General features: G+C 64.6%; 45 protein-coding genes and 1 tRNA gene (1 of these 46 running past the window's edge). 24 read left to right on the plus strand and 22 right to left on the minus strand.

The window, feature by feature from the left end; translation table 11 throughout:
• The 3 genes from OJB03_RS07295 to thpR all read right to left on the minus strand — a co-directional run.
• Positions 1–828, minus strand: an 828-nt coding sequence (locus tag OJB03_RS07295; RefSeq protein WP_263786247.1) for a lysylphosphatidylglycerol synthase transmembrane domain-containing protein, incomplete at its 3' end; no start/stop codon positions are given.
• A 52-nt stretch (positions 829–880) separates the two neighbouring features.
• A complete protein-coding gene (locus tag OJB03_RS07300) occupies positions 881–1522 on the minus strand; it encodes a LolA family protein (protein WP_263786248.1) in 642 nt (213 codons plus the stop codon).
• A 110-nt stretch (positions 1523–1632) separates the two neighbouring features.
• The gene (gene thpR, locus OJB03_RS07305) at positions 1633–2172 is read right to left on the minus strand and encodes an RNA 2',3'-cyclic phosphodiesterase (RefSeq protein ID WP_263786249.1); all 540 of its coding nucleotides are present in this window, start codon (positions 2170–2172) and stop codon (positions 1633–1635) included.
• A 117-nt stretch (positions 2173–2289) separates the two neighbouring features.
• Here thpR and OJB03_RS07310 point away from each other — a divergent pair, with 117 nt between their 5' ends.
• The gene (locus OJB03_RS07310) at positions 2290–2748 is read left to right on the plus strand and encodes a putative molybdenum carrier protein (protein ID WP_263786250.1); all 459 of its coding nucleotides are present in this window, start codon (positions 2290–2292) and stop codon (positions 2746–2748) included.
• A gap of 3 nt (positions 2749–2751) precedes the next feature.
• Here OJB03_RS07310 and OJB03_RS07315 read toward each other — a convergent pair whose 3' ends face one another.
• Genes OJB03_RS07315 through hisA form a run of 3 tightly spaced genes read right to left on the minus strand, consistent with a single transcriptional unit; the run spans position 2752 to position 4681 of the window.
• Complete coding sequence (locus tag OJB03_RS07315) at positions 2752–3075, minus strand: ABC transporter permease (RefSeq protein ID WP_263786251.1); 324 nt, start codon at positions 3073–3075, stop codon at positions 2752–2754.
• Positions 3059–3865 (minus strand): imidazole glycerol phosphate synthase subunit HisF, encoded by an 807-nt coding sequence (gene hisF, locus OJB03_RS07320; protein WP_263786252.1) that lies wholly within the window; start codon positions 3863–3865, stop codon positions 3059–3061. Before hisF ends, OJB03_RS07315 begins: the two co-directional genes overlap by 17 nt.
• Positions 3866–3904: 39 nt before the next feature.
• On the minus strand, positions 3905–4681 hold the full coding sequence (gene hisA / locus OJB03_RS07325; protein ID WP_263786253.1) for a 1-(5-phosphoribosyl)-5-[(5-phosphoribosylamino)methylideneamino]imidazole-4-carboxamide isomerase: 777 nt from the start codon (positions 4679–4681) through the stop codon (positions 3905–3907).
• A 299-nt stretch (positions 4682–4980) separates the two neighbouring features.
• On the opposite strand from hisA, the gene OJB03_RS07330 reads away from it, so the two are divergent.
• Positions 4981–5190, plus strand: coding sequence for a cold-shock protein (locus tag OJB03_RS07330; RefSeq protein ID WP_043552331.1), 210 nt, complete (start codon positions 4981–4983; stop codon positions 5188–5190).
• A gap of 391 nt (positions 5191–5581) precedes the next feature.
• On the opposite strand, the gene hisH is transcribed toward OJB03_RS07330, so the two are convergent.
• The 3 genes from hisH to hisB all read right to left on the minus strand — a co-directional run bounded on the left by hisH (position 5582) and on the right by hisB (position 7870).
• Positions 5582–6238: an imidazole glycerol phosphate synthase subunit HisH gene (gene hisH, locus OJB03_RS07335; protein ID WP_263786254.1), complete on the minus strand. Its 657-nt coding sequence runs from the start codon at positions 6236–6238 to the stop codon at positions 5582–5584.
• A gap of 83 nt (positions 6239–6321) precedes the next feature.
• Positions 6322–7140 (minus strand): pyrroline-5-carboxylate reductase, encoded by an 819-nt coding sequence (gene proC / locus OJB03_RS07340; RefSeq protein ID WP_263786255.1) that lies wholly within the window; start codon positions 7138–7140, stop codon positions 6322–6324.
• 121 nt (positions 7141–7261) lie between these two features.
• Positions 7262–7870, minus strand: coding sequence for an imidazoleglycerol-phosphate dehydratase HisB (hisB, locus tag OJB03_RS07345; RefSeq protein ID WP_263786256.1), 609 nt, complete (start codon positions 7868–7870; stop codon positions 7262–7264).
• 167 nt (positions 7871–8037) lie between these two features.
• On the opposite strand from hisB, the gene OJB03_RS07350 reads away from it, so the two are divergent.
• The 6 genes from OJB03_RS07350 to OJB03_RS07375 all read left to right on the plus strand — a co-directional run bounded on the left by OJB03_RS07350 (position 8038) and on the right by OJB03_RS07375 (position 14807).
• On the plus strand, positions 8038–8364 hold the full coding sequence (locus OJB03_RS07350; RefSeq protein WP_263786257.1) for a hypothetical protein: 327 nt from the start codon (positions 8038–8040) through the stop codon (positions 8362–8364).
• Between the two features lie 119 nt (positions 8365–8483).
• Positions 8484–10622, plus strand: coding sequence for a methionine--tRNA ligase (gene metG / locus OJB03_RS07355; RefSeq protein ID WP_263786258.1), 2139 nt, complete (start codon positions 8484–8486; stop codon positions 10620–10622).
• A 66-nt stretch (positions 10623–10688) separates the two neighbouring features.
• Positions 10689–11408, plus strand: coding sequence for a 5'-methylthioadenosine/adenosylhomocysteine nucleosidase (locus tag OJB03_RS07360; protein ID WP_263786259.1), 720 nt, complete (start codon positions 10689–10691; stop codon positions 11406–11408).
• An 86-nt stretch (positions 11409–11494) separates the two neighbouring features.
• Positions 11495–12934 carry a glutamyl-tRNA reductase gene (hemA, locus tag OJB03_RS07365; protein WP_263786260.1) on the plus strand — a complete coding sequence of 480 codons (1440 nt, stop codon included), beginning with the start codon at positions 11495–11497 and terminating at the stop codon, positions 12932–12934.
• A gap of 112 nt (positions 12935–13046) precedes the next feature.
• Complete coding sequence (gene hemC / locus OJB03_RS07370) at positions 13047–14018, plus strand: hydroxymethylbilane synthase (protein WP_263786261.1); 972 nt, start codon at positions 13047–13049, stop codon at positions 14016–14018.
• 45 nt (positions 14019–14063) lie between these two features.
• The gene (locus tag OJB03_RS07375) at positions 14064–14807 is read left to right on the plus strand and encodes a uroporphyrinogen-III synthase (RefSeq protein ID WP_263786262.1); all 744 of its coding nucleotides are present in this window, start codon (positions 14064–14066) and stop codon (positions 14805–14807) included.
• A 1-nt stretch (position 14808) separates the two neighbouring features.
• Here OJB03_RS07375 and thiE read toward each other — a convergent pair whose 3' ends face one another.
• Both thiE and OJB03_RS07385 read right to left on the minus strand, forming a co-directional pair.
• On the minus strand, positions 14809–15492 hold the full coding sequence (gene thiE, locus OJB03_RS07380) for a thiamine phosphate synthase (RefSeq protein WP_263786263.1): 684 nt from the start codon (positions 15490–15492) through the stop codon (positions 14809–14811).
• A gap of 107 nt (positions 15493–15599) precedes the next feature.
• A complete protein-coding gene (locus OJB03_RS07385) occupies positions 15600–16628 on the minus strand; it encodes a DUF3667 domain-containing protein (RefSeq protein WP_263786264.1) in 1029 nt (342 codons plus the stop codon).
• Between the two features lie 244 nt (positions 16629–16872).
• Between OJB03_RS07385 and OJB03_RS07390 the strand changes: the two genes are divergently transcribed.
• The 4 genes from OJB03_RS07390 (at position 16873) to OJB03_RS07405 (ending at position 24350) form a co-directional block, all read left to right on the plus strand.
• Positions 16873–18213, plus strand: a complete 1341-nt coding sequence (locus tag OJB03_RS07390; RefSeq protein WP_263786265.1) for a glycerate kinase type-2 family protein — start codon at positions 16873–16875, stop codon at positions 18211–18213.
• Between the two features lie 136 nt (positions 18214–18349).
• The gene (locus OJB03_RS07395) at positions 18350–20947 is read left to right on the plus strand and encodes a M14 family metallopeptidase (protein ID WP_263786266.1); all 2598 of its coding nucleotides are present in this window, start codon (positions 18350–18352) and stop codon (positions 20945–20947) included.
• 49 nt (positions 20948–20996) lie between these two features.
• Positions 20997–23102: a thioredoxin domain-containing protein gene (locus tag OJB03_RS07400; RefSeq protein WP_263786268.1), complete on the plus strand. Its 2106-nt coding sequence runs from the start codon at positions 20997–20999 to the stop codon at positions 23100–23102.
• Between the two features lie 57 nt (positions 23103–23159).
• Positions 23160–24350 (plus strand): thiolase family protein, encoded by a 1191-nt coding sequence (locus OJB03_RS07405; RefSeq protein ID WP_263786269.1) that lies wholly within the window; start codon positions 23160–23162, stop codon positions 24348–24350.
• A 21-nt stretch (positions 24351–24371) separates the two neighbouring features.
• Here the strand turns inward: OJB03_RS07405 and OJB03_RS07410 are convergent, their stop codons facing one another.
• Positions 24372–25313, minus strand: coding sequence for a DUF4097 domain-containing protein (locus OJB03_RS07410; RefSeq protein ID WP_263786270.1), 942 nt, complete (start codon positions 25311–25313; stop codon positions 24372–24374).
• Between the two features lie 79 nt (positions 25314–25392).
• Here OJB03_RS07410 and OJB03_RS07415 point away from each other — a divergent pair, with 79 nt between their 5' ends.
• The 4 genes from OJB03_RS07415 (at position 25393) to OJB03_RS07430 (ending at position 31211) form a co-directional block, all read left to right on the plus strand.
• Positions 25393–26013 carry a DNA-3-methyladenine glycosylase gene (locus tag OJB03_RS07415; protein ID WP_263786271.1) on the plus strand — a complete coding sequence of 207 codons (621 nt, stop codon included), beginning with the start codon at positions 25393–25395 and terminating at the stop codon, positions 26011–26013.
• A 261-nt stretch (positions 26014–26274) separates the two neighbouring features.
• On the plus strand, positions 26275–29175 hold the full coding sequence (gene alaS / locus OJB03_RS07420; RefSeq protein ID WP_263786273.1) for an alanine--tRNA ligase: 2901 nt from the start codon (positions 26275–26277) through the stop codon (positions 29173–29175).
• Positions 29176–29542: 367 nt separating this feature from the next.
• Positions 29543–29631: transfer RNA gene (locus OJB03_RS07425), tRNA-Ser, on the plus strand.
• A 572-nt stretch (positions 29632–30203) separates the two neighbouring features.
• On the plus strand, positions 30204–31211 hold the full coding sequence (locus OJB03_RS07430; protein ID WP_263786274.1) for a hypothetical protein: 1008 nt from the start codon (positions 30204–30206) through the stop codon (positions 31209–31211).
• Positions 31212–31526: 315 nt separating this feature from the next.
• Here the strand turns inward: OJB03_RS07430 and OJB03_RS07435 are convergent, their stop codons facing one another.
• Together OJB03_RS07435 and OJB03_RS07440 are read right to left on the minus strand one after the other, a co-directional pair.
• Positions 31527–31904, minus strand: coding sequence for a hypothetical protein (locus tag OJB03_RS07435; protein WP_263786275.1), 378 nt, complete (start codon positions 31902–31904; stop codon positions 31527–31529).
• Positions 31905–32092: 188 nt separating this feature from the next.
• Positions 32093–32314, minus strand: a complete 222-nt coding sequence (locus OJB03_RS07440; RefSeq protein WP_263786276.1) for a hypothetical protein — start codon at positions 32312–32314, stop codon at positions 32093–32095.
• Between the two features lie 695 nt (positions 32315–33009).
• Between OJB03_RS07440 and OJB03_RS07445 the strand changes: the two genes are divergently transcribed.
• Together OJB03_RS07445 and dinB are read left to right on the plus strand one after the other, a co-directional pair.
• Positions 33010–33864 (plus strand): GIY-YIG nuclease family protein, encoded by an 855-nt coding sequence (locus OJB03_RS07445; protein WP_263786277.1) that lies wholly within the window; start codon positions 33010–33012, stop codon positions 33862–33864.
• A gap of 487 nt (positions 33865–34351) precedes the next feature.
• Positions 34352–35473: a DNA polymerase IV gene (gene dinB, locus OJB03_RS07450; protein ID WP_263786279.1), complete on the plus strand. Its 1122-nt coding sequence runs from the start codon at positions 34352–34354 to the stop codon at positions 35471–35473.
• Positions 35474–35486: 13 nt separating this feature from the next.
• Here the strand turns inward: dinB and OJB03_RS07455 are convergent, their stop codons facing one another.
• Both OJB03_RS07455 and OJB03_RS07460 read right to left on the minus strand, forming a co-directional pair.
• Entirely contained in the window at positions 35487–36437 is a 951-nt protein-coding gene (locus tag OJB03_RS07455) for a glycerophosphodiester phosphodiesterase family protein (RefSeq protein WP_263786280.1), read from the minus strand.
• A gap of 352 nt (positions 36438–36789) precedes the next feature.
• The gene (locus OJB03_RS07460; protein WP_263786281.1) at positions 36790–37434 is read right to left on the minus strand and encodes a hypothetical protein; all 645 of its coding nucleotides are present in this window, start codon (positions 37432–37434) and stop codon (positions 36790–36792) included.
• A gap of 160 nt (positions 37435–37594) precedes the next feature.
• Here OJB03_RS07460 and OJB03_RS07465 point away from each other — a divergent pair, with 160 nt between their 5' ends.
• Positions 37595–40573, plus strand: a complete 2979-nt coding sequence (locus OJB03_RS07465; protein ID WP_263786282.1) for a TolB-like translocation protein — start codon at positions 37595–37597, stop codon at positions 40571–40573.
• Between the two features lie 104 nt (positions 40574–40677).
• Positions 40678–41058: a hypothetical protein gene (locus OJB03_RS07470; protein ID WP_263786283.1), complete on the plus strand. Its 381-nt coding sequence runs from the start codon at positions 40678–40680 to the stop codon at positions 41056–41058.
• Positions 41059–41149: 91 nt separating this feature from the next.
• On the opposite strand, the gene OJB03_RS07475 is transcribed toward OJB03_RS07470, so the two are convergent.
• The 3 genes from OJB03_RS07475 to OJB03_RS07485 all read right to left on the minus strand — a co-directional run bounded on the left by OJB03_RS07475 (position 41150) and on the right by OJB03_RS07485 (position 44681).
• The gene (locus OJB03_RS07475; protein WP_263786284.1) at positions 41150–41533 is read right to left on the minus strand and encodes a response regulator; all 384 of its coding nucleotides are present in this window, start codon (positions 41531–41533) and stop codon (positions 41150–41152) included.
• 204 nt (positions 41534–41737) lie between these two features.
• Positions 41738–43720: a helix-hairpin-helix domain-containing protein gene (locus tag OJB03_RS07480; RefSeq protein ID WP_263786285.1), complete on the minus strand. Its 1983-nt coding sequence runs from the start codon at positions 43718–43720 to the stop codon at positions 41738–41740.
• 133 nt (positions 43721–43853) lie between these two features.
• On the minus strand, positions 43854–44681 hold the full coding sequence (locus OJB03_RS07485; protein WP_263786286.1) for a hypothetical protein: 828 nt from the start codon (positions 44679–44681) through the stop codon (positions 43854–43856).
• 229 nt (positions 44682–44910) lie between these two features.
• Here OJB03_RS07485 and porD point away from each other — a divergent pair, with 229 nt between their 5' ends.
• The 4 genes from porD (at position 44911) to OJB03_RS07505 (ending at position 49455) form a co-directional block, all read left to right on the plus strand.
• On the plus strand, positions 44911–45813 hold the full coding sequence (gene porD, locus OJB03_RS07490) for a type IX secretion system protein PorD (protein ID WP_263786287.1): 903 nt from the start codon (positions 44911–44913) through the stop codon (positions 45811–45813).
• A gap of 221 nt (positions 45814–46034) precedes the next feature.
• Complete coding sequence (gene recA, locus OJB03_RS07495; protein ID WP_263786288.1) at positions 46035–47099, plus strand: recombinase RecA; 1065 nt, start codon at positions 46035–46037, stop codon at positions 47097–47099.
• 4 nt (positions 47100–47103) lie between these two features.
• On the plus strand, positions 47104–47856 hold the full coding sequence (locus tag OJB03_RS07500) for a phosphatase PAP2 family protein (RefSeq protein ID WP_263786289.1): 753 nt from the start codon (positions 47104–47106) through the stop codon (positions 47854–47856).
• Between the two features lie 330 nt (positions 47857–48186).
• Positions 48187–49455: a DUF1015 domain-containing protein gene (locus OJB03_RS07505; protein ID WP_263786290.1), complete on the plus strand. Its 1269-nt coding sequence runs from the start codon at positions 48187–48189 to the stop codon at positions 49453–49455.
• A 76-nt stretch (positions 49456–49531) separates the two neighbouring features.
• Here OJB03_RS07505 and rnr read toward each other — a convergent pair whose 3' ends face one another.
• The 3 genes from rnr to aroB form a co-directional block, all read right to left on the minus strand.
• Complete coding sequence (gene rnr / locus OJB03_RS07510; protein ID WP_341482953.1) at positions 49532–51673, minus strand: ribonuclease R; 2142 nt, start codon at positions 51671–51673, stop codon at positions 49532–49534.
• A 93-nt stretch (positions 51674–51766) separates the two neighbouring features.
• Entirely contained in the window at positions 51767–56608 is a 4842-nt protein-coding gene (locus OJB03_RS07515; protein ID WP_263786291.1) for a translocation/assembly module TamB domain-containing protein, read from the minus strand.
• A 93-nt stretch (positions 56609–56701) separates the two neighbouring features.
• Positions 56702–57671, minus strand: partial view of a 3-dehydroquinate synthase gene (aroB, locus tag OJB03_RS07520; RefSeq protein ID WP_263786293.1) — the 3' portion only. It continues 113 nt past the right edge of the window; 970 of the gene's 1083 nt are visible here — the last part of the coding sequence; its start codon lies beyond the right edge, outside the window — the gene reads right to left on this strand; its stop codon occupies positions 56702–56704.

The following is a 57671-nucleotide window of genomic DNA, read 5'->3' on the forward strand; positions in this document are numbered from 1 at the left end:
CGCCCACGCGTCCAAGATGCCAATGCCGTAGGGCTCCGCGAGGTGGAGCATCCGAAACGGAAGGTAAGCCATCAGCAGGTACCCGGCCCACATGCCGACCGTCGACACGACAATGGCCCCGCGGCGGGGGGAGGACACCAGGGTGGCCATCCCTTCCTGGAACGACACCGCGGCGGGCTTGAGGGTGGTCGTCCAGATGCGCCCAAGCCACGAGTCTTCGCGCCGGAGGAGCCGGCGGGTGCCCCCCACGGCGAGCACGAGCACGAGGAGCAGGCCGACTACGCCCCCGGCGAGCCAGTCCAGGGAGATGGACTGGAGGCGGGTCCATGCAGGGGCCACGAATTGCTCGCGCAGCACGTCGAGACGATTGAAGAGCAGCCCGACGGCACTCAGAAGGGCCGCGCCCAGCACGGCCGTGTCGAAGATGCGCTCGGAGACGACGGTCCCGAAGATGCTGCTAAACCGGTGGCGGGTGCGGGCCGAGAGGTTTGCGGTCCGCGCCACCTCGCCCATCCGAGGGGCCACGTAGTTCACCATGTAGCCGATCATGACGGAGGAGAAGGAGGCCTCCAGCATGCGCGAGGACGAAGGCGCATCCTCCGCCTGCTCTTCGGGGCCGGGCAGCGCCTCAACCAGGATCTGCCACCGCCAGGCCCGAAACAGGTTGCTGCCCAGGACGAGCACGACGAGGGGGAGCAGCCACCGGTAGTCGGCCTCGCGGAAGGCCGTCCAGATGTTGTCCATGTCCACGCCGTACACGGCGAGGGCCAGGAGGCCGCCCGCCAGGACGAAGCTTCCGATTTGAAACCACCGCCGTCGACTCAGCACGCGTCGTGGGGTCTGTTCCAGAGCTATTCAATCCCCCCAGGGCCCTTGTGGGTCAGTCGGTGGGCCGGAGGTCCACCACCTCCACGTCCTCGGGGGGCGAGAACGAAAAGGGATCCCCGCTAATTGGCGGGTCGATCCGGATGTCGCGCAGGCGAAGGTCCAAAATCGACCCGTTGCGGTCGACCGCCCGGAGGCGCGTGACGACGCGGTCGGGGCGCCGGACCCACAGCGTCGCCTCTTCAAACCGGGCCGATGAATTCGCCGCGGCCAGGGACAGCACCTCGTGGGCCGTTCCGGCCCGGGTAGCGGAGCGGGCGGACGTACGATCATATTTCTCTGCCGCGGTCGTGAGGAAGGCCTGCGGGGTCAGGGTGGACGCCTCCGCGTCGGCCGTATTCACCACAACCTGACTGTCGGCGGGGGAGTAGATCCACGTCGTCGCGCCGTCCGTCACGACCGTCTGGGCGGGCGTCTCGACCCGATACCGGTTCCCGGCAAGAAGCACCGTCCCGTCAATCCGGGTGGAGTCGTCCGCAAACTCGGAGGCGGTCACCTGCGTGAAGGCGGCCCGGAGCCCCGCCAAGGCATCGTAGCGCGACTGGAGGGCTTGCAGGGTCGGACCGCTGTCCTGGGCGCCCGCCGGAAGGGCGACTGCGCACAACAGGACACCGAGCAGCAGGAGGCGTCGTGACATCGGTGGCGAAGGAGACGAGAAAACAGTACGCTGGGCCAACGTAACGAGCGGCCGCGCCAATTATCGTGTGTGCGTCGCCCGATCACGAAAAATTGATGGCCGAGAGGGGGCTATCCGTTGAGTGAGTAAACGGCCTGCGCGTCGTGGGCGGCTCCGTTGGGGGCGAGGGTGCTCTCGTAGAGTACAAACTGGTCGGCCCGGAAGGCAGGAAACGAGTGGGCGTTGAGGGTCCGGAGAAATGCGTGCACCGTCTCCGAGGCCGTATCGTCCACCCGGGCGAGCGTGATGTGAGGGGTGTAGTCCCGGTCCTCCAGAGACAGGCCTTCCCGTTCGAGGGCGCCGCTTACAGCCTCGTAGAGGGCCACGAGGGACGCGGTGCGTTCCAGTCCAAGGACCAGAACGCGGGGGGAGCGCCGAGACGGCAATACATCCAGTCCGTAGGGCTTGCAGCGGGCGGGTGGAGCGGTCATGTCTGCGAGGGCCTGCTCGTAGCGCGCCGTCTGCTCGGCGTTGGCGTCGCCAATAAATCGGAGCGTCACATGAAACTGGTCCGGATCGGTCCATCGAGCGTCAAGCGCGGACGGCGCCTGCAGGGCGGCCACCTCGTCTTGAAATCCGTCGGGGAGATCAATCGCCGTAAAGAGTCGCATGCGAGGTGAGTTTGGGCGAACGAAAATGCACTTCGGCGGGAACGGCCCTGACGAAACTGGACGATGGACGGAGGGTTCGGATCGTTAGCGTTGTCCCCGACATGCCTGTGCAGTCGCATGCAGTTTCAAAAAATCATATCGGGCGGGCAGACCGGCGTCGATCGGGCGGCGCTGGACGCGGCGCTGGCCCATGACGTAGCGGCTGGGGGATGGTGCCCACGGGGACGACGGGCGGAGGACGGGCCGATTGCCCCGCGCTACCCGCTCCGAGAGACGCCCACAGCCATGTACGCGGAGCGGACGGCGCGGAATGTGCGAGACAGCGACGGGACCCTCATCATTGCCCCCGGCTCCTTGAAGGGCGGGACGGCCCTCACCCGCCAGGAGGCCGGGGCGCGCGAGAGCCCGCTGCTCCACGCCCGCCTGACGGATCCCGCGCCGGTGCCGATGATCCATGCCTGGGCGGCCGAAAACGATGTGCGGATCTTGAACGTGGCGGGGCCGCGGGCAAGCGAGGTGAATGGCATCTACCGCCGTGCCCGGTCCATTCTTGGGGACCTGCTGGCATCAACGTAACGGTTATTCGGGCTCCTGTGGGGGCGGTGGGTCGGAGCGGCGGCGACGGTGGCGTTGTGCAAAGAGGTCCTCGCCATCTTCAACACGTCCGGCCGCGATCCAGAGAAGTCGGACCCCCACGGCCGTGGCGGCCAGGACGAACAGGGTGAAGGCGGGCCACAGCGGGGCCTCGAAGCCGAACTGGCTCGCGCGGGCCTCGGGGTAGCGCACCCATTTGTCGATGCCCCACGCCGCCATCCCGCCCCCGAGCGTGGCAAACACGAGGGCCGCTCCCTTTAGCAGGCGGACCGCTGTGGTGGAGTCGGAAGAGTCAGTCCGTGGCGGCATATCGATCGGTCCAGTTGTTCAGGGCAGGCCGAACCGGAAGGCCGGCGTCGCGGAGATGATCTTTGGCCTCCTCCACGGTGTGCTCACGAAAGTGAAAGATCGAGGCGGCCAGCACGGCGCTGGCCCCGCCGTCGACGAGGCCCTCCCGCAAATGCTCGAGGGTGCCGGCCCCCCCGGAGGCGATGACTGGAATCTGGGTCCGCTCCGTGACGGCGCGGAGGAGGTCCAGGTCGTATCCGTCCTTCGTGCCGTCCCGGTCCATCGAGGTGAGCAGAATCTCACCGGCCCCTCGCGCTTCCGCCTCGGCGGCCCACTCCACGGCGTCTCGCCCAGTCGGCTTGCGGCCGCCGTGGACGACCACCTCCCAGGCGGGCCCGTCCCCGTCCCGCCGCTTCGCGTCGATGGCCACCACGATGCACTGGTCCCCGAACGCGTCGGCGCCGCGGGCGATCAGGTCCGGGTCCTTCACGGCCGCGGAGTTGATGGCCACCTTGTCGGCGCCGGCCTGGAGCATTGCCCGCATGTCGTCGACCGAGCGGAGCCCGCCGCCGACGGTGAGGGGAATGAACACCTGGTCGGCGGTGCGCCGCACCACGTCGTGCATGATGTCGCGGTCCTCGTGGGTGGCGGTGATGTCGAGGAACACCAGCTCGTCCGCCCCGGCGGCGTCGTAGGTGCGGGCCTGTTCCACCGGGTCGCCGGCGTCGCGGATGTCGACGAAGTTGATGCCCTTCACGACGCGGCCTTCGTCCACGTCGAGGCAGGGAATAATGCGTTTCGCGAGGGGCATACGGACACGGAAAAGGAAATCAGGTCGAGCGAGAAGAGACTACCGGAGAGACGCCGTCGAGAACGTGTCGAGGTCGACCGCGCCCTTGTCCTGCCAAGCCCAAAACTGCTGGCACGGGAAGCGGTTCTCGTAGAGCGCCGTGCCGACGATCACCGAATCGACGCCGTAGGGCTCAAGCGTCTGAATATCGAGCAGGTCGTCGTGGTCGCCCACGCCGCCGGACGCCGTGATTTGGGCGTGGGAGAGCTGGCGACCGAGCGTCCGGTACGCCTGAATGTTGGGGCCGTCCATCGTGCCGTCCCGGCTGATGTCGGTGTAGACGAGACGGCGCACCCCGCGTCGCTCCATGTCTTTCGCAAACGCGACGGCGTCAAGCCCCGATCCCTCCGTCCATCCCTGTACGCGGACTTCCCCGTCGCGGGCGTCAATGCTCACGACGACCCGCTGGGCGGAGAACTGCTCCACCGCCTGTTCCACGAAATCGGGGTCGCGGACGGCCGCGGTGCCCAGGATAACCCGGTACACCCCCCGGTCCAGGGCGGCCTCAATCTGATCCATGGAGCGGATGCCGCCGCCAAGTTGGATTGGGATGTCGAGCGCATCGCACATTTCCCCAATCACGTCCCGGTTATGGTCGCCCTCTCCCCGGGCCGCATCGAGGTCGACCACGTGGAGCGTCTGCGCGTTCTGCACGCGCCACAGCTTGGCCATCTTGACCGGGTCCTCGAAGTACACCGTCTCGTTGTCGTAGTCGCCCTGGTGCAGGCGTACACACCGGCCGTCGCGGATGTCGATGGCGGGAATGACGAGGGGCATGAAAAGAGGGGGATGGAGGGGAGACTTGCGCAAGAACCGTTACTTCCATTCACGAGGCGGCGCAATGTTCGTGGGCGCACTTTCTTGTGCTTCGGGCACCCGGTCCCGACCGGAAAACGGGAACTGGGTGAAGAAGCGGCCCAGGCCACCCTGGCCCGGAACTGTGAAGACGACCGCGGATGCGATCTCTTAACTCTATACTAAACTTGCGCTTCCTTCACTGCCTCGCCGCGCCGACTACCCTGGACGCGGGCGCTGCATCGGCGGAGCGCTCCAACAAACACAACGACGGTTACAGTATGCAACGCGGAACGATTAAGTGGTTTGACACCGAAAAGGGATTTGGCTTCATTGAGCCTGAAGAGGGCGGTGAGGACGTATTCCTGCACGTAAGCAACATTACCGGTTCGACGGGCGGCGACGACCTGCGCGAAGGCCAGACCGTGGCGTTCGAGACAGAGCGAACGGAGAAGGGGCTCAGTGCCCTCAACGCCTCGCCGGTCGGATAACGGCGGCACAACCCAGTATGAGAAGACCCCAGCCCGTCCCCCCTGGGACGGGCTTTTTTGGTTGTTGGGCCGCGACACGGCGTCCCGTGAATGGCGCATGGCCCGTAAGAGTTACGAGTTTGATATCCAGAACGGCCGCCGAAAACCCTGAATGGGGGGCAGAGCCGCGTACGGCCTGTGATGGCACCCTTTTTGGTCATTCTGTTGGCCCCGCGAAGCATAGGGTGCATCCGATGTCCTGCGTTGGTCGTTCCGGCCCCATGGAAAATCCCGTCGATACCGCAATCCGATTTTTAACCATCGCTGCGGGGGGCGTAGGCTTCCTCCTTCTGCTGTTGATTCAGCTGCTCTAGGCGCGGCCGAGACGGGACGAGATCAGCGGGGGCCACTCCTACGCCGAAACCGACCGCCCAGCCTCCTCGGTCGTCGGAAGCGTCGCAAAATTTTCGAGTAGTCCGAGGCCGGCGGCCTGCGACTTCTCGGGGTGGAATTGCACGCCGAACACATTGTCGCGCTGCACCACGGACGGGAAGGTGTGCCCGTAGGCAGTAGTGGTGAGCACGTCGTCGGGGGCCTCCGCCACGGGGTGGTAGGAGTGCACGAAGTAGACGTACGGCGTGTCTCCCAGTCCGTCGAGCAGCGGGTGGTCACGGGTGGGGTCGATTGCGTTCCACCCCATGTGCGGGACCGACAGCTCGTCGGGCATCCCCGCGTCGGTGTCCCGAAAGTGGGCGACGTGACCGGGCAGAATGCCAAGCCCTTCGTGCGTGCCCTTTTCGTAGCCGGTCTCGAAGAGCAGCTGCATGCCCACGCAGACCCCCAGAAACGGAACGCCACGGTCGATGGTGTCGTGGATCGGCCCCTCCAGGTCGCGCCGCCGGATCTCGTCGATGCAGGCCCGGAACGCCCCCACCCCCGGCAGGACCAGCCGCTCGGCCTCCGTGATGGCCTCCGGGTCGTCGGTGCGGTGCACCGCCGCGCCCACGGTCTCGAAGGCTTTCTCGATCGAGCGAAGGTTGCCAATGCCGTAGTCGATGATGGTCGTCATGGGGGCAGAAGGGGCAGAACGAACAGTCCGAGCGTGAAGGTGGGGGCGTCGTGTTTCGCTGCGCGCCGGGGCCGGGGCAACTCCTATTCGTCGTTGAGCTCCTCGGAGCGTTGGGTGGCGGTGCCGACAGCGTTGATGAGCATGGTGCGGAGCCCATGCTCTTCGAGCGACGACACCGCGGCGATGGCGGTTCCGCCGGGGGTGGTGACCTCATCGCGCAGGATGGCAGGGTGCTTGTCCGTGTCAATGGCCAACTTGGCGGCGCCATACACCGTCTGCCGGGCCAGCTTTGAGGCGTCTTCGCGGGACATGCCCTGCTTCACGCCCGCATCGGTCAGCGCCTCGATGAACATATATACGTAGGCGGGGCCGCTCCCCGACAGTCCCGTGACGGCGTCCATGTGGTCCTCGGGCACGACCACGGCGTCCCCCACGGCCTCGAAGATTGCCCGGGCCTTCTCCAGGTGGGCGTCGGTCGCGTACGTGCCGGGAGAGAGCGCCGTTGCGCCGGCGTCGACGAGGGCCGGGGTGTTTGGCATGGCGCGGATCACCGGTTGGTCCTGCCCGAACCCGAGCTGGAGCCGCTCGCTGGTAATGCCGGCCAGCACGCTAATGACGAGGACATCGCGGTCCACGTGGTCGCGGATGTTGGTAATGACCTCGGCCCGGCTCTGGGGCTTGATGGTCAGCAGAATGATGGAGGCGTCCTGGACGGCCTCTACGTTGTCGGTCGTGGTGCGCAGGCCAGGAAACTCCTCGGCCAACGCGTCGAGGGCCGAGCCGGTCCGGCGGGTCGCAATCACGCTCTCGGTCTCGATCAGGTTGCCGCTGATCATGCCGCCGATGAGGGAGTGGCCGATGTTGCCGGCGCCGATGACTGCGACCGTGTCGTCTGAAAGCATGGAGGGGTCGGGCGTATTTCGTAGGAGGGCTCGCGTCGAAATCACCGTCGTGCACGGTTGGGGGGAACGAGCAGGGGGGACGGGCGCCGGATCTGCCGCTCCCGATCCGCCATCGTCCTGATTAGGCAAGTGTCCCCTTCGTGGACGCCACCTCGGCGTGGTCGGTGCGGCGACGTACGGCCGTGCGCAGGGCACAGGCAGCCGCCTTGAAGAGGGCCTCAATCTTGTGGTGGGCGTTGTGGCCGCGAAGAACGGTCAGGTGCAGGTTGCAGCGGCCGTGGTCGGCCACGGAGCGCCACACGTGCTCGACCAGTTCCGTCGACAGGCCGCCGACCTGGTCTCGCTGGAAGGCGGCCTCCAGGTGGCAGTAGCTCCGTCCCGAAAGGTCGACCACGGCACGGGCTAGCGCATCATCCATCGGCACGTAGGCGTGTCCGTAGCGGGCGATGTGCGCCTTGTCCCCGAGGGCGTCGTCGAGGGCGCGGCCGAGGCCGATGGCCACATCCTCGACCGTGTGGTGGTCGTCCACCTCCAGGTCGCCGTCGCACTGCACTTCGAGGTCGAGCGCGCCGTGCTTGGCGAAGAGGGACAGCATGTGGTCGAAAAACCCGACGCCGGTGTCGATGTCGTAGGTCCCGTCGCCGTCGAGGGTGAGGGCGACGGACACGTCCGTCTCGGCAGTGGTACGCTCGACGGTCGCTGTGCGAGGGGAGAAGCGGGAGTCGGACATGAAGTGGCCGGGGACTGAGCAAAGAAACGAGTCGTCCCTGTTTTCACAGGGGGCTCACGCGTCGTGAACACGCAGAAGCATCCGCTGATTCATATACTTGGATCCGAAGGAAGTGCCCACCGGTTGGTATGTGTGCTCCAATCTCCCACGAAGAATCGCAGCGACCCGTGGCAACCTATAGCGAGGCCGATTTCGAGGACAGCCGATTTGACTATGGCGAGCGTGTTCGCATCCTGCTGCGCCACCCCAAGCTGGGCGGCGTGTACGGAGAGGCCGAGGGAACGTGTGCCGCCCGGGAAGACGAAGTTGAGTTTGAGGCGAAGGACGGCACGATGCGCACCAAGACGCTTGTCTGGCTCAAAGACATCGAGGGCTACGAGAAGCCCCACGAGGACCTTCCGGACACGACTCAGGCAGTTGAGGAGGCCTGGTTCGCGGAGGAAGCCCTCCGAAAGAAGGAGGGGGACCCGCTCGATGGGGTGAGCTTCAACTAGATCTTGGGGGAGACGGGCGGGTGCGGACCGCCGGGGTTTCCTGCTTCCCTCCGGACACCCACCGTGTCCCGAGATTCGAGCCCACTCTCCACGCTACACACGCCTACGACTGATTGCTGATGGAAGACTCTTCTGCATCCGAGCGGTTACTCGTCACCGCGGCCCTTCCGTACGCTAACGGCCCCATCCACATCGGCCACCTGGCAGGGGCGTATCTCCCGGCGGACCTCTTCGTGCGCTACCAGCGGCTGAAGGGAGAGGACGTGGCCTTCATCTGTGGCTCCGACGAAATGGGCGTCGCTATTCTCATGCGGGCCATTCGGGAGGACCGGACTCCGGAAGACATCATCGACACCTATCACCCCCAGATCCGCGACAACTTCGAGCGGTTCGGAATGAGCTTCGACCACTACGGGCGTACCTCCAGCGAGACGCACGTGGAGACGACCCAGGATTTCTTCCGGGTGCTCGACGAGAATGATGTTTTCGACCTCAAAACCAACGAGCAGCTCTATGACCCGGAGGCCGAGATGTTTTTGGCCGACCGGTTCGTGATCGGCACGTGTCCGGTCTGCGGCTTCGAAGAGGCCTACGGCGACCAGTGCGAACAGTGTGGCTCGTCCCTTAGCCCGACGGAGCTGGAGGACCCACAGAGCACGCTTACCGACGCGACGCCGGAATTCAAGGAGACGACCCATTGGTACCTGCCCCTCGGGGAGCTTCAGCCCCAACTGGAGGAATGGATTGGCTCGCACCCGGAGTGGAAAAACAACGTCGTCGGGCAGATTCAGAGCTGGTTCGACGAGGGGCTCAAGGGCCGTGCGATTACCCGTGATGTGCCCTGGGGGGTGCCGGTCCCCGACGACGTTGCCGAGCGGCACGGGCTGGAGGCGGAGGGGAAAGTCATCTACGTGTGGTTCGACGCCCCGATCGGCTACGTCTCGGCCACGAAGGAGTGGGCCGAGGAGCAGGGCGAGCCCGACATGTGGGCCGACTACTGGCAGGGAGAGGACACCCGCCTTGTGCATTTTATTGGCAAGGACAACATTGTCTTCCACTGTCTCATGTTTCCGTCCATGCTCATGGAGCATGGCGACTACGTCCTGCCGGACAACGTGCCCGCCAATGAGTTCTTGAATCTGGAAGGGGAGAAGCTGTCCACGAGCCGCGGCTGGGCGGTCTGGCTCCACGAGTACCTCGATGACTTTGCGGACGAGCGGCACGCGCCCGACCTGCTCCGCTACGCCCTCGCCACGACCCTGCCCGAGACAAAAGACGCGGACTTCAGCTGGGAGGGATTTCAGCAGCGCGTAAACGGGGAGCTCGCCAACGTCTTCGGCAACTTCGTGCACCGGACGCTCACCTTTGCGCAGCGCTACTTCGACGGAACGGTCCCGCCGCTGGAGGCTCCCTCCGAGACCGACCGGGCCATGCTCGACCGGATGGCCGAGGTGCCCGACACGGTAGGCGCGGCCTACGAGGAGCACCGCACGCGGGACGCGGTGTTCGAGACGATGGCGCTGGCGCGTCGCGGCAACAAGTACTTCAACGACACGGAGCCGTGGCACACCCACGAGAGTGACCCCCAGGCGTGCGCCAACACAATTCACGTCAGCCTGCAGGTGTGCGCCGCGCTGTCCATTCTGTTCGAGCCGGTTTTGCCCAGTGCCGCGGCGAAGCTGCGGGAGCGCATCGGGCTCGAGAATGTGCGAACCAGCACCCCCGACGACGATCCTGCCGACGCGGTGGGCTGGGGGGATGCCGGAACGCCCCTTCTGTCCGCCGGTCACGCAATTCCGAGCGGCGCCGACCCGGAGCCGCTCTTCGAAAAAATCGACGACGACACCATCGAGGCCCAGATCGAGAAGCTCCGCGAGCGGGCCGCTGAACGAGATTCAGACTCATCCACTACTGACATGGACTACGAAGACCTTAGCGATAACATTTCGTTCGACGACTTCACCAAGCTCGACCTGCGCGCCGGGACTGTAACGACCGCCGAGCCGGTGCCCGACGCCGACAAGCTGCTCCGACTGGAGATCGACCTCGGCTTCGAAGAGCGACAGATCCTCGCGGGGGTGGCCGAGCAAATGGCCCCCGACGAGGTTGTGGGGCTAGAGGTAGTGGTCGTCGCCAATATGGCCCCGAAGGAGATGTTCGGGTTCGAAAGCCAGGGCATGGTCCTGATGGCCGAAGAGCCGGACGGCACATTCGTCCCGGTGACCACCGCGGCCGAAGACGGATCGATTGTGCGGTAGCACGTGGGGAAGCCCCCAGCCCCTGGTTCTCAGACACACCGAGCGCAAACCGAGTACGACCCCGGCATGACCCTGGCCGTCCTGTCCGCGATGGAGGTTGAAATGGAGCAGTACATGGAGCGGTGTGCGCCCGAGCACTCCACGCAGCGGGCCGGTCGGACGGTGCACGAGGCCGAGTGGCAGGGCCATGACCTGATCCTCGTCCAGACCGGGGTGGGAAAGGTGAACGCGTCCTCCTGCACGCAGCTGCTGATCGACCGGTACGACGTCGACGCCGTTCTTTGCACGGGCTCTGCCGGGGCGTTGAATCCCGCGCTCGACATCGGGGACGTCGTGGTGGCGACGGACTGTGTACAGCACGACGTGGTGGTCGACTTCTTAGGACTGCCTCGCGGCCAGATTCCGTTTACCGATCTCCGGTTCTTCGAGACGAGCCCATCGCTTCGCCGGGGCGCCGCGGCGGTGACGCTGCCGGAGCACTCGATCGTGGAAGGGCGGGTGCTGACGGGCGATACGTTCGTCGAAGACGCGGCGCACCGCCATCAGCTGCGGGAGGAGTTGGACGGAGATTGCGTCGAGATGGAGGGCGCGGCCGTGGGGCAGGTGTGCGCGATGAACGACGTGCCGTACCTCGTGGTGCGGGCCATCTCCGACCATGCAGACGGCACGTCCGACGTTGATTTTGGGGCATTCATGCAGGAGGCCGCCCGGTCCTCTTCCGAGATCGTCCTGTCTCTCCTCAGTGCCCTGGAAGCGGGCGAAGCCCTGTCTGCACCCGGGCGTTGACGCCTTATTCAACCCCATTTGCGAACAGAGCCCCCTGCCTCGTGTAACAGGTCTGCATCAAACGCTTGTGTCTTTCAACGGGCTCTATGAGGTTCTACGCAGTCGGGCTTAATCACGAGTGCACCTCGCTGGAGCAGACCGAAACGTTCACGCTCAGTGCGGAAGAACAGGAAGCCTTGTACGCAAACCTTAGCCTGAGCGCCGACGCGGAGGTCGTGGTCCTGTCGACCTGCAACCGCACGGAGGCCTACCTCTACGGCACCGAAGCGGACCTGCGCCAGGTGAAGGCCCTGATCGGGCAGGGAGGCGGCACGCGGTGGCCCGAAGAAACGGCCTTTCACAAGCGAGATGAGGCCGCGGTGCGGCACCTGCTGCAGGTGACGAGTGGTCTTCGCTCCGTAGTGCTCGGCGAGCGTCAAATCTTTGCCCAGGTGAAGGCGGCCTACGAACGGGCGGTGGACGCCGGCGGCGTGCACTCTGTAATGCACCGGCTCCTCCACACCGCGTTTCGGGCCGCCAAGCGCGTTTCGTCGGAGACGGGACTGGCCCGTGGGGCCGCGTCGGTCTCGACCGCGGCCGTGGAAATGGCCCGCCAAGACCTTGCGGAGGCCGGCGATGGGGAGCTTCGCGACACGGACATCGTGCTCGTGGGCGCGGGCAAGATGGGACGTCTCGCCCTGGAGGCCCTCGCAGACGAGCCCCTTGGGTCGCTGACCGTGGTGAACCGGTCGCCCGACCGGGCCCGTGAGGTGGCGTCGTCGTTTGGGGGCGATACTGAACCGTGGGCCGACCGCCACCAGGCCGTGGCCACCGCCGATCTTGCGCTGGTCGCCACGGGCGCGTCCGATCCTGTCCTTCACGCTCCCGCGCTGTCGGCTCCCGACGCGGCGACCCTGGTCGTGGACGTGGCCATGCCCCGCAACGTGGACCCCGCCGTGGGCGAGCGCCCTGGATACCGGCTCCACGATCTGGACGACCTGGAGGCCTGGACCGCGGAGGTCCGCGAGCGCCGGGCCGACGCCGTGCCTCAGGCAGAGTCCATCTGTGAGGATCTCCTCGAAGACTTCGTGACCTGGGTGTTCCACCAGCAGGCCCTTCAGCCCGCCATTCAGGCCATCCGCAGCACGTTCGACACGATCCGGGAGCAGGAGGTCGACCGCCACGCCCACCGCACGGGGATGGACCGCGAAGAGGTTGACCGCCTCACGGAGTCGATCATGCAGAAGCTGCTGGCGGTTCCCATCGTGCGGCTCAAAAACGTCGACCCGGAGAGCATCGACTTCGTCCAGGGCATCGAGCTGCTCCACGCGCTGTTCGCGCCGTCCGACGAGAGCGACGCGGGACGGGCCCTGGCGGAAGCGTCCGACGCCGAGACGCCCGACCTGGGCGAGGCCCCGTCCCGCTGTCCCTACATGACCCACGATCCGGGAGGCGACGGGAAAGAAACAGAGGAAGTGCAGAAGGCCCTTCGCCTGTCGGCCGCGCACCAGGCCGCCTCGCATCCCGAGGAGGTCCACGACCGGTAAGACGGGCCCGCCGACCGGCGTCTCGATCGTGTACTGTGCGACTGGAGGGGGCTGTGTCGTGGCCGCGGGGAGCATCGCTTGCATTCTCTTCTGAGCTTCCCCTGGACTGTGCATGTCGATTCCCGATCCGCTCGTTCTCGGCACTCGAGGCAGTGAGCTGGCCCTCCGGCAGGCCAATGTCGTGCGGTCGAAGCTCGAAGCCGCCGGGCACCGCGTTGAGCTGCAGACCATCACGACGCGTGGCGACGAGGCGACAGACACGCCCATCTCGGAGATTGGGGACGAGGCGGTCTTCACCAAAGAGCTGGACCGCGCCCTTCTCGACGGGAGCGTAGATCTGGCCGTCCATTCCCTCAAGGATATTCCGTCGACGGTTCCGTCGGGGCTCGCATTGGCCGCGATCGGGGAGCGCGAAGATCCGCGTGATGCGTTCGTCGCTCACCCGTCCTTCGACGGTCACCTCCATGACCTGCCGGAGGGGGCCACGGTGGCGACCGCCTCGCTCCGCCGCACGGCCCAGCTGCTCACCTGGCGGTCCGACCTTGAGGTCGTGCCGGTTCGGGGCAACGTGGACACCCGCATCGAGAAACTGAGCGAGAGCGGCTGGACGGGGATGGTCCTGGCCGTGGCGGGCCTCGCGCGGCTCGGGCTGTCCCTCCACATTCGCGACCGGATCGATCCGTCGCTCATCGTGCCGGCGGTGGGACAGGGGGCGCTCGGCATTGCGTGTCAGGAGGAACAGGATGCGCTCCGCGACCTGCTGCGAGAGACCCTCCATCACGCCCCCAGTGGGTTTGCCGCGGACGCGGAGCGGGCGTTCCTGAAAAAAGTGGGTGGGGGATGTCAGGTGCCGCTCGGGGCGTGGGCCCGCATGGAGGACGGCACGCTGGTGTTGGACGCCTGCATCGCTGCCCTCGATGGCAGTGAGCACTACCGCGACCAGCGGCACTGCGCGCCGGAGGACGGGGCGACCGTCGGGCGTGAGCTGGCCGCCGACCTGTTGGCGATGGGGGGCGATCAAATCCTCGACGATGTGCTGGGGGAGGGCCGGGAGGGAACGTCGAACTCCCCATTTCGGCCCTGATTGGGGCTCTGTCTCTCGCGGCCCTGTGGAAACCGGACATCAATCATGAGCGCCGCCCCCGACGTCATTCTTCTCCGGTCGGCGGACGAAGAGGATCCGGACCGGTACCGTACCGCCTGCCGACAGGCGGGACTACGGGCAGTCTGCGAGCCTGTGCTCGCCTTCGAGTTTCCCCGACAGGGGCAACTCCGAGACCGGCTTGCCTCGTCCGATCCGTACGCAGGGCTCATCGCCACCAGTCCGCGTGCCACGGCCGCCCTCGACCGGGTGTTCTCGACCCACGATGCGCTCGTGGACGAATGGACGGACCGTCTGGCGTACGCGGTGGGGCCGAAAACGGCGGCGCGCCTTCGGGCCCTGGGGCTTCGTGTCCGTGGTGCTGACACGGGAACCGCGGACGCCCTGGCGGCCCAGATCATCGAGGCTGACCCGGACGGGCCCCTGCTCTTCCTGTCCGGCAACCGACGGCGCGAGGCGCTGCCGGAGGCCCTGCGGGCGGCGGCGGTTCCCTTCGACGAGTTGGTAGTGTACGAGACACATCCCCGCACTGACCTCAACGTACCCGGGCCGGAACAGACGCCTTGGCTCGTCTTCTTCAGCCCGTCCGGTCTGGAAGCAGTGACCCACGCAGAGGGAGTAGACGTGCAGGACCACCGACTCGCGGCCATCGGGCCGACCACGGCGGGGGCCCTAAAGGCCGAGGGACATGTCGTGGAGGCAGTGGCGGACGAGCCGTCCCCAGACGGGCTCGTGGCGGCCCTCCAGGAGGCGGGCGCGAGGGTTTCCTGAGTCACGAGTCCGTTTCGCGGAGCACCCCGTCGATGGCGGCTCGGAAGCGGGCCGTGGCCTGCTCGGGGTTGCGGGCCGTGGCGACGGCGGACAGCACGGCGATGCCGTGGGCGCCCGCCTCCAGCACGCTCCGCACCCGATCGTGGGTGATGCCTCCGATTGCGATGACTGGAATGGGAACGGCCTCACACGCGTCGGCCAGGCCGTCGGGGCCCTTTACCGACTTGGGGTTGCGCTTCGAGGTCGTGGGAAAGACGGGCCCGAAGCCGATGTAGTCGGCCCCCCGCTCGTAGGCCTCTGCCGCCTGGTGGGGCTTGCTGGCCGTACCGCCGATGACGGGGGATGTGCCCAGCACCGAGCGGGCCGCGTCGATCGGGAAGTCTTCCTGCCCGAGGTGCACGCCGTCGGCGTCGGTGGCCTGCGCGATGTCGAGGTGATCGTCGATCAAGAGCGGCGTGGAGGCGTCGGCACACACCGCGGCGACCCGGCGCGCCTCCAGCAGTTTGTTCTGGACGCCGCCGTGCTTCTGCCGAAACTGGATGGTGTCGGCCCCGCCCCGAATGGCGAGCCGGGCCAGCTCGGCGTGGGAGCGATCCTGCTGGAGGTGAAAGTCGGTAAGTACATGCAGGCGACCGATGGGCGGGTCGGTCGGAGTGTGTTCTCCGTTGGGGGAGGGATCCTCCATGACTGAGGGCGGCGCATCTCAAAAGTACGTGCGGCGCCTTCACTTTTCAGCTCCGACGCGGTTCCGTGGGGTCCAAACGTGGGGCGGCTGAATTCCCGAACCACGTGTTATTCCGAGCGGCCTCCGTATCGATAGCGGGCATACTCGAGGATCCCGTGTACGAGAAGCAGAACGGCGGTGGAAATGACAGCGACGACGGCCACCGGTCCGTCTCCGGAGTAGGCGTCCGGGTGGGTCCAGTGGAGCCATTTGGTGTACCCTGCGAGGCCTGCAAGTGCCACTAGGGGGGCTTCGATGAACCCCCATGCAAACCCGAGGCTTCCCTTTACGCCGTTCCACACGTTCGCGCCAAAGCACCCGTATGTGAGAAGGCCCGGATAGACAAGAAGAATCATCTGTGAGGCCCACTTGAACACTGTTGAGATTCGAGACCCCGGTGCTCCATAGTGTTCGAGGAGTCCGAAAATGAAGTCGGCACACTGTAAGAGGATGACCGCGTGGGCGGTGGCGTACGTTGCGACGGCGAAGGCCTCGGCGGGAAAGTTCGTGTTTCGCCGGAACAGGACCCAGTAAAGGAGCCCGACGAGCCCCGCGATCAGCACGAGCACCAACGCAGGGTACGCGCCGAACTGTTCGAGATCCTGAACGGCCGCGCGCCACGCGGTCCCTTCGAGTGGTGTTGTTTCACTTGAATCCTGCATTGCGTCTTCAAAGCCATTCGCAGCCGGCACAGCGAGCCGTCCGATGTTCGAGCCCGAGGCCCCAATCCCCTGTAGCGTCGTAGAGATGACCGTGACGACGAGTGCGCCGACCAGGAGATATCGCCCTGGACTCGTGAATGGACGTCGTGACCCTGCCAAGTATCCCCGTACAGCTGTACCAGGACGGAGGGTGAGGTCCCTGAAGGTGCGCCAGAGCCCACGGTCCGTGTCGACGAGTTCCCGGACGAACCCCCCGAGGATATGGAGGATGGAGAGTTCCGATTCTGCCCGCTGTCCACAGCCCGGGCAGTACTTGCCAATGAAGGTCCGTCCGCAGTTGGCACACGTCTGGGGGACCGCGGGCGGCTGTGCCGTCTCCGAGACCTCCGAGTCGGCCGTGCCCGTGGCGGGATCGTCATCGGGAGGGGAGGACATAGAAACTGATTCACCTTGACAGGTCTAGACTGAGCTACACCGAAGCTTAACATCAGATATGCCCGAAGAGGTTTCGTCCCAGGGGCCGACCATCAAAACCGCTGCGGAGTTCTTTCCCCCCACGCAATGGGGGCGAAGAGGAGTCGGACCGCCGTCAGTTTCTCACCGATGACATCCTCCCGGACAACACTGCTCGGTGTCCCGTAGGACCCCGCGATCAAGTTTCTCAAGACAGCCTTTGCCTGTGCCTCACGCTTCTCCCCTAGACCCTGTCATCTCGGACGCGAAAGCGCTCTTTCAGGCGGCCGTCCGCCGCGTGCAGGCCCCCCGCCTGCTTGAGTCGACCAACCCGGCCGCGTGGGCGCCCCGACCGCTGGACGACTACGATGGGATTCGCATCGTCGGACTCGGAAAGGCCGCGATGGCGATGATGGGGCAGGTCGAGCAGGTGCTCGGCGACGCCATGACGGACGGATATGCCATCGTGCCGGAGGGGTACCCCGAGCATCTTCCGGCGTCGTGCCCGGCCCCGATGGCCGGGACCGTGCTGGAAGGCGGCCACCCGCTCCCTACGCAGGCGGGGGTGCGAGGGGCCCGACGAATCGTGGAGCAGGCCGAGGCCGCGGGGGCCGACGAGTTGCTTCTCGTGCTGGTGTCGGGGGGCGGCACGGCCCTCGGCACGCTGCCGGCGGAGGACATGGCCCTCGCGGATCTGAAGCGCACCTACCACCTTCTGTTGCAGAGCGGGGTGAACGTCCACCAGATGAACGCAGTGCGCAAGCACCTGACGCAGGTTGGGGGAGGCCAGCTGGCGCGGGCGGCGGCCCCGGCGGACGTCGGCAGCCTCATTGTCTCCGACGTCGTCGGGAACGATGCGTCTGTTATTGCAAGTGGGCCCACCGTGCCCGACCCCACCACGTACGAGGACGCCATGCGCGTGCTTTACACGCGGGACCTGTGGACCGAGGTGTCCGGCCCGGTGCGCACGCATTTCAGCACGGGTGCACGGGGGCGTCGCCCGGAGACCCCCGGCCTGGGGGCGGACTGCTTCGAGCGTACGACGAACACGCTGGTGGGAACCAACCGGACGGCCCTCGCAGCGGCCCGGGAGGCAGCGGAGGCTCGCGGGTATGCGGTGCGACAGGTTACGGAGGAGGTGGACGGGGAGGCGCGGTCGCTGGGCAAGGCGCACGTCCAGGCCATGCTCCAGGCGGACCCCGACACCCCAACCTGCTGGCTGTGGGGCGGGGAGCCGACGGTCACGGTCACGGGCGACGGGACCGGTGGGCGCAACCAAGAAGTGGCGCTGGGGGGCGCCCTCGCCCTCGAAGACGCGCCTCAGCCGACGGTGCTTCTGAGCGGCGGAACCGATGGCATCGACGGCCCGACGGATGCAGCGGGGGCCTGGGCAACCCCCAGAACAACCGACAAGGCCCGTGCTGTGGACTGCGACCCCAAGGACCACCTCCGGCAAAACAACGCGTATCCGTTCTTTGACGCTATCGATCAACTCTTGCGCCCGGGACCGACCCACACAAATGTGATGGACGTGCACGTGGGCCTCAGTGTCCCTGTCGGGACCTAGTCCTGGAAAGAGTGTCCGACGAGTACGGTCCTCTTTTCACGAGGCTGTCATTTCACCTGCCGTGACGAATCGGTATAATGCGTTCACGGTCAGTTCCCCTTCGCTCTGCCTTCGCATTGGACCCTCTCACGTACTGATGTCTCTTCGATCTTCTCTTCGGCGCCTCGTGGTTCTCGGGGCCATTCTCATCGGCCTCTGTCTCGTGGCGGCGCCGGTGTCCGGTCAGGACCTCCCGCTCGCCATGGATACCCCCCTCCCAGGGACCGACAGCTATAACGATGCCATTCCCACCCCCACGGAGGTCATCGGCCACGAAATTGGGACGCGCCACACCCGTCCGGCCCAGGTCGTGCGCTACTTTGAGGCGGTGGCGGAGGCGAGCGACCGGGTGCAGCTTCGGGAGCACGGCCGCACCTACGAGGGGCGGCGGCTCATCCACGCCGTCGTGACGAGCACGGACCATCAGGAAAACCTGGACCAGATCCAACGCGCCAACCGGCGTGCCACCACCGCGCCGAACCAGGTGTCGGACGAGGACCTGCAGGACCGTCCGGCCGTCGTTCTCATGGGGTATAGCATCCACGGCGACGAGGCAAGCGGCACGGAGGCCGCGATTCTGCTCCTGTACCACATGGCGGCCGGCCGTGGGCCCGATGTGGAAGCGGCCCTCGAAAACGCGGTCACCCTCATCGATCCGATGTTCAATCCCGACGGGCGCGACCGCTTCGTGGATTGGGTCAACGGCAACCGCGGGGGCACGCCAACGGCCGACCCGCAGGATCGCGAGCACAACCAGTCCTGGCCGGGGGGGCGCACCAACCACTACTGGTTCGACCTGAATCGAGACTGGCTGCCCGCACAGCACCCGTCCTCGCAGGGACGGCTCGACTACTTCCACGACTGGAAGCCGCAGGTGCTCACGGACTACCACGAGATGGGATCGGAGGCGACCTACTTCTTCCAGCCGGGCGTGCAGAGCCGCACGAACCCCAACACCCCGGAGGTGAATCAGGAGCTGACCGGGCGCATCGCGGAACGCCACGGCGAGTACCTCGATCAGATCGGGTCTCTCTACTACACCCGAGAGACGTTCGACGACTTCTACTACGGAAAGGGGTCGACGTACCCCGACATCAACGGCTCGATTGGGATTCTCTTCGAGCAGGCGTCCTCGCGGGCCCTGGTACAGGAGACGAGCAAGGGCGAGCTGACCTACCCCTTTACGGTGCGAAACCAGTTCATGACTTCGCTCTCGACGATGAAGGCCGTCGTGGAAATGCGGACCGACCTGCTGGAGTATCAGCGCGACTTTTTTGCCAACCGGGACGAGGCGCTCCAGGACACCGACACCGAGGCCTTCCTCGTCGACCGGTCGTCACAGCCCACCCGGGCCCGGGCCCTGGCGCAGGTGCTCGACCGCCACGAGGTCCAGATGTTTGATCTCGACGAGTCGGTCCAGGCCGACGGAAACACCTTTCGGCCCGGCGACGCCTACATGGTTCCGCTCGACCAGCCGCAGGGCCGCTTCGTGAAGGCGGCCATGGAGCGTACCTCTTCGTACCCCGACTCAATCTTCTACGACGTGTCGACCTGGAGCCTGCCGCTGGCCTTCGGCGTGGAGCACGCGTCTGTCTCCGACGCGCCGGCGCAGGGGCAGCGAATTCAGGACCCGAGCTACGAGAGCGGCGAGGTCGTCGGAGGCCGCTCCGAGTACACCTACGTGTTGCCTTGGGGGAGGTACTATGCCCCGCGGGCTGTGCAGCGCCTCCACAACAACGACATCCGCCCCCGCGTGATGACCGACCCGTTCACGGCGCGCGTCAACGGATCGTCTCAGTCTTTTGACCGGGGCGCCATTGTCGTGCAGGTGGAACAGCGTGGCGTGGCCGCGGACAGCATCCATCAGGTCGTTCAGCGCATTGCCGAGAACGACTACGTCAACGTCTACGCCGTGGATCAGGGGATGACCCCGCAGGGGCCGGATCTTGGGAGTCGCAACTCCCCGATTCTGAGTCCGCCCAAGGTCGCGATTGTCACGGGAACGGGCGGCGGCTCGCGGTACAGCGGCACGAGCCCCTACAACGCAGGGGAGGCCTGGCACCTCCTGAGCGAGCGCATGAACGTGCCGGTGTCCCTGGTCGACCTGTCCGACGTGCAGTACGCGGACCTCGACCGCTACAACACCATGGTGCTGGCCGGTGGCAGCTTCGACGACCTGCCCACCGACGACATCGAGACCTGGGTCCAGAACGGCGGTACGCTCATTGGCGTGGAGGACGCTGTGGAGTGGCCCATCGAACAGGGCATGGTGGACCTGGAGGAGCGCGAGCTGGACGTGGATTCGCTGGTTCAGAATCAGTCGTACGCGGACCTGGACAATGCCTATGGGGCGCAGGGCATTGGCGGCTCCATCTTCGAAACGAACCTCGACCCCACTCACCCGGTCGCTTACGGCTACGACGAGAGCGTGCCTGTCTTCCGCGTGGGAACGGGCTTTTACGACCCAAGCGATGAGCCGGGGGCGAGCGTGGGCACCTACGACGCCACGCCGCGCCTGAGCGGCTACCTCTCCGACGAGCAAGAGGCCCAGGCCCGTGGCGCCGCGTCCATCGAGGCCCATGAGGTGGGCGGTGGTCAGGTCATTCTCTTTATGGATAATCCCAACTTCCGGGCCTTCTGGTACGGCACCAACGGCCTCTTCCTGAACGCCGTCCACTTCGGCCAGATCTTGTAGCGCCCAGAGAGCGTGTTCACGTACTCAGGTTCACCGACACACTGACGCCATGCCCAACCGCCTCGCCGACGAGCAGAGCCCATATCTGCGCCAGCACAAGGACAACCCTGTTAACTGGCGCCCGTGGGGCGAAGCGGCGTTTGCGAAGGCGCGCGAAGAGGACAAGCCGATCTTCCTGTCCATCGGGTACTCGACGTGCCACTGGTGTCACGTCATGGAGCGGGAGTCCTTTGAGGACGACGACGTGGCGACGCTCCTCAACGACGGCTTCGTGCCGATCAAGGTGGACCGCGAGGAGCGCCCCGACGTCGACAGCATCTATATGGACGTCTGCCAGATGATGCGGGGGCAGGGCGGATGGCCGTTGACCGTGCTCCTGACCCCCGACCGGAAGCCCTTCTTCGCGGCGACGTACCTGCCAAAGGAAGGGCGTTTTCAGCGGACGGGCCTCATGGACCTCCTGCCCCGGGTCAGGCAGCTCTGGAACAGCGACGACCGGGCGAAGCTTCTCGACGACGCGGAGCAGGTCACCGACCGGCTCCAAAGCGTTGGAGACGATCAGACGGACGGGGATGCGCCCGGGCCGACGCTCCTCGACGAGGCGGCGCGACAGCTCTCTCAGCAGTTCGACCGGACGCACGGCGGATTCGGGTCGGCCCCGAAGTTCCCGGCGCCGCACAACTTGCTTTTCCTGCTTCGTCACTGGCACCGAACGGGGGAGCAGGAGGCCCTCGATCTGGTCACCACGACGCTCGACCGGATGCGGTGGGGTGGCCTTTTTGACCAGGTGGGGTACGGCTTCCACCGGTACTCCACCGATCAGCAGTGGAAGCTGCCCCACTTCGAGAAGATGCTGTACGACCAGGCCATGCACGTCCTGGCCTACACGGAGGCCTACCAGGCAACCGGCACCGACCGGTACGAACGCACGGCCCGCGAGGTGCTCACGTACGTTCTCCGCGACCTTCAGGCCCCGGATGGCGGGTTCTTCTCCGCCGAGGACGCCGACAGCCTGAATGCGGAGGGCGACATGGAAGAGGGGGCGTTTTACGTCTGGTCGATCGAAGACATTCGAGAGCGCCTGGAGCCGGCCCTGGCGGACCTCGTGATCGACGTCTACAACATGTCTCCGGAGGGCAACTACCAGGAGGAGGGGACGGGCGAGCGGACCGGGAAAAACGTGCTGCACCGCGAGCAGTCCCTCGCCGCGGCGGCTGAGCAGCGAGGGACGGACGTGGAGACGCTCCGGGATCGCCTCGACACGGCCCGCCGTGCCCTGCTTGACGCCCGATCCGAGCGTCCGCGCCCCGGCCTCGATGACAAGGTGCTGACGGACTGGAATGGTCTCATGACGGCGGCGCTCGCGAAGGCCGCCCGCGTCTTTGACGAGCCCACCTTTGAGGAGGCCGCCGTTCAGACGGGTCGGTTTGTGCTCGACACGATGCACGACGCGGACGGTTGCCTGCTCCACCGGTACCGGGAGGGCGAGGCTGGCATCCAGGCCACCCTCGACGACTACGCGTTTCTGATCTGGGGACTCCTGGAGCTGTACGAGACGACGCTCGACACCGACTGGCTCCGGGCGGCGGTCGAGCACATGGAGGCGGCCCTGGATCGCTTCTGGGACGCCGAGGGCGGCGGCTTTTACATGACTCCCGAGGATGGAGAGGCCCTCATCGTGCGCCCGAAGGAGGCGAACGACGGTGCCCTGCCGTCCGGCAACTCGGTGCAGCTGATGAACCTGTTGCGGCTGGCTCGCTTCACCGACCGCACCGAGTTTGAGGAGCGGGCGGCGGCGTTGAGCCGGTGGGCCGGGGCTACCGCCCGGCGCCGGCCGACCGGGTTCACGGCGATGCTCTCGGGGTTGCATTGGGCGCTGGGCACCCCGCGGGAGGTCGTGGTGGTGGGCGAGCCCGATTCGGACGACACCAATGCCCTGATTCGTGTGCTTCGGGACACCTACACCCCAACCACGGTCACGCTGCGTCGCCCCCCCGGCGACGCGGACATCACGTCCCTCGCCCCGTTTACGGAGTCGCAGACGCCCGTCGATGGACAGGCCGCCGCGTACGTCTGTGAGGCATTCCGGTGCCAGGCGCCCGTCACCGCCCCGGAGGCACTTCGAGATCAGCTCCGAACCGACGGAGAGGGCTGATGCGCCCGTTTCTCCGTCCTCTCATTTCTGCTTTCTCAACAACTCTGTTGCTTCGCTATGCGTGATGTTTACATCGCCGCGGCTGCCCGGACTCCGATGGGCCGCCTCGGCGGCGCCCTTAAAAGCCACTCTCCCGTCGACCTTGCCGCGCCGGTCATGCGGGCGGTGCTCGACCGTGCCGAGGTCGATGGAGGGGGGCTCGACCTCTACATTTTTGGGAACGTGCTCCGGGCGGGGCAGGGCCAGCTGGTGCCGCGTCAGGCGGCCCTTCAGGCGGGGATTCCCGAGAGTGTCGACGGGTATGCCGTGGACATGGTGTGCGCTTCTAGCATGATGTCGATCATGAACGGGGCGACGATGATCAAGGCCGGAGAGGCCGACCTCATCCTTGCGGGCGGCACCGAGGCGATGTCCGACGCGGGCTTCTATCTAGATTCCGATGCGCGGTGGGGCTACACGTTCTCGCCGGGGGGAGAGCAGCTGCAGGATGTCATGCATCGCGATGGCCTCAGTGATCCGGAGACCGGCAACGCTATGGGCGAGCAAACCGAACGGCTCTGTGCGGAGCACGACATCGAGCGGGCGGCGCTTGACGAGATTGCGGCCGCTTCCCAACAGCGTGCCGCCGAGGCGACGGATGCCGGTCGCTTCGATGACGAAATTACCCCGGTGGAGTACGACACGCGGTCGGGGCCCGAGACGCTGGAGACGGACGAGGGCATCCGTCCGGGCACGACGGCGGAGGGGCTTGCAAACCTGGGACCGGCCTTCGCGGAGGACGGCGTGTTGACGGCGGGCAACAGCAGTCAAATCTCCGACGGGGCCGCGGCGGTGCTTCTCGCCAGCGCCGATGCGGTGGACGCACACGGCCTCACGCCGCTTGCGAAGGTGCATCGCGGCGGCTGGTCGGCACGCGAGTCGTGGCGCTTTCCGGAGGCGCCCATTCCGGCGGTTCACAATGTGCTCGACGCGACCGACACGACGCTGGACGACTACGACCTCTTCGAAAACAACGAGGCCTTTGCGATCAACAACATCCTCTTTCACCGCGAGCTCGACGTGCCCTACGACCGGTTGAACGTGCACGGCGGCGCAATCGCGCTCGGCCATCCCATCGGGGCGTCGGGGACACGAATTACGGTGACGCTCCTTCATGCCCTGCGGCAACGCGACGAGACGATGGGCATGGCTTCCATCTGCCACGGCACGGGCGGCGGTGTGGCGCTGGCCATCGAGCGTACCCCCTGACGGGCGAGGCCCCACGGACAACTATGCCCTGGACACTGCGCGACACTGCGCCGTTCCCTGAACGGCTCGGCCCTCGAACGAGGCCCCTCCTCCGTTGAGCCGGCCTTCGACACGGTGGGCCGTTTGTGTCCCCTCGAACGCAAAGTCGTCGTCGAGGGTTGCGCGAGAACCCGAAAGCACAAGGGCAGCGGCCTGGTCAGAAGGGAGATGCATTCGGAGGGGGCCGCCGATGGACTGAAGGGTGGTGGCCTGGGTGGGGGCTCCCCGATAGGTGAGCGCCCCGCCCTGGACCTGGGCCTCGCAGGGCCCGGTCAGGCCTCGCAGGGTCAGCGCCGCGCCGTGGACCGACAGGTCGGCGGATCCGCTCAGGTCCTCAACGGTCGTGGGGGAGGACCGCGCCTGCAGGGTGACGGACATGTCCTGGAGGCGTTCGAGGCGGACGGTGCCGGCTGCCCACTGAGCGTTCAGGGCGGCATCGGTGCCGTCCTGAACCGTGAGGTCGCCGCCGCTTCCCTGAATCTGGAGCGGCCCCGCCAGCCCGCTGGCGTGCACCGAACCGCCCGGTACGGTCAGGGCAACGCTGCCGGCCAAGTCGGAGACCTCGACCGCTCCCCCCGAAGCCTGGGCGGTCACGTTGAGACTGGGCGGAAGGAAGACGTTGAGGCGGACGGCCGTCGGGTGATGGTGATGCCGGCGCCAGTCCGAAATTCCGCCAGAAACGCGATGCCCAGAAACGTACAACCGGTCGCCCGACTGTTGGGCGGAGATTTCCTTCTGGTCAAACAACCTACGGGCGGTGTCTGGGGCGGCCTTTGGCACTGTGCCGTGGACCTGGACACGGTTGGCCTCGTCGTGGGGCTGGAGATGGAGGTGCGCGTCGGGCACGTCGAGAACGAGCGTGTCGAACGCATAGGCTTCGAACGCCGCGTCCATGACGGTCGCCGTTGAGGAAGGAGAAGGCATAACACCGATTGGGCGAAAAGTCCGCGAGCATCTATGCCGCCTGGATCTACCGACCACCCCACCAACTGTTCATATTGACATGGAGCCCCTCCCTGCGTCCTTTTTCAACCGGCCGACGGTCTCCGTCGCTCGGGACCTACTCGGCGCTCGTCTCGTCCACGAGGCCCCGACGGGCACTCGCATCGTGGGACGGATCGTGGAGACGGAAGCCTACACGGAGGACGATCCCGCCTGCCACGCCTCCCACCTCTCGCGTGACCCAGAGACCGGTGAGGTGGTGGGACAGGGACGGGGCCAAGACTTGTTTGCCGCACCGGGCACCGCGTACGTGTATCTCATATACGGCATCCATTGGCTCCTCAACGTGGTGACGGAGCCGGAGGGCACGGCGGGAGCCGTGCTGATTCGAGGGGTGGAGCCCGAAGCGGGCATCGACGACATGCGAAAAGAGCGGGGCGTGGACCGCAAGGTGAATCTAACGAATGGGCCGGGGAAGCTGGCGGAAGCGTTTGGCATCGACGGCGACGCTCACAAGACGCGCCTGACGGCCCGCCCGCTGTTTTTTACCGACGGGGCCTCAGTCGAGGACGAGCGGGTCGCACAGTCGTCACGCATCGGCATCTCCAAGGGGGTGGAGCGCCCCTGGCGCTGGTACGTGGCCGAGAACCGGTTCGTCTCACCGGCCAGCCCGAGCAGCTAACCGCAATTGCGCCGTCTGAAAGGACGACCTCGCTTGGGAATCCTCGACGACTTCAGCCGTACATACGAGCACTCGGACACGTACACTCGTAAAGCCTCCAAGACCTGGCCACTGCAAGGAACCGTAATGCCGTGTGTGCCTGCTCTGCACGCGCGTCAGAAAGCGGAGAGCTTGAGCAAAACCCCAACCATTACTTGAGGTGGTCGGGCATACTTCGCTGACTCCGAAATCTGTACGACTTATCCAATCAGCCAAAATCGAATGTCCCACGACGCGATGAATCCCCACCTCCAGTCGTCTGCCGACCCGTCCCGCTCTTCCGAAGAGATCCGGGAGGACTTTCTGCAGTTTTTTCGGGCGAAGGGTCACGAGGTTGTCCCCAGCGCGTCCCTCGTGCCGGACGGGGACGGCACCCTGCTCTTCACGAACGCCGGCATGAACCAGTTCAAGGATGTATTCCTGGGATCTGGGCAGCGGCCGTACTCACGGGCCGTCGACACGCAGAAGTGCCTGCGGGTCTCCGGCAAGCACAACGACCTGGAGGAAGTGGGACACGATACGTACCACCACACCTTCTTCGAGATGCTGGGCAACTGGAGCTTCGGCGACTACTTCAAGGCCGAGGCCATCCGGTGGGCGTGGGAGCTACTCGTGGAGCGGTGGGGCCTGTCGCCGGAGCGACTGTACGCCACGGTGCACGAGGGCGACGACGACTTCGGCCTCTCGGCCGATGCGGAGGCGTACGACCTGTGGTGTTCGGAGACGCCGCTCCCCGAGGAGCGAGTCCTCTACGAACCGTCGAAGGAAAACTTCTGGATGATGGGCGACACCGGCCCCTGCGGCCCGTGCTCGGAGCTTCACGTGGACCTGCGCCCTCCGGAGGCCCGACAGGAGACGCCAGGGCGTGAGTTGGTGAACGCCGACCACCCGCAGGTGATGGAGCTATGGAATCTCGTCTTTATTCAGTACAACGCACAGCCCGACGGCAGCCTGGAGCCGCTTGACGACCAGCACGTGGACACGGGGATGGGCTTCGAGCGCATGGTGGCCGTGCTGCAGGGCGAGGAATCGACGTACGACACGGACCTCTTCGCGCCGCTCCTGCAGGCCATGGCCGATCTTTCTCCGCGTGAGGAGATCCGAGGCTACGACGACCTGCACATCGAAGACGACGACGAGCGCGAACGCGTGCGAATTGCCCTTCGCGTGGTGGCCGATCACATCCGTGCCATCGCCTTTGCCATCTCCGACGGCGTGATGCCGAGCAACGAGGGGCGAGGATACGTCATCCGCCGCATCCTGCGCCGGGCCGTCCGCTACGGCTACCAGACCCTCGAGCTGGACGAGCCGTTTCTACACCGCCTCGTCGACCCGCTGATTGAAAAGATGGGCGGCCAGTTCGATGGGCTCGTCGAGCAGCAGGAGTTCATCGAGCAGGCGATCCGGTCCGAGGAGGAGAGCTTCCTGGAGACCCTGGGCACGGGCATTGAGTTCTTCGAGCGCGTGGTGCCCCACGTCACTAGCTTTCAGAACACGGACGGGGAGGGCACCGATCATCTTCTCGGCGAGCTTCGAGAGGACCCCCGTGCGATGGATCTGCTGGAGAAAGCGTACGTCGATACCGACGACGAGAACGACATCCTGCGCGGCTTTGCCCGTACGGCCCGTAGCGGGACACTCCCGGGACAGATCGCGTTTCTCCTCCATGACACGTACGGGTTCCCGGTCGATCTCACGCGGCTGATGGCCCGCGAGCGAGGCCTGGATGTGGACATGGAGGGGTACGAAACGCTCATGGACCGGCAGCAGGAGCGTGCGCGCGCCGCCTCCGACTTTGCGGTGGACCAGAGCAATGTGCATGCTTGGCAGCCGGTGTCGGAGGGAAAGGCGTCCGTTTTCGTCGGGTACGATCAGGAGGCCGTCCCTGATGCCGAGGTTCGTGCGGTGCGGGTGGTGGAAAGCGATGACGCCCAACAGTACGAGGTTGAGCTAAGCCGCACCCCCTTTTACGCCGAGGCGGGGGGGCAGGTGGGGGATACCGGCACGCTCCGATTTGGGGACGAGCAGGTGCGAGTGCTCGACACCCAGCGTGCGAGCGAGCGCATCGCGCACACGGTGGATGCCCTGCCAGAGCATTTGGACGGCCCGGTGGAGGCGGTGGTGGACGCGGAGCGACGCAATCACATCCGGGCCCACCACACGGCCACTCACCTGATGCACGCCGTCTTGCGTGAGACGCTGGGGGACCACGTGCAGCAGAAGGGATCGCTCGTGGCGCCGGACCGGCTCCGGTTCGACTTTAGCCACTTCGATGCGGTCGAGGAGGATACCCTGCGTCACATCGAGCGTCGGGTGAACACCGCGATTCAGCAAAACATTTCGAAGCAGGAGGCGCGTGACATGCCCATCGACGAGGCGCTGGACCGCGGCGCGACGGCCCTGTTCGACGAGCAGTACGGGGATCGGGTGCGCGTCATTACCTTCGATCCGGACTTCTCCATGGAGCTGTGTGGGGGGACCCACGTCGATGCCACTGGGGAGATCGGGCTCTTCCGGTTCGTGTCCGAGGGCTCGGTGGCCTCGGGCGTGCGCCGTGTGGAGGCCGTGGCCGGGGCGGCGGCGCTGGAGCACGTGGCGTCTGAGCTCGACACGCTGTCGCGGGCCCGCCGACAGTTTCGGTCCCTGCACACCTCTCTGCCGGAGGCCATTGCGGAGGTGCAGGAGGAGCGCGACCGCCTGGAGAAAGAGGTTGATCAACTGCGCCGCGGTCAGCTCTCGGATCAGTTGGAGACCTTCATTGCGGAGAACGCGACCGCCGTGGACCAGGTGACGGTCGTTACCGGTCGGCTCGATCGGGCAAGCATGGACGACCTGCAGGAACTGGGGCAGCAGTTCCGCGACAAGCTGGGTGAGGGGACGGTTGGTGTCCTCGGCAGCGTGGGAGAGGACGGAGAGAAGGCGTACGTGGTGGCCACGGTGGCCGACGACCTCCTCGATGAGGGGGAGGTGCGGGCCGGAGACCTTGTCGGGACGCTGGGCGACCGGCTCGGGGGCGGTGGGGGCGGGCGCCCGTCTCTAGCATCGGCTGGTGGGCGCGACCCTGAGGCCCTCGACTCGGTGCTGGATGACGTTCCGGCCCTTGTCCGCGACCGCCTAGAGTAGCGATCGTTCCGGCCCGAACGTTGATTTGGGGCGTCCGCCGAGTGCAGGGCGGGGCTGAGATTTCGGCGGGCCGACGGCGCAAGTCGGGAGGACAAGTCGCTGACGGGAGTGGCGGAGGAATGAGTCAACGACTGGACGCCACGCATGCCTCTGCGCCCCATTGGTCTCAGTCTCTACGATCAGGCGGTGTTCTTTACGGCACCGCCCTGTATGGCGCATGGGCTGATGCTTGGCCCTTGAGGCCGTGGATCGGATCGAGGACGAATTGTGCAGCGGGGCGGAACGGTTCACAGTGATTTAGCTGCGATCCGCGCACGATGAGTGGAACGTGGCCTGTGGCACGATGTACGGCACTATCGACATTCACGGTGGGGTGGCAGAGCCTGGTTGAATGCACCGGTCTCGAAAACCGGAGGGCCCTCGCGGGTCCCGGGGGTTCAAATCCCTCCCCCACCGCCCCGACAAAAAGCCTCTCAGCGTCTGCTGAGGGGCTTTTCGTGTTTAAAAGGGCCTTGCGCGGAGACTGGCTACTGCCACCTCAATCGGGTGTGACTGCTCTCATTTGAGCAATAATTGAGCAGTCGCCCCATCTCAATGGCCTCTCGTGTCCGACTGTGCTCCGAGAGCTTTTCGGACCTGCGATGAGGTCCTGCGGCGTTCTACAAGCGTTCTCCGAGAAGGCCTCTCAATATTGGGCCAGGCTTGCGAGTCGTTTCCTGGTCAGTCATCACTCGGCCCATCACAAGCAGTGAGGTCGCTGGGCGTTCTGGGAAGGACGTTAGACCCACAGAGCTGACGTGTCTCCGTAAATCCCAAGGCCTTCCACCAAGCCCTGAGGGCCGCTGGAGGGCGCTTGGTGTCCTGCTCAAGTCCGTCCGCGTCTGCCCCGTGTGCATCTCACCTTTGAGTCTATGACCGGCCAGTCCAGCCCTAAAACTACGGCCCCTGACACGAGCACCGAGGCGGTCCCCTCTGTTCTGATTGTTGCCGCCGTCTGTCTCGTCCTCTGCGCCTGCAATCCACAAGAGATGGCACTCGTCGGGAGCGAAGACACAAGCGAGGTGGCAGCTTTCGAGCCTAGCACGAGCACCATTCAAGGAAGTGTTTCCATCCCGAACGTAAGTAGGGGGGCCAGTGAAATCCTGCTTCGCCGAGACGGTCAGATGGGCTACGTGCGGGGCGACGTTGCGCAGGGGCAGACCACTATCCACGTGGTAGACATCGGGTCGCCACCTACGCTGGAGGGAACGCCGACAACGGTGTCCTACATCGCCACCGACATGGCAGAGGTAAATGCCCTGACGATCGTAGGTACGGGCCGAGACGCGTTGGGGTCGGGCGACATCCTGGTCTCGAGCGCAGTTCCTGCTGCTCAGTCGGAGGAGGATGTGCTTAACCTAGGGCCGGGGTCTAGCCCGACGGTCGACGTTTGCGACGACGAATCGACGGTGCTCGTTGCGATGAATGGCACGGGGAGCCAGCGGGCTGTGCGTAAACTCAAGATTGATGACCAACAGCAGCTCACCGACACCGGCGATTCGTTCCAGACATCTGGTCCGCCTCAGAACGTTCACTGTGCTCCTGGGAGCCAGGCCGGAATCGTCGTGAACACGCTCGGGACGGCCCAGACGTTCACCACGGCAAGCATGAACGTGGCGAATACGCAGAACCTCGCGGCACATGGTCAGGGAACAGCTTCCCTTGCTCACTCCGCCGACTTCAACTCCGGTGGCAGCGCCGTATACGTGGTGAGCAGCGTCGGAGACTTTACGGGAACGGGTTACGTGGAACGGTTCTCATTCAACTCGTCGACTGGAGTGCTTGGGGCTGGGACGCAGAAGACAATTGAGCCTGTCACCCGTACGACGGTAGGTCTTGAGCTGGTGGGCGTAGGGCCGAAGGGCAACAATATATTTGTGACCGAGTGGCGGAAGGATCGTATCCTCGTCCTGGACGCAACCACCTTGTCTCGGCAAAACACCATCTCCGGATCGGCCATCAACGCGCCACTGTCGATCAATGTCGTCGGCAAGTAGGACACCACAGGTGGCTGAGACCTCAGCAAGCGCTGCCCAATGATCGATCTCTAGGATCTCCCGGATGGCGGTTGGAAGGCGATGGAACCGCTCGTGTGCTTCTCTCCGAAGTGATTCCCGCCGTTCTCGATGATGTTCGAGGAGCCGCATTCCCTGGACCCGCGGGCTCTCTGGGTCGTCGGACCAGCTGGGCCGGTGAGTCGAATGGGACGCAGTCCAGACAGGAATCGTCACCACGGAGCCGTTGCCGAGAAGAGATGCGTCTTTCCGTACCCCATTTGAAGATCAAGACAGGCTGCTGCGTGGGTCGGTGACTCATTCGTCCCATTCTCGGTTCGAGGTTAGGGTGGGGACGGACGACTGGGTGGGGTGGGGCGGTGCGCATCGTACAATGAGGCGTGTGTTGATAGCGTCTCCGTCGTAGCGTTCTGCGAGGGTTTCTGCCCTCCGCTGGTCGACTGCGCGCACTACGGTAACCACCCTGCACCGTCCTCGTCCTGTCCGGTTGATGAGGGCCCGAACGGCCTTCTTGTCGTCGTGCGGCTTGAAGAACGACGCGGTGTCTACCTTGACGAAGTACGTCTCGACCTCGTAGTCCACCGAGTCGGACGTTGTCTCTAGCGTGTCGAGCACCTGGGCCTCGGCGGCTAGTGGCAGGAGGGCAGCGGTGAGCAACACGGCAACCGTTCGCACGACCGGTAGGCGGACGTCCGGTGGAGAAGGGGTCGGAATGAGCACAAGGGGGAAGAAGAGAGGGACTTTTGCTCGAAAGACAGTTGGGGGGTGACAACGTAGTCATCGTACTCAATCAAGGGAAAAGCCATCTCCTCGAGAGGCCACGACGGCGATTGACCAGCCATGCCGTTGCCAGGGGAAATCCATCATGCCGGAATGTCGATGCCCTCGATAAGGCGGAGTGGAATGTCCCTCTCTTCGCCGCCGGCACTGATCACGCGCACTGTAGGCATAGAGGCCGATCGGTCATCGACGCGCTGAACTGTCTTTGCGGCGACGACGGTCTCTGGGAGGGTTAGGAGGCAGGGACGAGGCTGCCGCTCGAGCTCGAGAAGCTGTTGGTACACCTTTGCGTTGAGCTGACCCATGCGGCGTCTGCGTGCCCTGAATGCCTTGATTTGGGGACCGTAGATGGCATGCGCGCCCTCAGGCGAGTGATCCCGGTCCCCCACCAAGAAAATAGAAGAGGCCACATAGACACGAGGGGAGCTTCAACTCTTCTTCTGACCCGCACCTACGGTCGGCAGGTCAAGGCCACCGCGGTAGATCTGTGGCGTACACGGGGCTTGCGCTCTATGGCGGAGCGGGCCTCCGATCTGCCTCATAACCGCAAAGACGTGTTAGCCCAAATCTTTCCAGACGTTAACGCTGTTATTGCACGGTGCGCTGTAAAATCACGGGTCTCTTCGGGAGCAGCCTTGGAGCGGTGCCGCTGACTCATGTGTGTTCGTGAGAACTGGGTCGCCTTCCCACTTTGGAAGTCCTGGTGGAGAACAAGAGGTGTTTCTCCTTGTCATTTCAACGCCTCCGTTTTCGCGTACGACAATCTGTACGTTCGGCCGACTACGAGGGCAATAGGAAGCTTCCTCGTGTTCGTTCAGGATGGTCCGTTCGCACACGGACCTGTGTCCATCCGCACCATCGATCTCGTCTCCGCTCGTCCGCAGAGTGATCTCTGCCACTAGACGAGGAACAAGTGGCCCGAGGAACCCTCGGCCGTGCCTGATTCCCGGTCTGGGCCTCCGCCTAACGTTGTATTTAATCCCCCGACCCCTGAGTTCTCATGGATGACGCCCGCCCGAAGACGGTACAGATCTTTCTTCCCGACGGGAATGCCCAGAGCCTCCGGGTCGCCGAAATCACCAGTCGCACCGTGCAGGCGGTGCAGATTCCCCGTCAGAAGCTCGGCGTGGCCGAACAACGCGACGAGGTGCATCGGGTTGGGGTGTACTTCCTGTTTGGCGAGGTCGGGGACGACGCGAGCAAACCCCCGGCGTATGTTGGAGAGGCGGAGAACTGCCTACAGCGCATCGTCGGGCATCACCGGCGAAAAGACTTCTGGACGACCGCCGTCACCATCACGTCGAAGACCCGCAGCTTCACAAAGGCCCACGCCCGGCGTCTGGAATACGACTGCATCCGCACGGCGCAGAAGGCCCAGCGCTTCCGGCTTCAAAACACCCAGACGCCCGCGGAGCCGCACATTCCCGAGGCGATGCTGGCAGAGCTGCGGGACAACTTCGGGACCATCGAGACGCTTCTTTCAATGCTTGGCTTTCCAATTCTCAACCCGCTGCCCACGGAGAAGGATACCAGCAACGGGCAGACCAAACTGTACTGTCAGGGAAACGGCGCGAAGGCCACGGGCGAGTACACGGAGGATGGTCTCGTGGTCTTTGAAGGATCGACGGCCCGTTTGGAGACGACCCCATCAGCCCCAGAGGCGATCGAGCGACGGCGGAAGAATCTCCGGGCAGATGGGGTTTTGCAACGCCAGGACGACCGGCTCGTCTTTCGGGAGAACCACGCCTTCAATTCGCCGAGCGCTGCCTCCGGTGTCGTGCTTGGCCGATCGAGCAACGGATGGAGTGAGTGGGCGGACGACGCCGGACACACGCTCGATCACCTGGAACGCTGATCAGACTGCCCGCTGCCGTTGGGCACAGAGACGGATGTGGGGTTGATCGCTGCGCGAGAGAGATTCCCCTGAACCTGCCGTGGATGTGACACCCGCCCACGACTGACCTGAGGATTCCAAAGCCCCTCAGCAGAAGCAGAGAACTGTGATAATAAATTTTATCATGCATATGTGCACCGGTCTGCCTGTAGAAGACCTCGCGGGAATCTGTCGGAGCACTTGAGTCAATTCTCGTGTAGACCATACTACAGTCGCCCCAAGACAAAGCATGTGTGATAGAGCGGAAACTCTAGACGGCAGCGGACTGGTGCGTATTCTGTGGCCCAAGCGGAAGACTTGAGATCATCGGCCCCAGGGCGGTTCCGCAGGGTGGACGTGAGTCACGGCAAGCCAGAAGCGGAGCCCACACCGAATGGGCTGCTGGACATGCCCCCACCGCGGAGAGCTTCCTGGTGCGTATCCCCCATCTCTTCTGAACTCCTTAACGATGAGCGGCCACGACACCGACGGCACGTCTGGAGGGGACACGCAAAAAGACCCCCGCCGAATTGTCCACGTGGACATGGACGCTTTCTACGCCCAGATCGAGCAGCGTGACTTTCCGGATCAATACGGCGGGAGGCCCATCGCGGTCGGGGGCAACCCTCCCAGGGGGGTGGTCCAGACGGCCAGCTACGAGGCCAGGCCCTACGGCGTGCACTCGGCGCAGCCGGCGGTGGAGGCCGATCGGAAGTGCCCTGATCTCATCTTCGTTTCTCCCCGCATGGACGTGTACCAGGAGGAGTCGAAGCGTATTCGGAAGATCCTTCGGCGGTATACCGATCTGGTCGAGCCGCTTTCGCTCGACGAGGCGTACCTGGACGTGACGGAGCCGAAGAAGGGGCTGCCGTCGGGCACCTTGATTGCCCGTCGCCTCCGCGACGAAATCTACGAGGAGACCGGGCTCACCGCCTCCGCGGGGGTGGGGCCCGGAAAGTTTGTCGCGAAGGTGGCCTCCGACCAAGACAAACCGGACGGGCTTACCGTGATCCGTCCCGACGAGCAGATGAAGTTCATCGCCCAACTGTCAATCGAGGAATTTCATGGGATCGGGCCGGTCACCGCGGAGAAGATGCGGGGGATGGGAATTCAGACTGGGGCTGACCTACAGGCGATCGCGGAGCGAAAACTCGTCCACCACTTTGGCAAGCGGGGGCGTCACTTCAAGAAGCTCGCGGAGGGAACCGACGACCGGCCCGTTCAGCCCGATCGGGACCGCAAGTCGGTGGGGGCCGAACGAACCTTCTCGGAGGACATTGCCGAGACGGGGAAGATGCTGGAACGGCTGTCCCCGATCGCCGAGAGGGTGGCTCAACGTCTTCGAAAAGCGAAGCGGAAGGGACGAACCGTAACCCTCAAGCTTAAGAGCCACGACCACCAGGTGTCCACCCGACAGACGACGGTGGAACGGCCCCTTCGCGCAAAGGACGAGCTCATGATCATGACGGAGCGTCTCCTGCAACGCCCTCACCCCCCGAAAGAGCCCGTTCGGCTTCTGGGGATCAGCGTTTCCTCACTCACCGAGGGCGAAGAGGCAGGCGGCCAGCTGGAGTTTGACTTTCGTCCGTGAGGGACGCACGGGCTCAGTTGGATGCCTGGAGGTCGTAGGTAGCGGCCGCCTGGCTGGCAAGGGCAGTCTCGTCGGTGGAGATCACGTCGACGCCCTGGTCAAACAGGCGGTGGTACACGATGAGTCCTTGGTTGCGCGCCTGCTGGTCGGTTTCTCCAAAGGTCCCGACGGACATCGGGACCTTGTTTTCCGAGAACACCTGGGCGGGGCCGTCGGCAATCGCCCCGACCCCGACCCACCCAAGCAAACGGGAGGGGTCGATGTCCCGAACGAGGGTGCTGGCTTCCTCGCTTGTCTCTGCCGAGACTGAGAGGATGAGGTTCGGCAGGCGCTGGTGATACCACCGGGCATCCTCCAGCGTGTAGGTGATGACCAGTGCCTGATCCAGGGCATCATGTTGCTGGAGGGCCGTCGCAACCCGGGAGCGGGGCACGTTGTCCTTCACGTCGAGCTGAAGAACAGTCCGCCCTTCCGCCCAGGCCAGTGCCTCTGAGAGCGTAGGGATTTCAAATCGAGTTCGGGTGCCACTGTCGGTGACAAGTTGGAAGGACCGGAGCTCCTCCAACGTACGGGTCTGGACAGAGTCACGTCCAGTTGTCGTCCGGTCGAGGGTCTCGTCGTGCATCAGCACGAGTACACTATCCCGGGTCATCCGCACGTCGGTTTCCAGAAGGACCGGCCCTTGAGTGAGGGCGTGGCCAAAGGTTGGGAGTGCATTCTCGGGGAAGCCCGTATCCGGGCCGCCCCGGTGGGCACTCACCAGAGGATCCGGAGAAGAACGGAGATAGGCCGCTAGGCTGTCTGCGTGGGGAAAGTCCCGGTAGTTCTCCGCCAGGGGCTTGGCGACCGCCTTGCCGGCCGTCTCCTGCTCGGAGCCCTGGCATCCGCTGAGGGCAAAGGCCCCGAGGACACACGTGCAAAGGAAGAGCCATGCCGGAGGCCATGGCCGAGGAAAACGTCTCACAGTACTGAATTGAGTGACATTCGTGGTGCGGCGTCCCCCACTTTCTTTAAGGATGTGCGTGGTCGCGGACCTCAACACGAACCGTGGTGGTATCGGTGCGCGCTGAGATCAGATGTCCGACCTTTCCACTGCACGATACGCTTCTAACCCCGTGCACAAGAACAGGTCCCTGCTAGATGGCGTCGTCAGCGATTTTTTTGGAGAACCGACGTGGGTGTTTCTGGATGTTCGCCCAAAGAAGCGTTCTCGCGCCAAGCCCTGCTTGTGATTCTGCAGAACTTATGCCGTCGGAGGCGGAAACGGATGCATCCTCTGATTCGACTTGGCCACTGCCAAAGAGCAGAACGCTCAGCTAGTTGCGGGGAATTTGCACGCTGGAGGCGGGGCGTGTCGTGACGGTGGGGCGCTGCTGCAGCCAGCGCACGTACCCAAACGACTGGTCGGGGGCCAGGGAGACCGGTAGCGTCTCGTCCAGCACGACCGCGCCGGCCGCCGTAAGCGTATCCACGAGGCCCGCCACAGGCCCTTCGGCTTCCAGGCAGAAGGTCCAGGCGGTCTCCTCATCGGCCTCGACCGTCGTCAGTTCGGCTTCAAGAGTCGCCGCAGGCGTCGTGGGGAGGCGTTCTGTCAGGGCAGACTGCTCCCCCGGAGCAAACGACAACTGACGGCGTGTCTTCTTTACGGGCACCCACAGGTCCGTGGGGTCGTCGTCCCACAGGTGGGACGCAGAGTCCGCCAGATCCAGGGTCCATTTTCCCCACTGCTCACAGCGCCCGCTCGCCGCGTCGCTGAAAGCAGTGCTGAGCGGTCCGGCGAGGCGCCGCTTGATCTGGAGCTGGCCGTCTCGCATTTTCAGGTTGAGGGCAGGGTCCTCTGCGGGAAGATACAGGTCGGTCTGGGTGAAGGTCTCGACGGGGCCCAACGCGGCGAACCATTTGTGGAGGGCGTCGGGGAGGGGGGCAGGGCCGAACCAGCGGGCTTCGAGGGTGATCGTCATTAATCAGAGTGGGCACTGAACAGGGCAGAGGCGCGGCCGCAACCGGCGTCGGCCGCCACAGGCAGGACAACAAGAACGACCAGTTTTGGCATTGGTCTACTGGCCTGAAGCAACGCCCTCCGCGCGCCGCGGTTCAGACAACTGAGAGCAGACAATCCATATGTCTCAAGTCCTTCGTCTCGTTCGGTCCTGGATTGTCAAGCCCTCGCCGGCCCTTCTCCGGTGGAGCGTTATAGGGGGACTGGTGGGGAGCCTCTGCCTGGTGTGGGGGGCGCGTCCTGGGGCGGCGCAACGAGCAACGCAGGGCGCCAGCGACGTGTATTCCGTGACCTACCGGCCGCCCGACGTGGAGTACACGACCTACCCCGGCGACCACTTCGACCTCATCGTTCAAGACGGGGTGGAGGACACCGCGTGGCGCATCCGAGAAGCCCTGGAGCGCACCCGAGAGGGCACGACCGACCTCATGGGAGTCCGTTCGTCGATCCATATGCCGGTGGTGGTAGATGGCTTTTCGGACCGGTCGAACGGGTTCGTCACGCCCTTCCCGTTCAAACAAGAGATTGAAGCCCCGAGTCTTCGGGCCGATGCCCTCGTTGCCCGTGCTTCCTCCTGGCCGTCAATCGTGGGGTCACACGAACTCGTCCATGCCACACAAGCGGAGATTAACTCGGGCTTCGGGCTCGGGTCTGTGGTGCGGTTTTTCGCCCCGGACGTGGCGCGAGCGGGCAACCTGACAGCCCCGCGCGGGCTGCTGGAGGGGGCGGCCGTTTACCGTGAGAGCCGCATCGAGGAGGGGGCCGGGCGCCTCAACGCGCCCCTCTTCACAATGAAGATGCGGGCCGCCATGTTATCGGACGATCCCTGGTCGCTCACTCAGATGCTGGCCCCGCCCGCCTACACGCAGCCGTTCAACCGGTTCTACATTGGCGGGGCCCACGCCTTCAAGGCCTGGGCCGAGCAGGGCGACACCACGAGCACGAAGTTCTTTCAGCGAGCAACGGCCCTCCACAACCAGTTTCCGTTTCTCGGGTTCGGGGTTGGACTGTGGAATGGGCTCGGAGAGTCCCCCAAACGCATCAGCGAGGATCTTCGGGCGACGCTCCGGGCTGACTACCAGCAGGACCTGAGTCGCCGACGTCCGTTTACGGACGCCCGCCGCATCGCCGGGCAGCCCGGTCACAACTACCGGCGGCCCTACTGGCTGACTGAGGACACCCTGGTGACCTACCTGCACGGGTACGACGTGCGGCGGGGCTTCTACCGGGTGAACGCCGAGACTGGGGACCGGTCGCTCATCCGTGTGCAGTCAATCACAGAAGATTACACCTACAGCCTGGGCCGCGACACGAGCGCGCTCTACGCATCCCGGTACGTCCCGGATCCGCTGGTGCCCACACAGAATATCGCCGAGGCGGAGCGGGTGGGGCTAAAAGACGGCGCCGCCACCCAGGTAACGGAGGGGGGGCGTGTCTTTGCACCGGTGGAGGCCCCAAACGACTCTCTCTGGGCGGTTCGGAACGACGGGTCTTTCAGCCAATGGGCGGCCGTTCAGAATCGGACTGCGAAGTCCCTCACCGACTTCGAGCGGGCGCGGTTTAAGAAAATCGCGCCGTCCCCAGCGGAAAATACGATTGCGGTTCTGCTAAATGTGGACGGCACACAGCGGCTTTACCGGGTGGACCACCACCGGCGAGACCGGGTCCGACTGCGCCCCTGGATCGGCCTACAGGACGCGGTGATTTATGACGTCAGCTGGGGGCCGGACGGTCGCTATCTCCTTTTCGCGGCCGATCTCGACGAGACCCCTGACGTGTTTGCCTTCGACACCAAAGATCACGAGGTCCGGCGCCTGACGAACGTACGGTTCGGAGCCCTGGAACCGACGTTGTCTCCCGATCGCGAGACGGTCGCCTTCGTCGAGTACCAGCACGAGCGCCACGAGCTCGCGCGGATTCCCTTTCGCCCACAGGCGGCTCCCCTGGTGGACTCCACGCGAGTTGTCCGGGGCGGAGAGTCGCCTCAGCCGCCGCCCCGCGTGCAGTCCACCGAGACTGCGGACTTGGGCGCCGGCCGCGCGTACGAGGCATGGCGTCACCTTGCCCCCCGGATGGTCTACCCTACGCTCTCCTACGATCCGGACGAGACCGACCGCCCCGGTGCGGCTCGCTTCGAGCGCCTTGGGGTGGGCGTCGGGCTAGGGGTGGCCGGCAGCGATCCGCTGGGGCGGTGGCGGTACCAGGGCAACGGGTTTTGGCAAGACGGCCGGTTGTGGGGCTCGGCGACCGTGCAGACGGGCCGCTGGCTCCTCCGCCCGTCACTGACGGCGTACAACACCCCCGACACGCTCCCGGTCCGACTCGAAACTGGGAGAGGGCTGCGTGCCGCACGGATCGGATTTGAAGAGCGGGGCATCGCCCTTGGGACACAAATTCCCATCCGCCTTCAGTCGAACGTGTACCGGAGCGCACTGTCCCTGTCGCTCGGGGCCGAGTATCGACAAACCCGGTACTTTGGTTCGGCCCTGAACGTGCTGGCAGAGGACCAGGCGGCTCGTCTGGGGCAATGGCGGGACCGCATCACCTTGTCCCCGCGCGGGGCGTGGGGGCATCGCGTGCAGCAAAACCCCCGAGATCTGGTTCCCAATCAGGGCGTGGTGGTGCAGTCCCGTGCCGAAATCGATGCCTGGACGGAGGGCGTGGCGGCGAGTCGGGCCTTGATCTCTGAGGTGGACGTGTACCTCCCGTTGTTCCTGAGAAGTCACACTGGGGTGCGGCTGGGGGCCGGTGTGCTGTCCCAAAATGCCGGGGCGGTGCTGGGGACTGATCAGTTCATTCCCCGCGGCTACGAGGATCGATCGCTCGGGGCAGGGTCGTTTGTGCGAGTTGGGGCGGAAGTCACACAGCCCATCTGGTACATTGACGACGGGTCGACGCTCGTTCCTTTCTACGCGAAGGCGCTCTATGGCTACGGCTTTGGGCAGGCCCTCACGCGGGTCGACTCGTCCGGGCCGACATACTCTTCGTTCGGGGCAGGAATCGGCTTCCAGTTCCGCTTCTTCTATGCGCTCGAGTTTGATCTACAGGTTGGCGCTGCGGTTCGGCTTGAGCCAGGAGACGTGGAGCCCGTGTGGCGCTAGTTTAGGAGTAAGCTCTCTGGGGGTTGGGCCTGGCTGAACGAACTTGTGCGCGGACGGGGCGTTCACCTCATCGCATTGACTGTTCATCAGTCTACCCCGCCTGTATGGAAACGCTCCGCTGTAAGACGTGTGGATGTGAGAGTCTGCGTCCGATGCAGGTCGTCTTCGAAGAGGAAGATCAGTTCGACAATCTGCTCGGTGAGGAGCAGGAGTCTCGCTTTTACAGCTGCCAAGTCTGCGGCGATAACTGGCTGTCCGTGAAGGAAAAGACGGCCGATGGCGAGTGCACCATTACGTTTGTTCACCAAATGGAGACCTCTCCCATTCTGAAGCGTGTGGCCCACATGTCGAACGCAGTCGTCATCTCCGACGACAGCGTTGACGAGTGGGAATACTTTAAAGGGGACGAACTGGTCGACGAAGACGAGTGGGAGGACCTCCTTTCGGATCGACGCGACACGCTCAAAGCCACATGCGTGAACTAGAATCCAGTAAGGATCCCGCGTGAACTACGTTTGAGCCCGTTGTCAAGCCCAGGGCCTTTGGTCCTGGGCTTTTCTGTGGTTCCAATGGCCACTATGCTGGATTCAGGGTGCTCTCGATCGCTTCCGTGAGGTCGTCTCGGGTAAACGGCTTGCTGACGTACTCGTTGAAGCCTTTTTCGAGGAAGTCCTCTCGGTCTCCCGGCATGGCGTAGGCCGTGAGCGCGATTGCCGGGACCTGGCCCATGCCGTCCCGTTCCCGGATGAGGTGAAGCAAATCTGTTCCTGTCTGATCCTCACTGAGGTTGATGTCGAGCAGCAGGACCTCAAAAGCGGTCTCTTCCACGGCGGACAGGGCCGCCTCGACACCGGGCACCACTTCGGTTTCGTATGATCCCTTGAGCAGATGCTCCAACAGGAGTTGAGTCTCTGAGTTGTCTTCTACGGCCAGAATGCGGGGGTTCTCCGATGCGGTCATAGATCGAAAGAAAGGTGGGGGTGAAGACCGAGAAAAACGTGAGCCGACGAGTGCCGTCTACGGGCTCTGGCTCATACTGGTACGAGTGAGGTGGGCATCAAAATCAGATACCGAATGCGTGCGTGACCCCTAAGATCCAGGCGGTCCCCGTTTACATCAATCATCATGCCAGGCTTCAAAGAAGATTCGGCATCTCCCGACACGCTACAGGGCCCAGCGAACCTGTAGTCGAAGCTCGCGACGTCGGGACCCTTTTACCTGATTGAGCCCGGAGCCGATCGTCGTTCGGTTCTCGTAGCGGGTAACCCCGTACTTTGCCTCAAGGGTCAACGAGGGAAATGGCTCGTACTGCACGAGGGCGTAGGACCGTCGGCCTCGATCAAAGAAAACGGGGGCCGAGAAGCTGTATCTGAGGTCATGCTCGTAGGCGTAAATGCGGGCCGGAAACCCGTCCGTATCGAAGAACGCAATCCGTGCGTCGACGGTGAGAGTAAAATGGGGCCTCCAACGAAGTCCTTGGGACAGGAAGAACCCGCGTGAACGCGTGTGCGGGGTTGTGTGCTGGGACAGCTCGAGGCGCGTCCGGGCGGTCAGGGCGTCGCTGAACGAGTACTCGGTATGCCACCGCGTCGAGTACCGGCGTTCTCGCCGAAGGCCTTCGAGGGACCGACCGGTACGGCGGTACTCCGTGCCCTCGTCGTCATCCTGCACACGAACCTGAATGTAGCTGGAAAGCCAAGGGCGGGGCTCATAGTCAAGGACCACACGCGCCTCCCATCCGGTGGAGGAACGAGGCACATTGAATTGGAGCCAGGGGGCACGGTATTGATCGAGGTAGGCCCCAATGCTCCACCTCGGGGCCAGTTGGAGTTGCAGGCCCGTGTAAACGCCCATCTCGTTCTGTGGCCGGCTCCCGTCCCCGAACGCATTGCCGTAAAACGACGCAAAGTCGGACGGATACCGACGTCCCATTACGACCGCTTCGGCGTAGTCGCCGTCCAGCGCGGCGCCCAAGAGGGCGCCATAGGATCCGCGAGGAGAACGAGCAGCTTCGCCGAACAGGGCGTAGTCCCCAAGCAGGACGGTTCCGTACGTCCCAATCATTGATGCTTTGTCCCCCGCCACCCGAAACCGTCGGTAGGGCCGGTCACCAGGCCGAAGTGGCCGTGAGAAGCGGGCCTGATAGCCCGTGATCCCGAGGTGGAGCCCAGGCCGGCGGTACGCCAATGCGCCGCCGATGGTCGTTTCGCCAAAGGCACCTTTGCGCGCAAGTTCACTCGGGGTACGGTGCTGTCCCCCGCCGGATAGGGTGCGGACCGGAAGTGGGCCGTCGGTGCCCGCAAAAGAAGAGTCGACCGACGCGTCCCGGTTTCGACGCGAGGCAAATGCGGTGAGAGACAATTCGCCGGGCAGTCCAATGGTGGCCGCGGCCCCGCGAAAAAACGAGGTCTCCGAGGCTGAGCGGTAGGGGCGAATGCCGCGGCCGCGCTTCTGGGCCGGGGCGACTGGGTCGCGTCCCTTTCCGAACCGAAGGCCCTGCCAGAGGGCGATGCCCTGCCCAAACTGGGCCGTGAAGTCGCCGAGGACGAGCGTTTCGAGGCGGCCGAGATCGCGGAGGGCAAGGCTTCCAGTGATGTGGTCAAACCCATAGGTCTGTGCTTGGGGAGCCCACCGGACTGGCTCGCCGGGATCCTTGTCGAGCGTCAGGGCGAGCTGAAGGCGGCGCTCGTGAGCGAGCTGGAGACGGGTTGTGAGGCGACCCGGGGGGCCGAGAAATCGATCCTCGTGGAACCCGCGTCCCAAATCGAGCCGCCGTGTAAATCGCTGGGTAAGGTGGAAGCTAAGGTTCGACGTGATTGTGTTGAACGTGGGAAAGATCGACTGGGAGGTCGCCTTCTCGAGCCGCACGAAGGGGCGAACCGACTGAACCGTTGCGGGTCCAATGCCGTCTACAGCCCGCAGATCTCCCACTTCATCGAAGAGCCCGTTGTCAGTCCGGTGCTGCACGATGCGGTGGGCGTCTCTCGACGTAAGATTGGGCAACATCGAGAGGTCGGCGGCGGAGGCTTGATTGAGGGCGAGGGGCCGCGTCTTCAGGTCGGCAAGATGCTCGGCTGCCAGCGTGGCCGTACGGTCCGTAGTCCCGAGCGCATCCAAAATGGGTTCGAGACGCGGACCGAGATCCATGGTATCCGCCTTCAGCGTATCCGTGTGAGGCTGAGCAGTGGTGCAGATTGGTCCAGCGAAAAGAACGAGCAGGCCGATCTGGGCTGGCAGGACAAGTCGAGAGATGGGCCCTATGGAAGACATGGAAACACGGCTACCAATGAACGTCCAGCGACGCGGAGGGCGTCCAGCCGAGTTCGGCGTGTTGTTCGGCGGCAACGTGTGCCTGCAGCCAGTCGAGGTGAAGGCCAACGCCCCCGGTGAACCGGGTGGGAACGGTCGTGACACCAGCGCGAAGTGCGATCAAAGACAGAGGGCGGACTTCGAGTCCGCCCCGCACCGCGGCGGGAAAGGCGCGATCCTTGAACACGTCCACGAGGACCCGAAGATGATCGCCCGCGCGGTACTGGAGGCCTACCGATAGGGTTTGGGGCAACGGCTCTCCCTCGACCAGCGAAGGGCCATTGACGTTCGTGGCGTGGGCCCCCAGGTCCAGAGACGACAAGAGCGGGAGGAGAAGGCCGAGGTGCAGTCCGACCGTGGCGGTGCCCCCGTACCCCTCAATGCGTGTATGGTAGTACCGTCCCGTCACGCCGAGTTGCATCCGACGGCTGGTACCAAAGGAGAGCCCGCGCGCATACCCCAGACTGTAGTGAATCTCTCGATACCCGTCGCCCCCGAAGGTGCTGGCGCCGGCCGAGACGCTCCCCCACGCAGCAGGCCAGGTGCCCGACACCGATCCGTACCGGAGGGCCGATAGTCCGAACGCCTCCCGGGCGAAGAACGAGACCACTCGGTGGGTGCGTCGGGCCGCCGCGGCCGGATTGGCGTGCACGCCAGACGTCGTTGTGAGTGCGGTCGCGGCGTAGCCGAGGGCGGACGATCGAGCACCGCCGAACAAGTCGTACGTGGATTGCCCGTGCGCCGGGGCCGGTCCGACCACGAGGCACCCAACAATGAAAAGCCCCAAGAGATGACGCATGGCAGAAGGGCGACCGATGCCATGACGCGATGGTATCCATTGTACTCTTTCGTTATAAAAAAATCAAATATAAAAAATGGACCGTGCAGCCGAGGGACACGAGACAGGGATTTTGGTCTGCCGAGACGGCTGCAAGACGGGGCCTGAGTTAGAAACCTCACGGCGAAGAGAGAGGTAGCATTGTCCCTTCACGCGTTTACCATCCGTCCCCTCCGCAACTGTGTTTAGAATGCCGACGGCCGTGTGGGGGCTTGCTGTCTTATTAGGGACGCTCTCGTTCGCGCCCCCGGCCGATGGACAAGAGTTGCGCTGCCGCGTCCAGATTGACGACTCGCAAATCAGCGGCGCCGAATCGGAGTTCGAGTTTCTCGACGATCTCGAACGTCAGGTCCGAGAGTACATGAACGAGCGCTCCTGGACCGACGACGAGTTTCTGCCCCGCGAGCGCATTTCCTGCTCGATGCAGATTATCCTTCAAGAGTCGGTTAGTCTGTCCGAGTTTCGGGCCCGGCTCATCGTGACGACCCGGCGGCCCATTTACGGAACGTCGCAGTCTTCGGTCGTCGCCCGCGTAAACGACCCAGAATGGCGCTTCGAGTACAGCCGAGGCTCGTCCCTCAACCATGACCTCGACCGGTACGACCCACTGACGTCGGTGCTGGACTTCTACGCCTATCTGATCCTCGGCTACGACTACGACACGTTCAGTCCGCTCGGCGGAGCGCCCTTCTTCGACCGAGCGCAGACCGTGGCCGATCAGGCGGAGGGGAGTGGAGATCCCGGGTGGTCCTCCGTGGGCACCCAGCAGACCCGCGTGCAGCTTCTCTCCAACCTGCGTGCCCAACGCCATGAGCCCCTGCGCCGAGTGTACTACGAGTATCATCGAAAAGGCCTTGATCGGTTTGTGCAGGACACCGAGGCGGCCCGGGAGACCCTGATGGAGGTGCTCCGGACGCTCCGAACGGCCAGCGATCGTCTGTCTCAGTCCTATGCCCTGAATCTCTTTTTCGCGACGAAAAACCAGGAGCTGACCGCGATCTTCGAGGAAAGCGATGTTGAGAGTCAGGCGCAGCGTCTCCTCGTTCAGATGGACCCCTCTCACTCCTCGCAGTACAACCGTCTCACGGAGTGAGGAGCCCCGTCCCGTCCAGACGCCGCGGTATATGTTCGAACCATGTGCCTAAATTTCTGGACTCGGGACCATCCAGGAGGCTACTTCGTTCGCTTTTTTGAAGTTTAAGTCCCCTTAGGCACGTTAGATCTGTGCCGTTCTCGTGTCTACGAAGCCACGAATCGGCCGGGGGCGCTTTGCACCGACACCTGCTCTTTTGATCGAGTCGCGCGAGGTACGATATGTCAAACAAGGACGGAGAAGCACAGGAAAAAGCCCTCGACCTCGCCGTTGAACAAATCCAGCGGGATCACGGCGAAGGGTCAATCATGCGCCTTAGCGATGACCCCAACCAGGAGGTTGAGGCGATCCCGACGGGGTCCCTCGCGCTCGATGATGCGCTGGGGATTGGGGGCGTACCCCGTGGACGCATCATCGAAATCTTCGGTCCCGAGTCCTCAGGCAAGACGACCCTCGCAGCCCACGTTGTTGCGGAGGCCCAGAAGCTTGGCGGAACGTGTGCGTTTGTGGACGCCGAACACGCGTTCGACCCCAACTATGCCGAACAGCTTGGGGTGGACACGGACGAGCTCTTGATTTCGCAGCCGGACACTGGGGAGCAGGCCCTCAACATCACGGATACGCTGGTGCGCAGCGGGGCGCTCGATGTGATTGTCATCGACTCCGTATCGGCGCTCGTGCCGCAGGCCGAGCTGGAGGGAGACATGGGTGACACCCACGTAGGCCTTCAGGCCCGTCTCATGAGCCAAGCCCTCCGCAAGCTGGCGGGTAACATCAACCGCACCAAGACGGCCCTGATGTTCATCAACCAGATCCGCATGAAGATCGGGGTGATGTTCGGAAACCCAGAGACGACCTCCGGCGGCCGCGCGCTGAAATTTTACTCGTCGGTCCGCATGGATATTCGCCGGATTGGGGCCGTCAAGGACGGGCAGGATGTCGTGGGCAACCGGACGCGCGTGAAGGTCAAGAAGAACAAGGTAGCCCCTCCGTTCAAGGAGGCGGAGTTTGACCTCATCTACGGGGAGGGCATCTCGTCGCTTGGAGAGATTATTGATCTGGGAACGGAGTACGATATTCTTCAGAAGCGTGGGTCCTGGTTCTCGTATCAGGACGAAACCGTCGCCCAGGGACGTGAAAACACGAAAGAGTGGCTCGAAGAAAACGACGAGCAGCGCGACGAGATCAAGTCGGCGCTTCGTAAGGAGATTGGGCTCTCGACGGTCGACGAGGAATCGGAGGCCGAGAACGAGGAGGAGTCCGAAGCTGCCGCCGAAGAAGCATAAACCCATGGCCGTCCGACGATGCCTGCACGGATCGATCTGGCTGCTTGTTATCTTCGTGCATGTGGGGGGGCAGGAGGCGGCCCAGGCGCAGCCCTCACACTCGTCGCCGGATCTCGCTGAGTCACGCTTCTGCGAGGAGGCGCCCGACCGCTCGCCTGACGTTCGGGGCCTCGCGCTTTTCTACTGCACAACGCAGTCGGCGCTCGTTGGTGGGCTGTGGGGAGCGCACCGATCGGCCCGCCCAGTATTCTACGGGGCCGTCCCGCTTGCCTGGGGGGGCGCAGCACTCACTGGAGCCCCGGCCGCACGGGCCGCCGCCTACCGTTTGACCCTCACCCAAGGGCTCACGTATGGGCTCGTGGTTGGAGCGAAGCACGTGGTGGGGCGTCCCCGTCCGTACGTCCATCGGCCGTTGGAGGCACGCGCCGATCGTCACAGGCCGCCGGCCCCTGGAGATGCCCGCCTGTCGTTTCCGTCCGGTCATGCGTCCCTCTCGGCGGCCCTCGTCACGTCCTGGGGGCTGTCCTACCCCCGGTGGTACGTCGTGGGCCCCGGTGCGCTCTGGGCCGTGGGTGTGGCGCTGAGTCGCGTGCATCTCGGGGTGCACTATCCCAGCGATGTGCTGGTCGGGACCGTTTTGGGCACAGGGATCGCCTTGCTCGTCCATCAACTTCGCCACGCGGTGACGCCGGCTCCACTGCGGGCCTCCTCAGGCGCGTCTTTCAGCCCACCTCTCGTCCTGCGGGTCACCTTTTGAGTGGGGGGGAGGGGATGTCCCGGCTGGAGGGGCAGGATGCCCGCGCTGCCCAACTCAGAGCGGTGCCTACCCCGGCGGCCCGTGCGTGGATCCCCGGACCGGAGGGGATCCGTGGTCGCGTGCTGGTGGCACGCCGGTTGCAAAGCCGTCCGGTACGCATGCTAGAGCCCCATGCGAAGCACAGCATGCTGCTTCCAGACCGGAAGCGAGAGGCCGTGGATTTTGGAACGGAAAACCCTTTCTAAAAAACAAAGGCTGAGTATGTGTCTTCATCCGCTGGCCAATATACTTGAGTAGTTCGTGTGTCCCCTCACCCAAGCTCAGATGTCTATGGCCACCGTGCATCCATTTCGGGCCGTACGCCCCCTTCCTCAGCACTTTGAAGAAATTGCGTCGGTGCCGTACGACGTGGTTGATACGACTGAGGCGCGCGACCGGGCCGAAGGACGGCCGCGAAGTTTCCTGCACGTAGCCCGGCCCGAGATTGACCTGGCCCCGGAACGGGACACCTACGAGGACGCCGTGTACGAACAGGGGGCCGTCAACCTGCGCCAGTTCGTGGAGGCGGACTACACGTTGCGGGACGAGGCGCCCACCGTCTACGTATACCGTCTCGTGATGGACGGCCGAGAGCAGACCGGAGTGTTCGGGGGCGTGTCGGTTGCCGAATACGACGAGGGCACCATTGTGAAGCATGAAGAGACGCGCCCCGCCAAAGAGGACGATCGCACCCGGCACATCCTCGCGCAACAGGCCCACGCCGAGCCCGTGATGCTGACGTACCGTGACAACGAGACGATTCACGCGCTCGTGTCGGATACCCAAGAGCACGAACCGCTATACGACTTCGAGGCGGAGGACGGCGTACGGCACACGGTATGGAAGGCCTCGGCGCCGAGCCCGCTCGTCGAGGCGTTTCAGAACGTCGATCACCTCTACATCGCGGACGGACACCATCGGTGCAAGGCAGCCAGCCGGGCCGCGGCGACGCTGCGACAATCGGAAACAGCGGGGAGCAAGGCGGACATCCCCGGATACGAGATGTTTACCGCGGTCCTCTTTCCCATGAGTCACATGCACATCATGGCGTATAACCGGGTCGTTTACGAGTTGCCCGCTTCTCCCGGCGACTTTTTGGAGCAACTGGCCCGCGACTTCGATGTGGTCCGCGACGTCGACGACCCGGTTCCGTCCCAGAAGGGGACCGTGTGCCTGTATCTGGACGGGGGGTGGCACCGATTGGCCCTTCCGGAAACGAGCGGCGACCGTGTGGTCGATCGGCTGGACGTATCGCGCCTGAGCGAGCACCTGCTGGAGCCCCGGCTCGACATCAGCGATCAGCGGCGGGATCCCAACATTGACTTCGTCGGGGGCATCCGGGGAACGGATGCGTTGGAGGCCCGGGTGGAGAATGGAGCGGCCCAGCTGGCCATCAGCATGTACCCGACCCGCATTGAGGAGCTGGTGGCGGTGTCGGACGAGGGGAGCCTGATGCCCCCGAAGTCCACCTGGTTCGAGCCCAAGCTTCGGAGTGGGCTGCTGGTGCACGACTTCGCCGGAGACGTGCCCGGCGATGCGTCGGTGACACCCGCAATCTAGGTGCGGGTTCGTGCCGAACCGATGATCGTCGGTCCCCAAGCGATTCTGACAGCGCGGGGGACAGGGAAGACGTGGTCTACTCCACGAACAGGAGGTCGATCTCCCGGTCCTCGACGCTGGCGCTCGCCACCTCCACGCGCACCGAATCGCCGGGCCGGTACGCGGTGCCATTGTTCTCGCCACGAAGCGTGTATGTCGACTCGTCGTACACGTAGTAGTCGTCCATTTCGCGGACGTGAACGAGTCCTTCCACGAGCAGGTCGGTGATCTCGACGAAGACCCCAAACTTCGTCACGCCGCTAACGACCCCGTCGAACTCTTCGCCGACATGGTTCTTCACGTACTCGACCTGCTTGAGCTTCACAGACTCGCGCTCGGCCTCTTCGGCGTTTCGCTCCTGCTCGGAGCAGTGCTCGCACCGAGCCGCGAGGTCTTCAACGTCGGCGGGCGAGCCGCCCTTGGCGTACCGCTTTAGGAGGCGGTGCACCATCAGGTCCGGATACCGGCGGATGGGACTGGTGAAGTGGGAGTAGTAGTCGAAGCCAAGGCCGTAGTGGCCGATGTTGCCGACGGCGTACTCGGCCTTCGACATGGCGCGGAGGGCCGCCCGCACGATGACCTGCTCCTCGGGCTCTCCCTGAACCTCGTCGATGAGGGTGCCAAGGTCCGAGGAGCGTGCATTGCCGTCGGTGAGGGGCAGTTCGTGGTCGAAGACCCGAACGTATTCGGCGAGCTGCTGGATCTCTTCGCTGTCCGGGCTGTCGTGCACACGGTAGACGAACGGAAGCGGCTCATCGGTGCCGTTCGAGCGGTGACGGTCCACGTGCTCCGGCGCGGCGATGTGCTTCGCGACGGTCCGATTGGCGAGCAGCATGAACTCTTCAATGAGGCGGTTCGCCTGGAGGCGTTCCTTCCGCACAATATTCGTGGGGGTGCCGTCGTCGTCCAGGATCACATTCACCTCGTCGGAGCCGAAGTCGATGGCTCCCTCCTGCATCCGGCGCCGGGTAATGGTCTTGGCAAGCCGGTTGGCCTGCACCACGTCCGCCGCCATCTTGTCGTTGGGGTAGCCGCCCTCAATGTAGTCCTGTGCACGGTCGTAGGTGAGGCGCTCCTTCGAGTGGATGACCGTCTCGCAAATCTCATAGTCCACCAGGCTCCCCTCCGTCGTCAATTCCATGAGGATGGAAAAAGCGAGCTTGTCCTCGTGGGGCCGCAGGGAGCAGACCTTGTTCGAGAGCTTCTCGGGGAGCATGGGGATGGTGCGGTCCACGAGATACACGCTCGTGCCGCGTTCCAGCGCCTCCGCGTCAATGGCCGTGTCGGGTTCGACGTAATGGCTCACGTCCGCGATGTGGACGCCCACTTCGTAGTTGCCGTTGCCGAGCTCCTCGACGTGGATGGCGTCGTCGAAGTCCTTGGCGTCGACCGGATCAATCGTAAAGACCGGCTTGTCGCGGAGATCGCGGCGCCGCTCAATCTCGTCGTTGGGAATCTCGACGGGAATGCCCTCGGCCTCGGCTTCTACCTCGTCGGGGAAGTCGGCCTTGACGTCCATGCTCATGGCGAGGGACAGGACCCGTACGTTCGGGTCGTCCGACGGGCCGATGACCCGAAGGATGCGTCCCTCGGGGGAGGCCTTCCGGTCGTCGAAGCGGTCAATGGACACCATGACCTTTTCGCCGTCTTCCGCGCCACTGAACGCGTCCGGGGTGACGTAGACGTCCTGTAGGATGCGCTGATCGTCCGGCTCTACGAAAGCGAAGTCGCTGCGGTGGTGAAAGGTGCCGACCACCTTGGTGCACCGCCGCTCCACCACTTCGAGGACCTCACATTCTCGTTTCTTGTCTTCCGGGGCGCGGGCGGCCACGGCCACGCGGACAAGGTCCCCGTGGAGGGACTCGCCCATGTTCGCCTCCCGGATAAAGAATTCCTCGTCCTGATCCGTGGCCTGAACGAAGCCAAAGCCCTTGTCATGACACTGGAGAACACCAGTGTGCTGGCGCGTGGTGGCCTTGGTCTTGTACTTCCGGCCGTCGCGCTCCACGAGTTGTTGGGCGGTCATCTCTGCGAGCACATCGCAGAATTGGAGGTAGGTCTCGTTGTCCTCAATGCCGAGCCCGTTCGCGATCTCGTGGGAGCGATGGGCATCGTTGGGATGCTCCTGTAGAAAAGCGAGGATGTCTTGTCGAAGGCTGTCAACTTGCGTCTCCGTAATGGTAGGAGGGGGCTATGCTGAAAAAGGAGTTATTATGAATCTTGTATATCGCAACGACCGTCTGCCCGTCGACGTTCGAACCGCACGAAAAAGTCATACGGGCTCGTTCTGGGCAGGCGGCCCCTGCGCCCTGGTGGAGGCAGTGGAATCGGGCGGAGGGACGGGGGGCCCAGCGACTGGATCAGGGGTGGGACGCTCCTCGTCGTCCGATGGAGAATCGGTCGGCAACATCCAGCCAAAGATGCTGTGGAGGAGGGTCCGCCAGGTCGAGAACTGAGTCTGATACGAGACGCCGGCCCCACGGCTACTTGTGAGGGCGCGGCTGGGGGTCAGCTCGTCCCCGGTCCGCCGGTAGAAGACCTTCGCACTCACGCTGGGACTGAGCCGCACCTCCACCACGAACTCCCCCTGTGGGCCTTCGGCGCGTTGGGCCTCCGGGTCGGCCGGGTCATCGTTGGTGTAGACCCCTTCGCCCCGAATGATGAGACGCTCATTGAGCAGGCGCAGGGCCACACCGTAGATCAGGTCCAGGTTGCTCGGGTCCTCGCCCTGCACGCCAAAGTTGAGGTCCACGTTCGGGAGTGCCTCCCCGAGGTACCGGTTGAGCTGGCTCGACACGAGCTGGGACACGCTGTTGAACGCCAGCTGGTTGCCCGCCGTCGTCAACTGATTGCTCTCGCCGTCGGACCCGGGCGTACCGGTCTGGGTGATCGACTCGGTAGTGAGGAGAAACGTGTTCGTCAACAACACGCTCGTGGCGTACTCCGTGGTCCGGGCGGGCTGGTTGAGAACGGCGTCCAGGGTCTCGGAGCCGATCAGGTTCCGCTCCTCACTCCGCGTTATGGATAGGCCAAGGTCCACCTGGGGCGAGGCCACCCGCCCACTGATGGCTAGTTGAACCGTGACGGGGATGCGCCCGCTGTAGCCGTCGAAGCCCGGCAGCCCGGAGGGAGAGGCACGGGTACGGTATTCGGCATCAAGATCCAGTTGTGCGTTGGTGGGGCTTCCGTCCCAGGTAATCGTTCCCTGGTTGATGGCAAAGCGGCGCACGAAGACCTCTCCGGCCGTGAACAAATAGGTGCCGCTGGTCGCATCGAAGCTCCCGTAGACCGAGAAATCGCCCTCTTCTCGCTGCAATTGGACCCGACCGGACCCGACCACCGTCACCACGTCCCCCACCAGCGGATCGAAGACGAGGTTAACCGTTGATTGGTCCGGGGCGGTTACGTTGAGGTTCAGGTTGAGGCCCTCGACGAAGGACGGCACTCCCTCGGGGCGGTCGGCCAGAATGTTGGGCCGACGCGTCAGTTGCGACACGGACGGGGCCTGGCCCGTGGAATCGGCAAAAACGATGAAGCCCGCGTCCTCTTCTACCGTCCGTCCGGAGACGGGGATGTAGAGCTCGCTGTCCGGTGTCGTTCGGGCCGAGTTTGACTCGAGGGTCGCGTCGGGGAGAGGACCGGTGAGGCGCAGGGGGCCTGAGGCGCGGATCTGGCCATAAAACGGGAGATCTTCGGCCTGCGACACGTCGATTACCGTGATGCCATCCAGCGAGGCCGACAGGTCAAAAGAAAAGTACTGGTAGTCGTTAAACAGGATGCTCCCGTCCACGGTGGCCGTGCCCTCTTCGTCCTGAACCCGGAGCGTGCGGGCGTGGATGCCGCGTTTGTCCACCTCTACGGGGCCCTCCACCTCGTAGGCCAGGCCAAAGACCGGTAGCCGAACGGCCCCATTTACGATGTCGAAGTCCGCCTCAAACCGAGGGTCCAGCACCCGACCTCCGATGTGAAGCGGGCCGGTCACGAACCCGCGCACCCCGGCGACACGCTCCTCAAAGATGTACCGGAAGAAAAAGAGATCCGCGCGATCGACGTCCACCGAAAGGTCTAGGGTCTCTCCCGGAGGAAGGGCCGACGTCCGATTGGAGGAAGCCGCACGCGCCCACTCCGGGAGGCGCACCCGGCCCGACACGGAAATGTCGTTGGGCTCCACAGTCCGCGCCCCCGACGGAACCAGTTCCGGGCCCGTCAGCTGCTCCATGTCCTGGGCCTCTGAGCGGAGCCGCCCCCGCACCCGGAGATCTGGGGACTGGGGGGCGTAGGCCAGACGGAGCTGGGCTGAGCCCAGGACGCGACGGTCGAAGGAGAGACGCTGCACCGCCACGTCACTGACCAACTCCGGTTGTCCCAACGCGCTCCGGAGACGAACCTCCCCGTCCAGGTTGCCGCCGATGAGCTGCGGCAGTCCCAATGCCTGCGAGAGGGGCGGGAGGTAAACATTTTGGGCCTCCACGGCCAGAGTGTCTGAGGAGCGCGCCGAGACGGTGCCGCCGATTCGGATTTTTTGCAGGGATGGGGTGTCGGGATGAGGCTGCTGTATCCTGAACGGGGTGACGACAAGGGCGTCCGAGTAGGCCCGAAGCGAAGCAGGCGAGGCGTTTGTCCATTCGCTGCCGTTGATATTCGCCGAGACGTCTTGGAGGCGCAGTTCGTTGGCTCGGGGGGTCACGCGAAGCCCCCCGGACAGGTATACGGAGTCAGCAATACCGAGGCTGTCTGCCTGTGCCTGAAGCCGTCCGGTGCGGCCCCCGTAAGTGAGGGACACGGTGGGGTTCTTGAGGGCAGGCCCTCTCAGCGCTGCGCGCCCAGCAGTGACGGAGGCGGTGGCCAATGTTGACTGTGCGAGCGGGGCATTGATACGGCTGGAGACGTCGTACTCAGCCCTCAGGTCCGTCGCGGCATTCGGCCCGGACTGAATAAGATCGGCCGAGACGCGCCCGGCGGTGTGAAAGCTGTCGGGGCCGACGGAGAGCCGAGTTTCGGCGGTGAGGTTTTCGGTTCTCTTCGGAAAAGCGGGCCACCAGGCATGCACGATCTTTGGCTGGAGGACCTCCATCGTGGCCTTTGCCTTAAGGGGAATCTGGGACTGGAGGGATGCCCGCGATGAGGATTCGGTCGGCAGGTAGAGGGACGGCTGGATGGAAGACTGTTGGCGAGACGGGGACGGCTTGTTGCGCTCGCGACGAACTGCATCTTGAAGCTCTGCGCCCCAGGTCCGTGCCGCCGCCCAGAGGGGAGGGCCGAGAGAGGTACCGTCGGCCGTGAGACGAAGCACGGAGCCGCTCAGCTCGATACGTGGGCGGTCGGCGGTTTGGTCGGCCAGGCGGAGGGCGACGGAGTGTGGAGGCAGCATCACTGTGCTGTCTCCATGATTCACCCGAGAACTGTCTACCTGGAGGACGGCCGTGCCGGTAAGAGAGCGCCACTGAGCCCCACTCCCCCCAACGGTCATGTGTCCATTCAGTTGGGTGGACGGGGCGGGCGGCCCCACGATCGATCCCAAATCGAGATCGGAGCCGGTCACCGTGGCCGTATAGGTCGGTCGGCGATCGATGCCCTGAGCCGCCCCGTTCACATACAGACGTCCTCCGTTGTCCTGCCGGACGTTGAGAGTGCCGTTTGTGCTGTCCCCGTTGATTGTAAGCATGCCGTCGGCGGCGGTGAAGGAGCGACCGCCAATCCGAGAGTCTGAGAGGGACACGTCGACCGAGCCCCGGAGCGTGCCAAGTTGGGTGCCCGACCCGCTGCCCTCAACTTGGCCCGACAGTTGGCTCGCCAGGGCCGGTCGTCCGGTCAGGGGCGCAAGGTTGAGGCTGTCTGCCTTGAGCGTGCCGTTGTAGGTGAGGCCGGAAGACGCCGATCGGGCCACGCCCAGCGAGCCCCGGACTGCTCCGTGCGGGCTCTCCACAGCCAGGCGGGTCGCAAGATCGAACGTGCGAGGACCGGATTGCGCATTAGCGGTCGTGCCCTGCAGCGACGCGGTGAGGTTGAATGGTCCATTGTCGGTGGGGGGCAACGGGGGAGCAGCCGGCCACACATCACGGAGGTCTTCTGGGGCAAGGCGACTGTCTGTGAGACGAAGATCCATCGTGAGCCCCTCGGAGGCCCTTTGGAGGGTCCCGTTCAGGGTGGCGGTGGACGCATTGTGGGTGATCGTGACGTCGTCCGCGCTGAGCCGACGTGCAGTCCCCCCCAACGTGCCCTCGAGTGTCACAACGTCCGCGAGCGGGAGTCGGGGGACAATGCGTCGGATCTCGCCCTGGTCGATCCGGCTCCGATCGAGGCGTACCGAGACCTGGGGCGAAGCTCCGTCCGGCGCGCTAGTTTGGATAGAGGCCCGTCCTCGAATGCGGGTCGTATCTAAGGACAGATCCAGCCCCGTTATCGACCAACTGTTCGATGTCCGCTGCAGTTGCCCTTCGACGAACGAGACCCGGAGGTCCTCGTCCGGCATGGAGAACGACCCGTTGCTAAGCTCCACGAAGCGCCTCGTGCCCGTCCGTTGGGCGACGGCGCTGAACGAAAGCCCCTTGACGGTTGTCTGCGTGTAGTCGAACAGCCAGCCCCGTCGGACGAGATCGGGGGCGGAACCGCTGCGAGTCGTGGTCACGCGGCCCCTCTGCACCTCAATATCCGCAAACGTTAAGTCCAGGGCGTTTCCCGAAGAGGAGGGCGACACCTGCCGAAAGGCATCCGCGGCGTTCCAGGCCCCCGCAGAGTCGCGGTGCAGTACGAGGTGAGGCCGAATTAGGGTGAGGGACTGGACGGATAACTCCGCGGTCAAGAGGTTGGCCCACTGCGGCGTGGCCTGGATCCCCTCGACCGTCCCGACGAGCGTGCCCGAAGAATCCCGTAGTTGTACCCCGCTTGCTTCAATGCTGGTGAGAAGAGAGCCGCTCAGGGAATCGATTGAGAGGGTTCCCAGGAATTGCTGGTCGAACTGCGCCTCAATTTGTTGTCGGATCTGATCACGGCCCACCTCCGTCCGCGTGAGTCCGACGAAGAAGACGACCCCAACCATCACCGCTGCGAAGGCCACGCGGAAGGCTCGCCACAGCGGTTGGGTGAAGGAACGGCGGGTGGACGAATCGGGCACGAAGACGGGCCGAAGCCGGAGAGGTGGTGAAAGGCGTCATCGAGGCAACCGCCTGCTATCGGCGTGTTGACACGACTGAGGGGGCTGGGCGTTTCAGTCTGAACATGCAAACTGCCAGGCATGACGAGCGTCGGCCTCCGTCACATCGCCAGTCACGTACGCCTCGCCCAACTGTTCTAGAAGCACGAAGCGGATGGTGTCCCCTTTGTTTTTCTTGTCCGCCGCCATTGCCTCATAGAGGTCGGGAAACGACACCTCGGCGGGGTCGGACGCAATCGGCACGGCACGGAGTACGTGATCGAGACGCTCTCGGGGCAGTGCCTCGGGATGGCGCTGATGGGAGAGATAGAGCCCGGCCCGCATTCCGAGCGCGACGGCCTCGCCGTGGGTGAACGCGCCGTACCCCGCCACGCGCTCAAGGGCGTGGGCAAAGGTATGGCCGAAGTTCAGAATGGCGCGCCGGCCCTCTTCTCGTTCATCGGCACTTACGACGTCGGCCTTCACGCCCACGGCATCCTCAATTACCGACGAGATGACCGTTCGGTCTTTGCGGGCCATGACGGGAACCAGGTGATCCTCCAGGACCTCGAAGAGCTCGGGGTCACGGATGAGGGCGTGTTTAATCACCTCCGCCATCCCGCTTGTGTACTCCCGCATCGGCAGGGTGTCAAGCGTCTGAGGGTCGGCGCAGACGAGTTCTGGTTGATAGAAGGCGCCGATCAGGTTCTTGCCGGTGTCGTGGTTGATGGCCGTTTTGCCCCCCACCGACGCGTCGACCTGGGCGAGAAGGGAGGTCGGCAGCTGCACAAGGGGCAGACCGCGCAGGAGGGTCGCCGCGGCAAACCCGGCAAGGTCGCCGACGACGCCGCCCCCGAGGGCAAGCACCGGGGTCTGCCGATCGATGCCCCAGGTGAGGGCGTCGTCGTAGACACGGTGAAGGCACGAGGCCGACTTGGTCTGCTCGCCGGGGGGAAGGACGATGGAACGCACCGTCCAGCCTGCGTTGGAAAGGCCCTCAATGAGGGGCGTCTTGTAGTGGTGGGCCACGTTCTCGTCGGTGACG

Origin of the sequence: Salinibacter grassmerensis, from assembly GCF_947077765.1 — a bacterium.
Classification (GTDB): domain Bacteria; phylum Bacteroidota; class Rhodothermia; order Rhodothermales; family Salinibacteraceae; genus Salinibacter; species Salinibacter grassmerensis.

Bases quoted from the DNA above. Each gene is read 5' to 3' on its own strand.
- OJB03_RS07500 (WP_263786289.1), top strand. From the start codon at position 47,104: ATGGCCGTCCGACGATGCCTGCACGGATCGATCTGGCTGCTTGTTATC.
- OJB03_RS07475 (WP_263786284.1), bottom strand. From the start codon at position 41,533: ATGACCGCATCGGAGAACCCCCGCATTCTGGCCGTAGAAGACAACTCA.
- OJB03_RS07440 (WP_263786276.1), bottom strand. From the start codon at position 32,314: ATGGGTCAGCTCAACGCAAAGGTGTACCAACAGCTTCTCGAGCTCGAG.
- OJB03_RS07465 (WP_263786282.1), top strand. From the start codon at position 37,595: ATGTCTCAAGTCCTTCGTCTCGTTCGGTCCTGGATTGTCAAGCCCTCG.
- OJB03_RS07300 (WP_263786248.1), bottom strand. From the start codon at position 1,522: ATGTCACGACGCCTCCTGCTGCTCGGTGTCCTGTTGTGCGCAGTCGCC.
- OJB03_RS07395 (WP_263786266.1), top strand. From the start codon at position 18,350: ATGTCTCTTCGATCTTCTCTTCGGCGCCTCGTGGTTCTCGGGGCCATT.
- OJB03_RS07430 (WP_263786274.1), top strand. From the start codon at position 30,204: ATGGCACTCGTCGGGAGCGAAGACACAAGCGAGGTGGCAGCTTTCGAG.
- hisA (WP_263786253.1), bottom strand. From the start codon at position 4,681: ATGCCCCTCGTCATTCCCGCCATCGACATCCGCGACGGCCGGTGTGTA.
- OJB03_RS07410 (WP_263786270.1), bottom strand. From the start codon at position 25,313: ATGCCTTCTCCTTCCTCAACGGCGACCGTCATGGACGCGGCGTTCGAA.
- alaS (WP_263786273.1), top strand. From the start codon at position 26,275: ATGTCCCACGACGCGATGAATCCCCACCTCCAGTCGTCTGCCGACCCG.
- metG (WP_263786258.1), top strand. From the start codon at position 8,484: ATGGAAGACTCTTCTGCATCCGAGCGGTTACTCGTCACCGCGGCCCTT.
- proC (WP_263786255.1), bottom strand. From the start codon at position 7,140: ATGCTTTCAGACGACACGGTCGCAGTCATCGGCGCCGGCAACATCGGC.
- OJB03_RS07485 (WP_263786286.1), bottom strand. From the start codon at position 44,681: ATGCGTCATCTCTTGGGGCTTTTCATTGTTGGGTGCCTCGTGGTCGGA.
- hemC (WP_263786261.1), top strand. From the start codon at position 13,047: ATGTCGATTCCCGATCCGCTCGTTCTCGGCACTCGAGGCAGTGAGCTG.
- OJB03_RS07400 (WP_263786268.1), top strand. From the start codon at position 20,997: ATGCCCAACCGCCTCGCCGACGAGCAGAGCCCATATCTGCGCCAGCAC.
- porD (WP_263786287.1), top strand. From the start codon at position 44,911: ATGCCGACGGCCGTGTGGGGGCTTGCTGTCTTATTAGGGACGCTCTCG.
- OJB03_RS07315 (WP_263786251.1), bottom strand. From the start codon at position 3,075: ATGCCGCCACGGACTGACTCTTCCGACTCCACCACAGCGGTCCGCCTG.
- OJB03_RS07445 (WP_263786277.1), top strand. From the start codon at position 33,010: ATGGATGACGCCCGCCCGAAGACGGTACAGATCTTTCTTCCCGACGGG.
- hisH (WP_263786254.1), bottom strand. From the start codon at position 6,238: ATGACGACCATCATCGACTACGGCATTGGCAACCTTCGCTCGATCGAG.
- OJB03_RS07470 (WP_263786283.1), top strand. From the start codon at position 40,678: ATGGAAACGCTCCGCTGTAAGACGTGTGGATGTGAGAGTCTGCGTCCG.
- OJB03_RS07460 (WP_263786281.1), bottom strand. From the start codon at position 37,434: ATGACGATCACCCTCGAAGCCCGCTGGTTCGGCCCTGCCCCCCTCCCC.
- OJB03_RS07385 (WP_263786264.1), bottom strand. From the start codon at position 16,628: ATGTCCTCCCCTCCCGATGACGATCCCGCCACGGGCACGGCCGACTCG.
- hisF (WP_263786252.1), bottom strand. From the start codon at position 3,865: ATGCCCCTCGCGAAACGCATTATTCCCTGCCTCGACGTGGACGAAGGC.
- thiE (WP_263786263.1), bottom strand. From the start codon at position 15,492: ATGGAGGATCCCTCCCCCAACGGAGAACACACTCCGACCGACCCGCCC.
- dinB (WP_263786279.1), top strand. From the start codon at position 34,352: ATGAGCGGCCACGACACCGACGGCACGTCTGGAGGGGACACGCAAAAA.
- OJB03_RS07480 (WP_263786285.1), bottom strand. From the start codon at position 43,720: ATGGATCTCGGTCCGCGTCTCGAACCCATTTTGGATGCGCTCGGGACT.
- hemA (WP_263786260.1), top strand. From the start codon at position 11,495: ATGAGGTTCTACGCAGTCGGGCTTAATCACGAGTGCACCTCGCTGGAG.
- hisB (WP_263786256.1), bottom strand. From the start codon at position 7,870: ATGTCCGACTCCCGCTTCTCCCCTCGCACAGCGACCGTCGAGCGTACC.
- recA (WP_263786288.1), top strand. From the start codon at position 46,035: ATGTCAAACAAGGACGGAGAAGCACAGGAAAAAGCCCTCGACCTCGCC.
- thpR (WP_263786249.1), bottom strand. From the start codon at position 2,172: ATGCGACTCTTTACGGCGATTGATCTCCCCGACGGATTTCAAGACGAG.
- OJB03_RS07375 (WP_263786262.1), top strand. From the start codon at position 14,064: ATGAGCGCCGCCCCCGACGTCATTCTTCTCCGGTCGGCGGACGAAGAG.
- OJB03_RS07360 (WP_263786259.1), top strand. From the start codon at position 10,689: ATGACCCTGGCCGTCCTGTCCGCGATGGAGGTTGAAATGGAGCAGTAC.
- OJB03_RS07330 (WP_043552331.1), top strand. From the start codon at position 4,981: ATGCAACGCGGAACGATTAAGTGGTTTGACACCGAAAAGGGATTTGGC.
- OJB03_RS07405 (WP_263786269.1), top strand. From the start codon at position 23,160: ATGCGTGATGTTTACATCGCCGCGGCTGCCCGGACTCCGATGGGCCGC.
- OJB03_RS07310 (WP_263786250.1), top strand. From the start codon at position 2,290: ATGCAGTTTCAAAAAATCATATCGGGCGGGCAGACCGGCGTCGATCGG.
- OJB03_RS07505 (WP_263786290.1), top strand. From the start codon at position 48,187: ATGGCCACCGTGCATCCATTTCGGGCCGTACGCCCCCTTCCTCAGCAC.
- OJB03_RS07415 (WP_263786271.1), top strand. From the start codon at position 25,393: ATGGAGCCCCTCCCTGCGTCCTTTTTCAACCGGCCGACGGTCTCCGTC.